This window comes from Massilia frigida (assembly GCF_011682175.1).
In the GTDB taxonomy this organism is placed as follows: domain Bacteria; phylum Pseudomonadota; class Gammaproteobacteria; order Burkholderiales; family Burkholderiaceae_D; genus Telluria_A; species Telluria_A frigida.
The window spans coordinates 398,727-456,397 of the sequence record NZ_WHJG01000001.1 but is presented as its reverse complement, the minus strand read 5'-3'; the positions used below and the strand labels follow the sequence as shown (position 1 = coordinate 456,397).

The following is a 57,671-nucleotide window of genomic DNA, read 5'->3' as shown; positions in this document are numbered from 1 at the left end:
GGTAGCGAATTCGATGGCGACGGCTACAAGCCATCGCTGAAAGTGTTCGGCGGCCTCGATATCACCCCGATGTGGGGCGTGGAAGCCGGTTATACCGACCTGCGCAAGGCTGAATTCAGCTACAAGATCGGCAATGATCGTTTTACCGGCAGCACCGACGGCAAACGCGCTTATGTCGCCGGCAAAGCCACCATGCCTGTGAACGAGATGTTCTCGGTCTACGGCAAGCTGGGTGTCGGTTACAGCAAGGTGGACAGCACTCCGTCCAACCGGAACTTCAAGGAAAGCGATACCGGCGTGTATGCGGGCGTTGGCGCCCAGTACAACATCAACAAACAGGTCGCCCTGACGCTTGAATACGAGCGCTACGGCAAGAGCAAGGACTTCGGTGCCAAGGCAGACGCCATCACCGTCGGTGCTCGTTACAGCTTCTGATCCAGCGCCCGGCTTGTGCGTCTGACGCACAGCCCGGGCCGCTCCTGACAGAAGGGCAGACCGGAACAGGCACGGCGCCTTCCAGTGTGTGCAGCAAGCGCCCCCTCCGCTTGCTGTATCCACCGGGAGGCGCTTTGTCTGTTGACGGGCCGGATTACGCCCATTTCTCAGTACGCCACCATCCCGGCCGCGACGAAGCGGTGCACCGATGACCATTGCCACTCTTGCGGTGCGCCGCACAGGCCGTGGCGCAAGGGATTGTGGTGGATATAGTCGACCAGGCCGGCATACTCGTCGGCCGCGACCGGATGCTGCTGGTAGTGCGGTTCCCAGATGATCTCGGTGCCGCGCGTCGCGCGCGATTTGCTCAGGGATTTGGAGAATGCAATCTTGACGGCGCGCCAGCGCGCGGCGCAATCCTCGTCGCCGAGCGGCAAGGTCCAGATGGCGTGCGCATGGTCGGGCAGGGCAACCCAGGCATCGACATGAAACGGTTTGCGGCTGCGCGCCTGGCGGATGGCCTCGCCGAAGGCGGCGATATGCTCGGTCAGTAAAGTGCTGCCGCGCTCGGACAGGCGGACCGTGAAGAAGTAACTGTGCCCGGCGACCCGGTTGGCGCGATAGTCATTCATCTGTCCAGTGTGCCGGGCTCGGCGTGCTTGGTGGTCGATTAGCGCAAAAATGAGGGACTTCTGAAACGCTCTGTGCTGCAAAAAAGCCTTGCGCCATCGCGCGCCGTGCTGGCGCGCGATGGGACAGGTGTTACACCGTCAGCGGCTTGTAGCGGATCCGCTTCGGCTTGGCGCCTTCTTCGCCCAGGCGTTTCTTCTTGTCGGCTTCGTATTCCTGATAGTTACCGTCGAAGAAAGTGACTTGCGAGTTGCCTTCGAACGCCAGGATGTGGGTCGCGATGCGGTCCAGGAACCAGCGATCGTGGGAAATGACCATGACGCTGCCGGCAAATTCCAGCAAGGCATCTTCCAGCGCGCGCAGGGTTTCCACGTCCAGATCGTTGGACGGTTCATCGAGCAGCAGGACGTTGCCGCCTTGCAGCAAGGTCTTGGCCAGGTGCAGACGGCCGCGTTCCCCACCCGACAGGTTGCCGACGATCTTTTGCTGGTCCGAACCCTTGAAGTTGAAGCGGCCCAGGTAGGCGCGCGACGGCATGTCGAAACGGCCCACGGTGAGCGTGTCGGCGCCGCCGGCCACGTCGTCGAACACGGTCTTGGTATTGGCCAGGTCGTCACGGTTCTGGTCGACGATGGACACGCGCGCGGTCTGGCCGATGGCCACTTCGCCGCTGTCGGGCTGCTCTTTGCCGGTGATCATCTTGAACAGGGTCGACTTGCCGGCGCCGTTCGGGCCGATGATGCCGACGATGGCGCCCGGCGGCACGATGAACGAGAGGTTCTCGATCAGCATGCGGTCGCCGAAGGACTTCGACACGTTCTTGAATTCGATCACGTCATTGCCCAGGCGCTCGGCCACGGGAATGAAGATCTCGGACGTCTCGTTGCGCTTCTGGTATTCGTGTTCGGACAGCTCGTTAAAGCGCGCCAGGCGGGCCTTGCTCTTGGCCTGGCGGCCTTTCGGATTCTGGCGCACCCATTCGAGTTCCTTGGCGATGGTTTTCTGGCGCGAGGACTCGGTCGCTTCTTCCTGCTTGAGGCGGTTGCTCTTTTGCTCCAGCCATGAGCTGTAGTTGCCTTTCCACGGAATCCCGTGGCCGCGGTCGAGTTCGAGAATCCATTCGGCAGCGTTGTCGAGGAAGTAGCGATCGTGGGTGATGCCGACCACGGTGCCCGGGAAGCGCAGCAGGAATTGTTCGAGCCAGTCGACCGATTCGGCATCCAGGTGATTGGTTGGTTCGTCGAGCAGCAGCATGTCGGGTTTCGACAGCAGCAGGCGGCACAGCGCCACGCGGCGCTTTTCGCCACCCGACAGGATGCCGATCTTGGCGTCCCACGGCGGCAGGCGCAGCGCGTCGGCGGCCATTTCCAGCTGCAGGTTCAGGTTGCCGCCGTCGGAGGTCGAGATGATCGCTTCCAGGCGCGCCTGTTCGGTCGCCAGCGCGTCGAAGTCGGCATCTTCGTCGGCATACGCCGCGTACACCGCTTCCAGCTTGCCTTGCGCCTCGAACACTTCGCCCAGGCCCGATTCGACCACCTGGCGCACCGTCTGCTCGGGATCGAGCACAGGTTCCTGCGGCAGGTAGCCGATGTTCAGGCCCGGCATCGGCACGGCTTCACCCTGGATGTCGGTATCGATGCCCGCCATGATTTTCAGCAAGGTCGACTTGCCGGAGCCGTTCAGGCCCAGCACGCCGATCTTGGCGCCGGGGAAGAACGACAGGGAAATATCCTTGAGGATCTGGCGTTTGGGCGGGACGATTTTGCCCACGCGATTCATGGTATAGACGTAATTGGCCATTGAGTTTCTTGAAATGGGGACGGAAGGTCAACAGGATACAATAAGTCGCCCCCGGATTGGTCCTTTCCTGCGCCGGCCCGCAAGGCGTGCGCGGGATCGCCGTCCAATTTATGCATGGTGCAAGTATTCTTGCTTGCAGGTGTCGGATTTTTTTACACTTGCATACATGTCTCAATACAATGTTTCTTCAAGTCATTGATTTTGTGCATCTTTTATTTCAGATATGAAAATTGCTTAATTATCGGGCAGTACGCTCCGATAACAACAAATTTCCAACTCTCACCTGAAAAGACACCAACGATGACATTTCCTTTGATCCGCAGCGTGATGTCGGCCGCAGCTCTCATTTTGGCCACCAGCTCGGCACATGCACTGGTGGTAAGCAACACCACCAACGCAACGACCCTGGCCACTGCCCTGGGCGGCACCGGCGTGAGCATCACCAACGCCAGCCTGGCCAGCGCCACCTCGGCCGCCAGCGGCACCTTCACCGACGGCGGCAACATCGGTTTCGGCCAGGGCGTGCTGCTGACCACCGGCCGCACCGCTTGCGCGGTCGGCGGCAGTAACGGCGGCAGCTGCTCCGGCGACGGCACCACCACCTCGCTGAAATTCAATTTCACCAGCACCACCGGCAATGTGTTCTTCAACTATGTCTTCGCTTCCGAGGAATACAACGAATTCGTCGGCACCGAGTTCAACGATCTGTTCGAACTCAAGCTCAACGGCGTGAACATTGCCCTGGTTCCGGGCGCGAACGGCGTGGTGTCGATCAATAACGTGAACAACAAATTCAACTCCGCTTCTACCGCGACAATGCCAGCCAGACCGTCGACACCGGCTACGATGGCTTGACCACGGTCCTGACCGCCAAGGCGTTCGGCCTGGTTGGCGTGAACACCTTCGAATTCCTGATCCAGGACCGCGGCGATGCCAACCTCGATTCGGGCGTCTTCATCCAGGGCGGCACCTTCGCCGCCGATCCGGTCGGCGTGCCTGAACCAGGCAGCCTGGCGCTGCTGGGCCTGGGCCTGGCCGCCCTGGCTGTTGCCAAGCGCAAAAAAGCAGCGTAAGCACGATGCTGGAATAAAAAATAGCGGCCCTGGGCCGCTATTTTTTTGTCCGCTCGGCGCCTGCTTATTTGCGCTTGAGCAATCCCTCGGCCGCATACAAGGCCAGCGCGCCCCAGATGATCGCAAAGCCGATCATGCGCTCCTGGGTGAAGGCTTCGTGGAACAGATAAATACCCAGGCTGAGCTGGATGGTCGGCCCGATGTATTGCAGCAATCCCAGCACCGACAGGGGAATCTTGCGCGCGCCACTGGCAAACAGCAGCAGCGGAATGGCGGTGATCGGTCCGGAGGCGATCAGCAGCCAGCGCGTGCTGTTCGAGGGGCTGTTCAAGAACGCGTTGTCGCCGCTCATGGTCAGCCAGACCACGAAGCCCAGCGCGAACGGGAACAGCAGCATGGTTTCGAACGACAAGCCTTCCAGCGCGCCCAGCGAGGCGGTCTTGCGCAGCAAGCCGTAACCGCCGAAGGAGGCCGCCAGCAGCAGCGCGATCCAGGGCATGCGCCCGGCCTGCCAGGTCAGCCACAGCACGCCGCAGGCGGCCAGCGCGATCGCCGTCCACTGGCCGATGCGCAGCCTTTCCTTGAGCACCAGGTAGCCCAGCATCACATTGAACAGGGGATTGATGAAGTAGCCCAGGCTCGCTTCGATCACATGGCCGCTGTTGACGGCCCAGATGTACAGCAGCCAGTTAAAACTGAGCAGCAGCGCGCTCAGGGCGAAGCTGGCCACCACGCGCGGTTGCTGGCGCAGCGCCCCCAGCCATTTCCACTGCTGGCGGAAGCTCAGTACGATCACCAGGAACATCAGCGACCACAGCACGCGGTGGCCCATGATCTGGGCCGGCGGCACTTCCTTGAGGGCATGGAAATACAAGGGAAACAGGCCCCAGCACAGGAAGGCCAGGGCGGCGGACAGGATGCCGGTACGCATGAGTGACAATCAGAGATTCATTGGATCAACATTATCTCGCAGATAGAGGAAGCTTGCCGGCCAGCGCCGATTCGCCGCCGATGCCTTTTTGCCATCGCGAACGCGTACCAGCGCCAGGCTCGTTTATCATCTCATCTTCAAAGCAAGAGAAATTCTTGCGGTAACTGGGGGTATGAATGATGCAACGAATTGTCCTTGCTTTTTGCCTGATCATCTTCTATTGTGCAATGCACCAAAACAAGAATACGGTGCAATCTTGACAGCGCAACACAAGAAGAGCAGCCTGGGGGCCCTGACCCTGGCCGCCATTGGTATCGTCTACGGCGATATCGGTACCAGTCCCCTGTACACCCTCAAAGCCGTGTTCCACGAGGATCATGGCCTGGTCCTGAACACTCCGAATATCCTTGGCATCATTTCCCTGATCTTCTGGGGGCTGACCCTGATCGTCTCGCTCAAGTATGTCGCGCTGATCCTGCGTGCCGACAACCGCGGCGAGGGCGGCATCATGGCGCTGATGGCGCTGGCGCTGAACTCGGTGACCAAGGCGTCCAAATGGTATTTCCCGCTGATGGTGCTGGGCGTGTTCGGCGCCACCATGTTCTATGGCGACAGCGTGATTACCCCCGCCATTTCGGTGCTCGGCGCGATCGAAGGCCTTGAGGTCGCCATTCCCGGGATTCCCAACTGGGTGGTGCTGCTCATTACCGCCATCGTGCTGGTGTGCCTGTATTCGGTGCAGCGGCGCGGCACGGCCGGCATCGGGCGCTGGTTCGGGCCGATCATGGTGCTCTGGTTCGCCGCCCTGGCGGCCATGGGCGTGGTCAATATCATCGAGGCGCCCCAGATCCTGGCCGCCCTCAATCCGCTGCACGCTTTCCGCTTCATGCTGGAAAACAAGTACACCGCCTTCATCGCGCTGGGCGCGGTGGTGCTGTCGCTGACCGGCGCCGAGGCGCTGTACGCCGACATGGGCCACTTCGGCAAGAAGCCGATCCGCGCGGCCTGGTTCCTGATCGCCTTTCCGGCGCTGGCGCTGAACTACATGGGCCAGGGCGCGCTGCTGATCATGCATCCCGAGCACGTGAGCAACCCCTTCTACAACCAGCTCGGCAGCTGGAGCATTTACCCGCTGGTGCTGCTCTCGACCATGGCCGCCGTGATCGCCTCGCAAGCGACCATTTCCGGCACCTTCTCGATGACCAAGCAAGCCATCGCGCTCGGCCTGATGCCGCGCATGCGCGTGCTGCACACCTCGGAAAGCGAAATTGGCCAGATCTACATCCCGGCCGTGAACTGGCTGCAACTGGTGGTGGTGCTGATCGGCGTGTTGATTTTCCAGTCCTCCGACGACATGGCCGGCGCCTACGGCATCGCGGTCACCGCCACCATGCTGTGCACCACCGTGCTGACCTTCTTCGTCACGCGCTACCGCTGGCACTTGCCGCTGGCGCTGTGCTTCGGCGCGACCGGCTTTTTCATCATCATGGACATCATGCTGTTCTCGTCGAGCACCTTGAAACTGTTCCATGGCGGCTGGTTCCCGCTGCTGCTGGGCGCGATCCTGTTTACCGGCATGATGACCTGGAAGCGCGGCCGCCAGCTGGTGTTCGAGAACCTGCAATCGCACGCCATTCCGCTCGACGAGTTCCTGCAGTCGCTGTTCGTGGCGCCGCCCACCCGCGTGTACGGTACCGCGATTTTCCTGCGCGGCGAAAGCGACGGCGTGCCGCACGCGCTGCTGCACAACCTGTCGCACAACAAGGTGCTGCACGAGCGCGTGGTATTCCTCACCGTGCACATGCTGGAAGAACCGTGGGTGCCGGCGGCCGAGCAGGCCAAGGTCACCGACCTGGGACACAATTGCTTCCAGATCAATGTGTTCTACGGCTTCAAGGATGAACCGGACATTCCCAAGGTGCTGTTCCAGTGCGCCGAGCTCGGCTTGCCGTTCGAGATGATGGAAACCTCCTTCTTCATCGCGCGCCAGACCGTCATTTCGGCGCCGGGCGGCGGCATGACGCCATGGCGCGAGCACCTGTTCGTGACCATGTCGCGCAATGCCCGCGGCGCCGCCGACTACTATCAGATTCCTCCCAACCGGGTGATCGAACTGGGTACCCAGGTCGAAATCTGATACAACTCAATACATAAACGCCACACTTTTGATGCGAGACGCATGCTGCGGTGACGGGCAACTACTGCTAAACTTTGGCAACTTTTTCCGTCACCGCTACAAGGATTCCATGAAACTCAAGCTTACCCTGACCGCCGCCTTCGTTGCCACCCTTGCCCTGACCGCTTGCGGCAGTTCCGATGACAGCCCGGTCCAGGTGCCGCCGATCACGGTCGTCACCAATCCGGCCACCCTGGTCAGCAAAGATACGGTGGTCGGCACCGGCGCTGAAGCCGCAGTCGGCAAGAAAGTCACCGTGAACTACAGCGGCTATCTCTACGATTCGAGCAAGCCCGACAATAAAGGCGCGAACTTCGAGACTTCCAAGGCGCCGGTGGAGTTTCCGCTGGCCACGGGCAGCTTGATCGAAGGCTGGGTCCAGGGCATCCCGGGCATGAAAGTGGGCGGCAAGCGCACCCTGTCGATTCCATCGTCCCTGGCGTACGGTCCGAACGGCAAGGGCACCATTCCAGGCAACGCCGGCCTGGTGTTCGACATCGAACTGGTTGGCGTCAAGTAAGTGTGCAGTGTGGCGTGCGCCGCGCCGGTGCTGAGCGCATCGGCGCGCGACTGATGCGCCTCAAATAAAGTGCGCAAAGTCGGCCGATGCTTGATCCTTTCACAGCCTGAAAGGATCAAGCCATGGTTGCACCTGCCTTCCTGTTTGCCCTCGCGCTGGCGCCGCTTGCCAGCGTTGCCGCGTCGCGCTATGCGCTCACGCCGCTGCCTCCCAATACCAATCCCCTCGGCATCAACAATGCCGGCCAGATCGTCGGCGACCATGCCAGCGAGGGCGGCCGGCGCGGCTTCGTCTGGTCGGGCGGCACCCTGGCCGCGATCGGCACCTTCGGCGGCCCCGACAGTTCGGCTGCCGCCATCAACCAGCACGGCCAGGCCACCGGCCATGCCAGCCTGCCGGGCGGGGAAGCGCGCGCCTTTCGCTACGCCGGCGGCAAGCTGGCCGCACTGGCCATTCCTGGCAGCACCAACAGCCTCGGCACCGCCATCAACGATGCCGGACTGGTGGCCGGGCAGTACCAGACCGGCACGCCGGCCTACCGGGCTTTCCTGTACAACGGCGCGGCCAGCACCGACCGCGCTACCCTGGGCGGCGACTTCGCCTACGCGGCCGGCATCAACACCGGCGGCCAGGTGGTCGGCGTGTCGGCGCTGGACGAGAGCTCGCCATTCCTGGCGCATGCCTTTCTGTACGCGAACGGCAAGATGAGCGACCTCGGCACCCTGGGCGGCAGCTACAGCGCCGCCGCCGCCATCAACGATGCCGGTACCGTGGTCGGCAATGCCTGGGTGCAGGGTAGCGCGCATGCCTTCGTGTATGCCAAGGGCAAGATGACCGACCTGGGCACCCTGGGCGGGCGGCGCAGCTACGCCAATGCGGTCAACCTGGGCGGCCAGGTGGTGGGCCGCTCCGACAGTCCCGGCGACGCCGGCTCGCTCGCCTTTTTGTACGAGGGCGCCGGGCTGATCGACATCAATACCCTGATCGATCCGGCGCTCGGCTACACCGTGCTCAACGCCACCGGCATCAACGACAGCGGCCAGATCGCCGCCTATGGTTGCCGCGCCGACGGTAGCGAGTGCGGCGGCCTGCTGTTGCAACCGGCGCCGGCACCCGAAGCGGCCACCTGGGCCATGTTGCTGGCCGGATTGGGCGTGCTCGGCTGGTGCCGCTTGCGCACCGGGCGCATGACATACCACAGGGTGTGCGGCGCCGTGGCGCGCACGATGGCAGCTTGTCCACTGTCGAGGAATCCGCCATGCCGACTTCCCTTCCTGTGTTTGCACTCGCGCTGCTGCTATCGGCCTCCGCCAGCGCCGCCATACCGGTCTACACCCTGACCGTCTTGCCTGACGCCATGAGTCCGGCCGGCATCAACAATGCCGGCCAGATCGTCGGCACCCGCCACGACCACGCCTACCTGTGGTCGGCCGGCGGCGGCACCGACCTCGGCACCCTGGGCGGCGCCAGCAGTACCGGCGCCGCGCTCAACCGCTTCGGCGACGTGACCGGCGGCGCGCTCACGGCCGATGGCGAAGAACACGCATTTATCTGCAGCAAGGGCGTGATGACCGACCTCGGCACCGTCGGCGGCGGCAAGGTGTCGCGCGGCACGGCGATCAACGACCTGGGCCAGGTGGCGGGCGATTTTCATGCGCCCGGCACTGGCTGGGGCGCTTTTGTACGGGAAGGCGGACAACTGCGCGACATCGGCAATCTCGGTGGCGCCAGCATCTGGGCTACCGGCATCAACAACGCCGGGCGCGTGGTGGGCAGCGCGCTGGCGCAGGGCGACATCCATCCGCCGCAGACCGCGTTTGTGTATGAAAACGGCGTCATGCGCGCTCTCAACTATTCGCCTTCGGGCATCAGCAGCGCCAACGCCGTCAACCAGCGTGGCCAGATCACCGGGACCGACTGGCACGGGCCGGAAGCCGCCTACCTGACCACCAACGGCATGACGCAGGTGCTGGGAAGCATGTACGGCCTGGGCGCCTGGGGCACCGCGCTCAACAACCGGGGCGAGGTGGTCGGCAACCTGGGCGGTGCGCTGCAAGTGCCTTCCTTTGCGTTTATCTACGCCAACGGCCACATGAGCGACCTGAACACGCTGATCGATCCCGCGCTCGGCTGGACCGTGTACAGCGCCGCCGGCATCAACGACCTGGGCCAGATCGCCGCCTACGGTTGCCACGACAGCGAAGGATGCGGCGGCTTGCTGCTGCAACTGGCACCGGTGCCCGAACCGGGTGCCTGGGCCATGCTGCTGGCCGGGCTGGGCATGCTCGGCTGGCGCCGCCTCAGCGCAGCATGTCGATGTGCATGATGCCGTCTTCGTCGTAGGGCGCGCTCACCGTCGTGAAGCCGAAGCTGGCGTAGAACGGTTCGAGGTGCTGCTGGGCGCCGATGCGGATGCGCTGGCCCGGATACTGGCGTTCGGCGCAGGCGATGCCCTCGGCCACCAGCGCGCGTCCGCTGCCGCCGCCGCGCGCGTCTTTGGTGGTGAGCACGCGCCCGAGCGACATTTCATCGTACTTCACGCCGGGGGCGAGGCAGCGCAAATACGCCGCCAGCACGCGCGCGCCGTCGACCGTGCGCCAGCCAAGCAGGTGGTGCGCGCCCTGGTCGTAGCCATCGAGGTCCGGATACAGGCAAGTCTGCTCCAGGATGAACACATCCTGGCGGCTGGCCATCACCGCATACAGATCGGCGCCGGACAGCGCGTCGAAGTGGCGCCATTCCCAATCGATGGGTGCTTTCATCATGGCGGCATCCGGTGCGGCCTGCGGGTGTTGGGTCATGGAGACTCTTTCATCGTTCTAGTTAGCGGTTTCAAAACCTTCGAGGACATTCACGACATTGATGCCGATCTCGTTGACCGCATAGCCGCCCTCGAATACAAACGCGGTCGGCAGGCCGGTGTGCGCAATGCGTTCGCCGATGCGCAAAAAGTCGCTGCTGTGCAGCGCGAAGGACGACAGCGGATCGCCCGCGAAGGTATCGACGCCGAGCGACACCACCAGCGCATCCGGCGCGAAGCTGGCCAGCTTGACGCAGGCCGATTCCAGCGCCAGGAACCACTGCGCCGGCGTCGATCCGGCCGCCAGCGGCAGGTTCATGTTGTAGCCCTTGCCCTCGGCGTCGCCGGTCTCGCTGGCGTGGCCCAGGTAGAACGGATACTCGGTGCGCGGATCGGCGTGGATCGAGATGAACAGCACATCGTTGCGGCCATAAAAAATGCTCTGGGTGCCGTTGCCGTGGTGGTAGTCGATATCGAGGATCGCGACCCTCTTGGCGCCGTCGTCGAGCAGGTGCTGGGCCGCCAGCGCGGCATTGTTCAGGAAGCAGTAGCCGCCGAAAAAATCGGCGCCCGCATGGTGTCCGGGAGGGCGGGTCAGCGCGAAGGTGCCGCGTTCGCCCAGGCGCAGCGCGTGGGCGGCGTTGACCGCGCAGTCGGCCCCGGTCTTGGCCGCGATCCAGGTGCCGGCGGTAAGCGGCGTGCCGCTGTCCATCGAATACAGGCCCATGCGCGCGGCAAAATTATCGGGCTCGATATCGGTGCGCATGCCGCGAATCGGCCACACCGACGGAAACGCATCCTTGTCGGCGTTCGCTTCGTCGAGCGCGACCCACTCGCTCCAGGCGTTGCGCAAAAAATGCAGGTAGCGCGGGGTGTGGATGCGTTCCAGCGAGACCAGCGACACGCCGTGCGGCGTAACCACCTTGCCCAGGCCGCGCCGCTCGAATTCGGCCAGCACCATGTCGACCCGCTCCGGTTTTTCGAAGCACGGCACCAGCGCGCCACGGAACATTTCGTGGCGCCCGCGGTGCTGGGCATGGTGCTCGTTATAGAAGGTCAGCACGCTCTGTTACCGTCTCAGTCGCCGCACAATGTGCTGCTGTTGTAGGCGGCGACGAACGCGTCGAAGTCGCCGCTCTGGGTCTGCTCGATGATGAGCTGTTCGGCCAGCGAGGCGGCCGCCATCCCGTCGAACAGCGCCGCTTCGGCCGGCATCAGCGGACTGTCGCGGAATGCCGCCGCATGCAGCTCGCTCTGGCGCAGGCCGAATGCGGCCGCGGACCCGAGGGCGCGCACTTCATCGAGCACGCGCGCCGATGGCGTGAGCGCCGGGTTGGCGATCTTGGCGCGCTGCGCGGCCAGCGAGGCCGCATGCACGCCATCTTCGTTGTGCTGGCTGTCGAGCAGCGCCGCGACCGGGGCGATGCGCTCGATCAGTTCATTGGCCCAGTCCTTCAGCGCAATCTCGTCGCCATGGCGCGTCAGGGTCAGGCCGGGACGGCGTCCCTCCTTGACGGTACGCGCGAAATTGCGGGCGTGCACCTGGCTTTCCATCTGGTTGATCAGCGGGCTGTCGTCGAGGGCGCAGAACAGCAGGAAGGCATCCATGAAGCGCCCCGTTTCGACGCTGATGCCGATCGCCTCGAACGGATCGACGTCCAGGCAGCGCACTTCGATGTACTGCACGCCGCGCTTGCACAGCGCCTGCACCGGACGCTCGCCGGTGCGGATCACGCGTTTCGGCCGGATCGTCGAATAGTATTCGTTCTCGATCTGCAGCACGTTGGTCGACAGCTGGATCCACTCGCCATCGCGCTTGGTGCCGAGCGACTCGTACGGCTTGTACGGACGGTTCACCGCGTCCATCAGCGTGGTGACGTAGCTCTCCAGCGAATTTTCGTGCGGCGTCAGGCCCGATTGCGCGTCGTTCTGGTAACCGAGGTCGCTCATGCGCAGGCTGGTCGCATACGGCAGGTACAGGGTGTCGCTTGAGAGTGTTTCGAGCTGGTGTTCGCGTCCGCGCAGGAAGCCCGTGGACAGCGCCGGCGAGGCCCCGAACAGGTACATCAGCAGCCAGCTGTAGCGGCGGAAGTTGCGGATCAGGGCGATGTAGCTTTCGGACTGGAAGTCGCGCACGGCGCAGCGCCGTTCCTCGGCAACGCCTTCGCTGTTTGAAAACAGCTGGAACATCTGCTCCGGCAGCGAGTAGTTGTAGTGGATGCCGGCGATGCACTGCATCGCTTTCCCGTAGCGCAGCGCCAGGCCGCGCCGGTACACGTGTTTCAGCATGCCGATGTTCGAGGTGCCGTACCAGGCGATGTCGATGTCGGCTTCGTCGGGCAGCTCGCACGGCATCGATTCGCTCCACAGCATTTCGTCACCCAGCTTGGTGTAGGCGTAGCGGTGGATGGCGTCGAGCTTGTGCAGGGTGGTGCCGATGTCGTTTTCCGCCGGCGTGATGAATTCAAGCAGGGCTTCGGCGTAGTCGGTGGTGATCTGCGGGTGGGTCAGTGCGGCGCCCAGCGCTTGCGGGTGCGGGGTGCGCGCCAGGCGTCCGGCGCGGTCCACGCGCAGCGTTTCGCGCTCGATGCCGCGCAGGCCCTGGCCCAGCAGGGCGCGGTGTTCATCATCGTCGAGCAGGGCCAGGCGGCGGGTCAGTTGGTTCGACACGGTGAATCCTTTCTTGTACTGCCAAATAGGTAAGTGCTGCGAGATTAACCGAAATCCGGCGAGCGCGCCTGAGGCGCCGGTTTGCGGCGCCAATTCTGCTGGGATGGGACGTGATTTTTCCGACAAGGCTTATTTTATATGCAATGCAGGGGCGACGCGCGGGGGCGCATCAGGCGCCTACGACGCCGGTTTTCTGGCCGCCGCGATCCATGCGTCGACCTGCTGTTCGAGCAGCGCCAGGGTGAGTGGTCCGTTATCGAGCACCACGCTGTGAAAGCGCCGGATATCGAATTTGTCGCCCAGCGCCGCCTGCGCCTTGTCGCGCAGGGCGCGGATTTTCAGCTGTCCGATCTTGTAGCCGAGCGCCTGTCCCGGCCAGGCGATATAGCGGTCCACTTCCAGCTCGTTGTCGGACGGCGCGTTGGCGGTGTTGGCGTTCATGTAGTCGATCGCCTGCTGGCGCGTCCAGCCCTGGGTGTGGATGCCGGTATCGACCACCAGCCGCACCGCGCGGAACATGTCGGCGTTGAGGTGGCCGAAGGCCGAAAACGCTTCCTTGAAAAAGCCCAGCTCCGGCCCGAGCGACTCCGCATACAGGGCCCAGCCTTCGCCGTAGGCGGCGTGCCAGCCATGGCGGCGAAAGGCCGGCAGGTCGGCCATGTCGGCGGCGCGCGCCACCTGCAGGTGGTGGCCGGGCAGCGCTTCGTGCAGGGCCAGCGTTTCCATCTCCCATATCGGACGCGTCTCCAGCAGCGCGGTGTTGACCACGAAGGCCGCCGGACGCTCGGCGTTGCCGGCCTCGTACCAGGCCGCGCCCTGTTTGTCGGTGCCCGGCCCGGAGGCCGCCTTGACCAGCACTTCCTGCGTGGGCACGGCCGCGAACAGCTTGGGCATGGCCGCGCCGGCGCGCGCGATGATGCGCCGGTAGCGCGCCAGCAGCGGGTCGGCACTGGTGTAGAACAGGCGCGGGTCGGTATTGGCGAACACGATGAACTGGGCGAAGCTGCCGGCAAAACCGGTGCGCGCGATTGCCGCCGCCATCTCGGTGCGCAGGCGCGCCACTTCCTTCAGGCCGAGCGCGTGGATGTCGGCCGGGGCCATCTCGATGGTGGTCTGGCGCATCACCGCCAGCAGGTAGTAATCGAGCCCGGACGGCAGCGCGCTGGCCGCGATCGACTCGCGCGCGGCCGGCAGATACTCGTTGCGGAGGAATTCTTCCAGCTCCTGTAGCGCCGGCGCCACGCGGTTGCGCAGCGCCGCGGGACCGGCCAGCGCCAGGGCGTCGCGCACCGGCTTGTCGATGCTGGCCGGGATCTGGCGGAACGGCAGGCCCAGTGCACCGTCAACTGCGTTTTCGCGCAGTTGCCTGAGGATGGACGGCACGCCGCGCACCGCTACCTTCGGCGCGACCCAGCCGGTGCGCATCCCTTCGCGCAATTGTTCGATCAGGCCGGACACGTGGGCCGGCACCGCGTCCAGGCGCGCCAGGTAGTTGCGGTAGTTGGTCTCGGTGGCGAACGGCATCTGCGCGGCCAGTTGCGCAAGCGTGAGGTGGATGCCGGCCCAGGAACTGATTGGCTGCGCCTGGAACGGGTACAGCGCGGCCGCCTTGACCGCCTGCTCCTTCTCCCACACGAACAGGTCGTAGGACAGCTGCTGCTGGCCGGTGAGTTTGTCGCGTTCGATCTGCCTGGCCTGTTCGAGCATCTTGCGCTGGTGCGCATTGGCTGCCCGGCTGGCGGCCAGGGTGGTGTCGCTCAGGGTGGCGTCGTAGCGGTAGTCGCCCACGGTGGTGGCGTATTCGGGCTGGTTTTGCAGGCGCCACTGCCAGTCGCTGTCGAACAGGGCGCGCGCCTGCTGGTCCGGCGTGAGGCGCTCGGGCGTGACGGCCGGTCCCGCGCCGGCGGCCAGCGGGGCAAGCATCAGGACACAGATGGCGATCAGTTTGCGCATCGGGTCATTTTAGCAAAGGCGCTGGTACGCACGCGGCACGGCACAATTCAGGCGGCGCGCCCTTGTCCTGCCGCCTGGCCACCGCTGACTCTTTCGATGCCGCTCAGGTCGCGCCAGCTCTGGACCCCGGTGTAGCCGCCGCCGGCCAGCAGGGCACGCACCCGGGCCGCCTGGTCGTAGCCATGCTCCATCAGCAGCCAGCCTTGCGGCGCCAGATGGCGCGGCGCGCCGGCCACGATGGTGCGCAGGGCCGACAGGCCATCGGCATGGTCGGTCAGCGCGCCCACCGGCTCGAAGCGCAAATCGCCCTGGCCCAGGTGGACGTCGCCGTTGGCGATGTAGGGGGGATTGGAGACGATCAGGTCGAACGATTCGCCCTCGATGGCGGTGAACCAGTCGCTGTGCACGAAGCGCACGGCGGCGCGGTTGGCGCCAGCGTTGGCGCGCGCCACCTCGAGTGCGGCGGCGCTGACGTCGAGGGCGGTGACGCCGGCATCGGGCCGGGTGTGGGCCACGGCCACCGCGATGGCGCCGCTGCCGGTCCCCATGTCGAGCATGCGGCCGCGCACGGGCAGGCGTTCGAGCGCCAGTTCGACCAGCAGTTCCGTGTCGGGACGGGGAATCAGCACCGCCTCGCTGACGGCAAAATCGAGGCCGTAGAATTCGCGCCGGCCGACGATGTAGGCAATCGGCTCGCCTTGCAGGCGCCGTTCGACCAGCGCGCTCAAGGTGGCCGCCTCGGATGCGGTGAGCACGCGTTCGGACTGGGTGATCAGGCCGATGCGCGTGATGTCCAGCGCATGGCAGGCCAGGATGCGGTTTTCCAGCGGGTCGAGCGGCAGCAGTGCCTGCAGCGCGCCGACCCGGGTCCCGGCGCTGATCGTCAGCGCCATCAGCGGTTGCTGCGGCGTGCCAGTACGAACAGCAGCGAGGCGCTGATGATGGCCAGCCACAGCGCCGACCATTGCGGGATGGTCAGGCCAAGCAGGGTGTCGACCGCATCTTCGCACAAGCCGTCGGCCTCGAAGATCCATGGCAGGTAAATCGCGGTCGGGACTTTATTGAGCATGGTCTGCAGCGGATCGATGCCGCACGAGCTGCCCGGATGGGCCAGCACCCACAGCTGCTTGCCGGCGTAGAACAGGCCGGTCAGCGAACCGGCCAGCCCGAAGAAGCTCCACAGCTTGAACTGCCTGGCCGACGCCGCCGCCAGGCAGATCAGCCCACAGAAGAAGAAGGCGTAGCGCTGGATCACGCACAGCGGGCATGGCAGCATGTTCTTGTAGTGTTGCAGGTACAGCGCCGCGCCAAGCAGGGCGAAGCAGATGGCGGAGAGTGACATCAGGATCGTGCGGTTATTTGGCATCGGATAAGTCCTAGAAGTGTTTTTATTGGCGTCTCTTGACATGCGGCGTGGGTACGCCGCATGCGCAGTCTACAACGGACAGCTTACCAACTGCTTAATCGCCCAGCGCCGCCAGCAATTCGGCCTGGTGTTCGGCGGCCAGCGCGTTGGTCAGTTCGGTCAATTCTCCATCCATGATGAAGTCGAGTTTATACAAGGTCAGGTTGATGCGGTGGTCGGTCATGCGGCCCTGCGGGAAATTATAAGTGCGAATCCGCTCGCTGCGGTCGCCCGAGCCGATCAGGCTTTTGCGGGTGGCCGCTTCCTTCGATTGCTGCTCGCGCAGCTGCACGTCCTTGATGCGCGCGGCCAGCACCTTCAGCGCCGACGCCTTGTTCTTGTGCTGGCTGCGGTCGTCCTGGCATTCGACCACGATCCCGGTCGGCAGGTGGGTGATGCGCACCGCCGAATCGGTCTTGTTGATGTGCTGCCCGCCGGCGCCCGAGGCGCGGTAGGTATCGATGCGCAGGTCGGCCGGGTTGATGTTGACGTCTTCGACTTCGTCCGCTTCCGGCATCACCGCCACCGTGCAGGCCGAGGTGTGGATGCGGCCCTGCGTTTCGGTGGCCGGCACGCGCTGCACGCGGTGGCCGCCCGACTCGAACTTGAGCTTGGAGTAGGCGCCGTTGCCGATCAGGCGCACGATCACTTCGCGGTAGCCGCCCAGGTCGGAGACCGATTCCGATACCGTCTCGACCTGCCAGCGATTGCGCTCGGCGAAGCGCACGTACATGCGCAGCAGGTCGCCCGCGAACAGGGCCGACTCGTCGCCGCCGGTGCCGGCGCGGATTTCGAGGAAGATGTTGCGCTCGTCGTTGACGTCTTTCGGCAGCAGCATCTTTTGCAGGTCCTGCTCCAGCTGCGCCACGCGCCCCTTGGCGCCTTCGATTTCTTCCTGCGCGAAGTCCTTCATGTCGGGATCGGCCAGCATGTCCTGCGCTTCGGCGATATCGTTCTGGGCCTGCTGGTACTGCTTGAACAGCGCCACCAGCGGACCGATTTCGGCGTGCTCGCGCGTCATCTTGCGGTAGGCGTCCATGTTCGAGGTCGCGCCTTCGCTCATGAGCAATTCGTCAAGTTCGACAAGACGGTTGGCCAGTTGATCCAGCTTGGCCAGCATCGATGGTTTCATAGGGTGCTCGGGTAGGGTAAAAAGAACGGCCGCGCGGCTGCGGCGCGGCACACACGGCGATGGCTGGGGCGCTAACGGCGGCCGCGGAACAATTGCGGCAGCAAGGTCGCGAGGCGGGCGCGCTCGTCGCCCTGGGCGCGGTGCAGCGCCTGCTGCGGGCCGTGCAGGAACTTGGCGGTCAAGCCCTTGGACAGGGCGTCGAGCACGGCCTCGACATCGTCGCCGCGCGCCAGCATTTTCTTGGCGCGTTCAAGTTCGAACAGGCGCATCGCTTCGCTGTTTTCCTGCAGGTCCTGGATCACCGGCACCATAGCGCGGTCGTCGATCCAGTGCATGAACGATTGCACGCGCGTTTCGATGATGGCCTCGGCCTGGGCCACGGCGGCCTGGCGGCTCTCCAGCCCGGTCTGGACCACCTGGCCAAGGTCGTCGACGGTGTACAGGAACACGTCGTCGAGGCGGCCGACTTCGGGCTCGATATCGCGCGGCACGGCCAGGTCGACCATGAACATGGGCTTGTGGCGGCGCGCCTTGATCGCGCGCTCGACCAGGCCCAGGCCGATCAGCGGCAGCGAGGAGGCGGTGCACGAGATGACGATATCGAACTGCGCCAGCTGCTCGGGCAGCGCGGCCAGGCGGATCGCCTTGCCGTTGAAGCGGTGCGCCAGCGTTTCGCCGCGCTCCATGGTGCGGTTGGCGATGGTGATGTTTTTCGGGTTCTGGGCCGCGAAGTGGGTGGCGCACAACTCGATCATTTCGCCGGCGCCGATGAACAGCACGTTCTGGTCGGAGATCTTGTCGAAGATGCGCTGCGACAGGCGCACCGCGGCGGCCGCCATCGATACGCTGTGGGCGCCGATTTCGGTGGTGCTGCGCACTTCCTTGGCCACCGAGAAGCTGCGCTGGAACAGCTGGTGCAGATAGGTGCCCAGGCCGCCGGCTTCGTCGGCCAGGCGCATCGCGTCTTTCATCTGGCCGAGAATCTGCGGCTCGCCCAGCACCATGGAGTCGAGCCCTGACGCGACCCGGAATGCATGACGCACGGCGGCATCGTGCGGCAGCATGTACAGGTGCGGGCGCAGTTCGGCGAAGTTGAGCTTGTGGTAATCGGCCAGGAAGTGGGCGCTGGCGTCGAGCGGATTGGCGATGTCGCTGGCGGCGTACATCTCGGTGCGGTTGCAGGTCGAGAGGATCGCCGCTTCGTCGCCGCCACGCGCATCGATGCGGGCAAACCAGCCACGCGCCGCCTGCACCGCCTGGCCGAGCTGGTCAGGCGCAAGCGCCAGCTGCTCGCGAAGCGAGACCGGTGCGGTGGTGTGATTGAGGCCGACGGCGAGCAGTTGCATGGCTTTATAGGGTACGGTTTATGCCGTCATTATACCGTGATGTGTCAATGGCCTACCGAAAGGAGGGTTTTTTGGTGCAGGACGGCAACGAGGTCGGGCGCCGAAGCGGGACCCCGGGGGCTTGTTGCCGGGTGTTCATGAGGGCGCTAACTGAACTATTCGCGACGATATTGGTCTACAAATAACAAACCCGCCGGAAGGCGGGTTTGTCGGGAATTGGGGTGGCCCCAGGGAACTGGGGCCTAAATCCTACCTAGTGTCATCACCAGTAAGGGGGGCTGGGAGAGGACATTCCTAGGGCTGCCACCAAATCATAGCACCATGTGCCCAAAAATCAAGCAGCTGTCGACATACACCGGCGCGCGCTTGAGGGCTATTTTTCACGCCCCCAGTTTTTCCAGCCGGTACCCATAGCTGTACACCGGCACCAGCCGGAAGCCATTTTCCGGCCGCAACTGCAATTTGTTTCTAACGCGCGACACATGGGTATCCATGGTGCGCGAGGGCACCGCCGTTTCCCGGATCCACACCGCTTCATGGATATACGCGCGCGACAGCGGCCGGCCGATATTCCGAAAAAACAACAGTGCCAGGTAGAATTCCTTGTGCGTGACCTCGATCACGTTGCCGTCCATGAGCAGGCGTCCCGGCCGGGTTTCGAAAATATACGGTCCGAACTGCAGTTGTTCGGCCCCGTTCTGGGCCGGATAGGCGCGCCGCAGCAGTGCCTGCACGCGCGCCACCAGTTCGCCGCGGCGCAGCGGCTTGACCATGTAATCGTCGGCCCCGGCGCTGATGCCGGCCACGATGTCATCCTCGGCCGAGCTGCTGGTAAGGAACATCATCGGCGTGCTGGCCGGCAGCTTTTCCTTGGCCCGGCGCAGCACTTCGGTGCCGCTCATGTCGGCCACCTGCCAGTCGAGAATGAGCATGTCGACGCTGTCTTTACGTAGCTGTCCCAGCAAATCCTTCCCACTGTCAAACGACTGGCAGACGTGTCCAGCGGAGGTAAGGACCTGACATATCAGGTCTGCCTGGCTGCGGTCATTGTCTAGGACGGCAATTCTCATGGTGGCGTGTCGAACGTAAAAACGTGTTGTAGGTGGAGTCCTACCAGTGCAGATGAATAGTTACTCTGAATATAACAGACTTTTACAAAGCGCCACTAAATTGGAATACATTAATTTACACCCGGCAACGAACTGATCTGTCGTGCCATGCCCCCGTTTGATAACACGGTACACTGGAAAAACGCCGATTTCAATCGACATTTTAAGTCTTGACGGAAATTTACATGCGGAAAGGAAAACCATGAACGTCGATTCGACACCGATTCCGGGCAATCCGGAAGCAATTTTGCAAATCCGCGAAGAATGCCGCCGCATGGTGCGCAACCGCGCCGCCGTCTCGGCCGGCGTGTCGGCGCTGCCGGTACCGGGGCTGGACGTGATGTCCGACCTGTCGATGCTGAGCGGCCTGGTCAACGATGTCAACGCGGCCTTCGGCCTCTCCGCCGAGCAGGTCGAGCACTTGCAGCCGGCCTACAAGCGCATCGTCTACGGGGCGGCGGCGGGCGTGGGCGGGATGATGGTGGGGAAATTGATCACGCGCCAGATAGCGCTGCAATTGCTCAAGCGTACCGGGCTGAAGGTGTTTGCCAAGTCGGCCGCGCGCTTCGTGCCGCTGGCCGGACAGGTCGCATCGGCGGCGATCGGGTTTACCGTGTTTCGCAAGCTCGGCTACGCTCACGTGGAAGCCTGCACCACGGTGGCGCAGCAATTGCTGGCGGCGCGCGCCGGCTAGCCGATCGCGCCGCGCGCTCCCGCGCCGGCGGCAGCGGCGGCCTTAATTATCCGGCAGCACCACGTTCACTTCGAGCACTTCCAGGTTGCCCTGGCGGTCCAGCGACAACTTGATGTCGTCCGGGTTGACGCGGGTGTACTTCGAGATCACTTCAAGCAGTTCGCGGTGCAGCGCCGGCAGGAAGTCCGGGCCGGTGCGGTGACCGCGTTCGCGCGCGATGATGATCTGCAGGCGCTCCTTGGCCGCCGTGGCGCTCTTCGGCTTGGAGGGGAACAGGAATGAAAGCAGGGCCATGTCACTTCACTCCGAAGATGCGCTGGAATATGCCTGGTTTTTCATAGGTGGTAAAGCGCAGCGGCAAGTCCTCGCCGAGGAAGCGCGACACCACGTCCTCGTAAGCCTCGGCCACGTCGGTGCCCTTGAAATGAATCGCAGGATTGCCCTGGTTCGATGCGTGCAGCACCGATTCGGACTCGGGAATGATGCCGATCAGCGGAATGCGCAGGATTTCCTGCACGTCCTGGTAGGACAGCATTTCGTCGTTCTCGACCCGCTTGGGCGAGTAGCGCGTGATGAGCAGGTGTTCCTTGACCGGCTCGGCGCCGGTCTGGGCGCGGCGCGACTTGGCCTGGATGATGCCGAGGATGCGGTCCGAATCGCGCACCGACGACACTTCCGGATTGGTCACGATGATCGCTTCGTCGGCGAAGGTGAGCGCCATCAGCGCGCCATGCTCGATGCCGGCGGGCGAGTCGCACACGATGTACTCGAAACCCATGTTGATCAGGTCGTGCAGCACGCGTTCGACGCCTTCTTCGGACAATGCATCCTTGTCGCGCGTCTGCGAGGCCGGCAGGATGAACAGGTTGTCGCAATGCTTGTCCTTGATCAGCGCCTGGTTGAGCGAGGCTTCGCCATTGATGACGTTGATCAAGTCGTAGACCACGCGCCGTTCGCAACCCATGATCAGGTCGAGATTGCGCAGGCCCACGTCGAAGTCGAGCACGGCGGTCTTGTGGCCGCGCGTGGCCAGGCCGGTGGAAAAGCTGGCGCTGGAGGTCGTCTTGCCGACGCCACCCTTGCCGGAAGTCACAACAATAATTCGTGCCACAGGGGGTCCTTTTTTCGTATCTGGTATTTAAACGCGGGAGGCGGGGCTGATCGACAGTATATCGATTCGGTCGCCGATCAAGCGGATTTGGGTCGGCTGGCGCGCCAGCTGGGGCGCAAAGCCTTCTTCAAAGGTGCGGTACACGCCGGCGATCGAGACCAGCTCGGGCTGCATCGCCATGGCGAAGATGCGCGCATCCGCATTGCCCGAGGCACCGGCCAGCGCGCGCCCGAACAGCGAGGCGTAGATATGGATGCTGCCGTCGGCGATGATCTCGGCGCCGTTGTTGACCACCGCCGTGACGATCAGGTCGCAGCCGCGCGCATACACGCGCTGGCCGGCCCGCACCGGGGTATCGATGATCATGGTGCCGGGCGTGACGATGGCGCTGGCCGGGGCTGGCGCCGGCGCGGCCGGCACGGGGGCCGCCGCTTCCGCGCGTTCCTTGGCGCCGCTGGCGCCGTCGTCGAGCGAGAGGCCGCGCGCGCGGATCGCGTCGTGCATGGCGGCCGGTGCGCCGCGCACGGCCACCGCGTTCAAGTGGTATTTCCTGAGCAAGGTCACCATCTTGTCCCAGTCGATGCGCGGCGCGCTCTCGGCCAGGGCGCTGATATCGATCACCGCGAATTCGTCTTCGAAGAAATCGGCCGAGCCGCCCGTCATCTGCTTGAGTGCCGCGTCGATCGCCAGCGGGTCGGCCGAATACAGAATCGTGGAGATCGCCACCACGGTGGAAATCTTGATTTCAATAGGCAGTTGGGACGGGCTTTTGAGCATAGACGAGTCGTGAGGGATGGGCGGATCACCGCCCAAAGCGGCGCAGGCTCGTGCATTCTACTGTGAAAATTGCGGTTCGGGGAGGCTTGCCACTTATGTTCCGCGTAGCAACTTCAAACCGGTTTTTGCGGCCTGCGGCGAGCATTTTTGTTCAATAAGGATATCCCGGCCAGGGGCGCTGCAGTGCCTCTCAGGACGGCTAGTGCGCCAGTGCACGGCCGCGCGCCGGAGGCGCCCGCGGGTGCGCCGGAACACGGCCGGCGCTAATGTAACAGTGCTCCTGAACATTGATTATATGTAAATTTACTATTATATAATTGGAATGTTTGCATGGCCGGCCCACGCTCTGCGTGCCCCGAAAGCGCCCTTCGCGGCCAGTCCGAATGTCCGGGCGGCAGGCGGGGCGCGCGGCGCCCGCTTGCGCAGGCAAGCGGACCGGACATTATCGTGCCTGCTCTTATCTCCCCACATCGAGGAAAGCATGTTTGAAGCTGCCCGCATCACCGATCCCATCTCCCATACCAATGCGCTGACCGGCTTTCTGATCGGTGCGCTCATCGGCATTGCCCTGATCGCCGCAGTGGCGTTCGCCACCTTCACCTGCGGTTTCGGTGTCGCCCTGCTCGCCGGCCTGGCCGCCGGTCTTGGTGCGTCGGGCATCCTCAGTCTAGGCGAGGCGATCGGGAAAATGAGTACGACCGTGACGGGAACGCTGGTGACCGGTTCCCTCAACGTGTGGACCAATGGCCTGGCGGCGACCTACGCCAAAGTCAGTACCGCGGCGTGCAGCATGCACAACCCGGTGCAGCTGGTGGCCGAAGGCTCGGGCAATGTATTCATCAACAGTTTGCCGGCCGCGCGCAAGGATGACAAGATCACCTGCGGCGCCAAGATTTCCGGCGGCTCCTCGAATGTCTTCATCGGCGGCGGCACCGAACCCTATCTCCCGGTGGCCGACGAAATACCGCCCGGGCTGCGCACCGCAGTCGACTGGGCCTTCACCGCCGCCGGTGCGGTGGGCGGCATCGGCAAGCTGCTGTGCAAGGCGGGCGGAGGGCTGACGCGCGCGGTATTACCCTGCGCGGCCCGCTTCCTGGCCGGCTTCGCCGCCGGCGAAGCGCTCAGCCGCTACGTCATCGCGCCCGTGGTCGGACGCGCCATCGGAGGCTTGCTGGGCGAGCCGGTCGACGTCACCACCGGCCGCAAACTGCTGCTGGCGCAAGAGGAAACCGACTTCGTCCTGCCCGGCCAGATTCCCCTGACCGGCGCGCGTTTTTATGGCAGCAATCTGGAGCGCGTCGGGGACCTGGGGCGCGGCTGGGTACTGCCGTGGGAAGTATGGCTGCAGGCGCGTGACGGCAAAGTCTGGTACAGCGACGGCCAGGGCCGCGAAACCGGTTTTCCCATGATGCAGCCCGGGCATACGGAGTTCAGCGAGAGCGAGCAGTGCTTTTTGACGCGCAGCGCCGACGGCCGCTTCATCATGTACGACGTGAACGACGTGTATTACGACTTCGGCCAGCTCGACATGACGGGCGCCGCGCCGGCCCCGCTGCTGCGGATCGAAGACCGTAGCGGCCAATGGCAGCACTATGCCCGCGACGCGGCGCAGCGGGTGCAGTCGATCGACACCAGCGACGGCCAGATGGTGCGGCTGGCGTACGGCGCCCAGTCCGGGCGCCTGGAAGGCATCGAGCGCGTGCGCGGCGGCACGCCGCTCTGGCTGGTGCGCTACGGTTACGACAGCCTCGGTCAGCTCATCAGCGTGCATGACATCAACGGCAATCTGGCGCGCCAGTTCAGCTATGCCGACGGCCTGATGACGAGCCACACCAGCGCGCTCGGCTTCGTGTGCCATTACCGCTGGGAGATGATCGACGGTGCGCCGCGCGTTGTCGAATGCGGCAACAGCGAAGGCGAACGCACCCGCTTCGCGTACGACCCGGCGGGCCGCCAGACCAGGGCCACCGACGAACTGGGACGCAGCGCCCACTGGATCTACGATGCCCATTTCCAGGTCGTGCAATGCACCGACCTCGATGGCGGCGTCTACCGCATCAGTTACACCGACGCGGGGTCACCGGCCACGCTCGATCTGCCTGGCGAGCGCAAGGTCGCATTCGACTATGACGCCATGGGCCGCCTGGTCGGCGAAACCGATCCGCTCGGCCGCACCACCACCACCGGCTACGATGGCCACAGCATGCGCGTGACCCAGCTTGCCTTCGCCGATGGCCAGCGCTGGCAGGCGGAGTACGATTTTTCGGGGCGCCTGCTGCGCACCACGGATGTGCTGGGACGCGAGGAGCGCTACGAATACGACGAGACCGGCGTCAGCCCGCTGCCGCTGGTGCACGTGGACGCCCGTGGCGGGCGCCAGCAGCTGCGCTGGGACGAACGCGGCCAGTTGCTCTCGTACACCGACTGCTCCGGCAAAACCACGCACTACACGTACGACGTCAACGGCGAACTTGCCTCGTTCACCGACGCACTGGGCCAGGTCACGCGCTACGAGAACCTGCCCACGGGCGAGCCGGCGCGCATCGAGCTGGCCGACGGCAGTGTCGAAGAATATGTCTACGACGCCGCAGGCCTGGTGACGTTCGCGCGCCGCAATGCGACCCAGACCCGGCACTGGAAGCGCAACGCGCGTGGCCAGGTCATCGAGGCGGTCGACCCGGCCGGACACATCGCGCGCTACCGCTACGATGTGCGCGGACGCCCGGTGGAATTGGCGACGGCTCCCGACACCCGCTATCTGTTCAGCTACGATGCGGGCGACCGTCTTGAGCGCGAAGTACGCCCGGACGGGGTCGAGCGGCACCGCCATTACGATCCCGCCGGCGAGATCATCGCACTCGACGAACACGGTGCGCCCACGCCGGGGCAAGCCGGGCGCGCCCTGCGCACCACGCTGTTCACGCGGGACAAGGTGGGCCGGCTGCTGGTCAAGCAGACCGCTACCGCCATCAGCCGCTACGAGTGGAGCGCAGGCGACCTGTTGACCGGGACCGCGCGCATGCCGACCGAGGCCGGCGCCGCGCTGGGCGTCACCGAAAGCGCACTGCGCTTCGGCTACGATGGCGCCGGGCGCCTGATCGCGGAAGAGGGTGCCGAAGGCCGGGTCGACTATGAACTCGACGAACTCGACAACATCACGGGCCTGCGCCTGCCGCATGAGCAGCGTATCGATACGCTCAGCTATGGCTCCGGCCACGTGCACCAGATCCGCATGGGCGAGCGCGTCATCAGCGACTTCGAGCGCGACGACCTGCACCGCGAAGTCGCCCACACGCAGGGCACCCTCGTGCAAAAACTCGGGTACGACAGGCTGGGGCGGCGCCTGTGGCAGGCTTCCGCCCGCAAGACGGAGGCGCATGGCGCCGGGCTCGGTCTTTTGTGGCGCAATTACCGCTACGATCCGATCGGCGAGCTGGGAGAGCAGCGCGATAATATCCGCGGTGCCATCCAGTATCAGTACGATCTGGCGGGGCGCATGCTCAAGCAACACCGGGTGGCGGCGCATCGGTCGGAATCGTTCGCCTGGGATGCCGCGGGCAACTTGCTGGACGACGTGGCGCGCAAGAGCGGCGGCCGGATTGAAGGCAACCGCCTCAAGGCATGGCAGGATCTGCGCTTCGACTACGATCCCTGGGGCAAGCTGCTGACCAAACGCAAGGGTGCCCACCAGGTCCAGCATTTTTCCTTCGATGCGGACGACCGTCTGATCAAGGTGCGTACCCAGGACGCGTGGGGGACGGCGGAAACGCTGTTCGATTATGATCCTCTGGGGCGGCGCATCGCCAAGACCGACGTGCGCGGCGCCGCCGGGGCCAGCCCTGGAGAGGAGCGGCGGCGCTTCGTCTGGCAAGGCTTGCGCATGGTGCAGGAAATTCGCGATACCGCCCTGAGCTGTTATGTCTACAGCCCGGATGAAGGTTTCACGCCGCTGGCGCGCGTGGATACGGCCATCGGCCAGGGCGTGGCCCTGGCGGCGGGCAGCGAGCAGCCGCGTTCGCGCATTTACCACTTCCACACGGATCTGGTTGGTGCGCCGCTGGAGGTGACGGACGACAGTGGGGAGATGGCCTGGACGGCCAGCTATACGGCATGGGGCAAGGCCGACATCGGCGACGACACAGCCATGGCGTCGAGGATCGAGCAGCCCTTGCGCTATCCGGGGCAGTACGCCGACCAGAGCACGGGGTTGCATTACAACACGTTCCGGTTTTACGATCCGGACATCGGGCGCTATATCAGCCCCGATCCGATCGGACTGGAAGGCGGCACCAATCTGTTTGCCTACGTGCCCAACCCGACCGGCTGGGCGGACCCGCTCGGCTGGGACTGGAATTATCATTTAACGGACAGTTCGGGAAAAGTGTATTACCACGGCCGCGCGAGCGACAAGCAGACGATGGCGGATGTAGCGCGACGTCATGGCAATAACAAAGGCAAGGATGGCTTTCGCTTCGGAAAGGGCGACACCATGACCCGGATTACCGCGCCGGGCACGCCGAAGTTGACTGCCCAGGGAATCGAGGGGATCGCCATCAAGAAGACGGGCATCATCGGCCGCAGGAAAACGAATGGGGATCGCGTACGGGGCAATGCCATTGCCGGGGTCGACCCCAAAAAGAAAACCTCTCCCGCGAAAATCAGGGCGGGAAAGGCATATTTGAACGGGCGCGTACCAAGTCAAATGGGGCAGGTCTCGGGCACACCATTAAAGGGAACAAAATGTTGAATAAACCGGTTGACAAGAAAGCGCTTAAATTATTGGGGCAATACGACAGCGTATCGCAATCGTATGCCCGTTTAAAACGTCCTTTGGAGCCGGACGAACAAGAATGGATCGATATACGCGGCGTCACTTCCGATGAGGAATTTGCATACCTGAAAGAACAAGGGTTGGCATTCGACCCCGTGGACATGAAACATGATGAGGCGGTTCGGAAGTGCTTTGCGTATGCGAAGCAGTGCAAGAAATCGCACGTGACCGATCTTTTCCTGTCAAGTTTCACGGCGGAGCGTCTTGATTTTCGAAGCGGCCTCGCGCCATATGCGATGATGCAGACCATGCCTGACCACGGCTTTACAAAATACTCCGCCCCGGGCTTTTGCGCCGTCTGCTCCGCCGCTCCTGTCTATACCGACATGGATACCACCGACTGGAACGTGGATCGCTACAAGTATGGATCAATCGGGCTGCTGAAGGTGCCTTATGTTATCCAGTTCCACCTGGCCCAGCATCTGCAGCTTGCTCAACAAAAGCCGACGGCGGATGACTTCCGTATTTTTAATGCCATTCTCGATACGCTGCGTTCGGTGGATGCCAAGACCAAACCCAAGGATCTGCATAAATATCTGAAAAAAATCGAGGGTTTCAAGGCCACTAACGATCAATGCAGAGTATTGGTGGAAGCGTTGGGCATCGCGAGCATTCTGGAGACGGAGGAACATAAAGGCTACCTCACGCACTTCACGAATCCCGGTCTGGCGCCTTCAAAATCACACAGCTCCGATTGGGCTTACCCCGTCGATTTCTGGACCGGCGCCGATGGCGTCAACAAGAAGGCGCTCGCATTCTGGTTTGGCGACTATCCCGAAATACGGCTTGAATGACGGAGCCACGCGAACTCCGCATGCATCTTGCGAAGGAAAAATAGTGAATGCTCCAATTGACAAGAAAGCGCTTAAATTATTGGCGCAATACAACAGCATATCGCAAGCGTATGCCGGTTTGAAACGTCCATTGGAGCCTTACGAGCAAAGATGGATCGATCTGCGCGGTGTCACCACTGACGAGGAATTTGAATACCTGAAAGAGCACGGATTGGCATTCGATCCGGTCGACATGAAACATGATGAGGCGGTTCAGAAGTGCTTTGAGTATGTGAAACAATGCAAGAAATCGCAGGTGACAGATCTTTTCCTGTCGAGTTTCACCTCGGAGCGTCTTGATTGTCGAAGCGGTTTCGCGCCATTTGCGATGATGCAGACGATGCCTGACCACGGCTTTGCAACATCCTCCGCCCCGGATTTTTGCGCCATTTGTTCGGCCGCTTCTGTCTACACCGGCATGGATGTCACCGACTGGAACGTGAACCGCTACAAGCATGGTTCAATTTGGCTGCTGAAAGTGCCGTATGTAATTCAGTTCCACTTGGCTCAACATGTGCTGCTTGCTCAACAAAAGCCGACGGCCGAGGACTTCCGCATTTTTAACGCCATTCTCGATACGCTGCGAACGGCGGATGCGAAGACCAAACCCAAGGACCTGCATAAATACCTGAAAAAGATCGAGGGTTTCAAGGCGACCAACGATCAGTGCCGGGTATTGGTGGAAGCGTTGGGCATCGCGGGCATCCTGGAGACGGAGGAACATAAAGGCTACCTCACGCACTTCACGAATCCCGGGTTGGCGCCGTCGAAATCGCACAGTTCCGATTGGGCCTACCCCGTCGATTTCTGGACCGGTGCCGATGGCGTCAACCAGAAAGCGCTCGAATTCTGGTTCGGCGCCTATCCCGAAATACAGCTTTAGCCTCCGCCGCCCATCCGCAAGCGCCGCGTCAGGCGCGCATGCGTTTGGCCGCCGCCACCATGTTCGCCAGCGCCGCCTCGGTCTCGGCCCAGCCGCGCGTTTTCAGGCCGCAATCGGGATTGACCCACAGATTGGCCGCCGGGATCACCTGCGCCGCTTTCCTGAGCAGGCATTCGATCGCGTCCGTATCCGGCACCTTGGGCGAATGGATGTCGTACACGCCCGGACCGATCTCGTTCGGATAGCGAAACTCGCCGAAGCCATCGAGCAGCGCCATGTCCGAGCGGCTGGTCTCGATCGTGATCACGTCGGCGTCGAGCGCGGCGATCTGCGGCAGGATGTCGTTGAACTCGGCGTAGCACATATGCGTGTGGATCTGGGTCGCGTCGTGCGCCGCGCCGGCCGTGATGCGGAACGCGCGCGTGGCCCAGGCCAGGTAAGCGTCCCAGCGCGCGCGCCGCAGCGGCAAGCCTTCGCGCAGGGCCGGCTCGTCGATCTGGATGATGCCGATCCCGGCCGCCTGCAAGTCGGCCACCTCGTCGCGCATGGCCAGCGCGATCTGCAGCGCGGTCAGCGCGCGCGGCTGGTCGTCGCGCACGAACGACCATTGCAGGATCGTGACCGGCCCGGTCAGCATGCCCTTGACCGGCCGCGCCGACAAGCCCTGGGCGTGCACGGTCCAGTCGACCGTCATCGGGCGCGCCCGCGCCACGTCGCCATACAAGACCGGCGGCTTGACGCAGCGCGAGCCGTACGACTGCACCCAGCCATGCTGGGTAAAGGCAAAGCCGTCGAGCTGTTCGCCAAAATACTCGACCATGTCGTTGCGCTCGGCTTCGCCATGCACCAGCACATCGAGCCCGATGGCTTCCTGGCGCGCCACCGCGTGCGCGATTTCAGCCCGCATCGCGCTCTGGTAGTCGGCCAGCGGCAGGGCGCCACGGCGGAAGGCGGCGCGCGCGGCGCGAATCGCCGCCGTCTGCGGGAACGAGCCGATGGTCGTGGTCGGATACGCCGGCAAGCGGAAGCGCGCCCGCTGCAAGGCTTGGCGCGCGGCAAACGGCGCGCCGCGCCGGTCGGCGCCGTCCGGTAACGCCTGCACCCGGGCCGCCACGGCGTCGCTGTGCACGCGCGCGCTGCGCGCCCGGCTGGCAATCGCGGCGCGCGCCTCGGCCAGGCGGGGCGCATCGGCCCCGGCCAGGGCCGCTTTCAGGGTCGCCAGTTCATCGAGCTTTTCGGCGGCAAACGCCATCCACGAGCGTACTTCGGGGTCGAGTGCCGTTTCATCGGCCAGGCTCAGGGGTACGTGCAGCAGCGAGCACGAGGGCGCCAGCCAGAGTTCGCCGCGCTTGTCCAGCAGCGGCGCCAGCAGGCCGATGGCCGTGTCGAGGTCGGTACGCCAGATATTGCGCCCGTCGACGATGCCGACCGACAGCACCTTGGGCTGGGCCAGCCAGTCGCACACGCTGGTCAGTTCGTGGGCCGCGCGCACGCCGTCCACATGCAGGCCGGCCACCGGCAGGCGGCAAGCCAGGCCCAGGTTTTCTTCCAGCGGCGAAAAATAGGTCGCCAGCATGATGCGCGCGCCTGATTGCGCCAGCAGCCAGTAAGCGATCTCGAAGGCGTTGCGCCATTCCTGCGGCAAGTCCAGGCCGAGGATGGGTTCGTCGACCTGCACCCATTCCACGCCTTGGGCCTTGAGGCGCATCAACAAAGCGGTGTAGACCGGAAGCAGCTTTTCAAGCAGGCTCAAACGGTCGAAGCCGCTGTCGCGCGCGCTGCCCAGCCACAGGAAGGTGAGCGGGCCGATCAGGCTGGCCTTGACCCGGTGCCCGAGCGCCTGGGCTTCGGCCACTTCCGCCAGCAAGCGTTCGCCGGCCAGGGTAAAGGCGGTATCGGCGCCGAATTCCGGGACCAGGTAATGATAGTTGGTGTCGAACCATTTGGTCATGTCGAGCGCGTGGCTGCCGTGCGGCGCAGCGTGATCGCTGGCGCAGCAATCGCTGCGCTCGCCGCGCGCCATGGCGAAATAGCGCGTCAGGGGCGTGGCGGCGCCGTCGAACCCGAAACGCGCCGGTTCGCAGCCGAACAGCTGGATGTGGCTGGCCACCTGGTCGTAGAAGGCGAAGTCGCCCACGGTCACCATGTCCAGCCCGGCGCCGGCCTGCAAGGCCCAGTGGCGCGCGCGCAGGGCGGCGCCGGCCGCTTCCAGCTCGGCCTCGCTGGTGGCGCCGCGCCAAAAGGCTTCGAGGGCGGTTTTCAGTTCGCGGCGCGCGCCGATGCGGGGGAATCCAAGTACGTGAGTTTGCAGCGTTTTCATGATGTCATCGAGATTTCATTGTTGGTGTGTAAAGTCTGCGGCAAACTGTCATATAATCAAAACGAAACATTTTGCAGTTCCGCATGAAAAATTTTCATAGAACGAGGCCATGCTAGAACTCCGACACCTGCGCACGCTCACCGCCCTGCGTTCTTCCGGCAGCCTGGTGCGTGCCGCCCAGTTGCTGAACCTGACGCAGTCGGCCCTGTCGCACCAGATCAAATTGATGGAGGAGCGCTACGGCGGCCCCCTGTTCGAACGCAAGTCGCTGCCGATCGCGTTTACCGCCACCGGCATGCGCCTGCTCGACCTGGCCGACCGCGTGCTGCCCGACGTCGAGCAGGCCGAACGCGACGTGGCGCGCCTGTCGCAGGGCGACAAGGGCCAGTTGCGCGTGGCGCTCGAATGCCATACTTGTTTCGACTGGCTGATGCCGGTGATGGATGCCTTCCGCCAGCGCTGGCCGGAGGTGGAGATCGACCTGGTGTCGGGCTTTCACAGCGAGCCGGTCGACCTGCTGCGCAGCGGCCTGGCCGACCTGGTGATCGGCTCGGCCGGCGGCCCGGAATACACCGTGTTTCCCCTGTTCCGTTTTGAAATCCTGGTGGTGCTGGATCAGAAGCACCGCCTGGCCGCCCAGCGCCGCCTGGAAGCGCCCGACTTCGACGGCGAAACCCTGATCACCTACCCGGTGCCGGAAGAGCGCATCGACCTGATCCGCGAAGTCTTGCGCCCGGCCAATGTGCGCTTCGAGCGCCGCACGGCCGAGCTGACCGTGGCCATCCTGCAGCTCGTGGCCAGCCGGCGCGGGCTGGCCGCGCTGCCCAACTGGGCCATCAAGAATTACGTCGACTACGATTACGTGCTGTCGCGCCCGGTGGGCGAGTTCGGCCTGTGGAGCGACCTGTTCGTCTCGGTGCCGCCGGCGCTGGCCGCCAAGGCCTACGTGAGCGACTTCGTGGGCGTGATCCGCGAGCAGTGCGCGCGCACCCTCGACGGCATTACCTTGCTTAGCTGATATGTAGCCGGGGTAATTTGCGGCTGCGCGGCAATCCCCGATTGTTTTCGGTGAATAAGCTGATAAGATTGATTTTGCTCAAACTCGAACGGAATCGGGAAACTAAGATGGAGGACTTTGTCACGCTCTACGCTGTCAAAGACTGTCCATCCGAAAAGGGAAACCATGTTTTCAAGTTCTGACCTGTTGTTCCGCTCCATGCGGGAACTGTTCGACACCCAAGCGGGCATGTATCAGCGCAGCGTCCACGCAGCCATGGACGCCGGCGTGTCCGCAGCGGAAGTCAATGTCGATTCGATAAGAACCCTGCTCGCCACGGCCACCGTCGCAACCCGGCAGTGGCAATGCGTGGGCGGCGCCAGCAACTGGCTGACCCCGGTTCCGCGCGATGCATGGCAGTTTGCAATTTTCGGTCGGCCCCTGTTGGCCGCGCCGCCGGCCGGAGCTCAGCCGGGAACGGCGACCGGCACCTAGTGCCAGGCCGCTCACTTGAAACCTATTGGCCACCGCGCCAGAACACAGCACATCGGAGATTCACATGGAAGACGTCGTAATCGTGGCCGCTGGCCGTACCGCAGTCGGTAAATTTGGCGGCGCGCTCGCGAAAATCCCCGCCGCCGAACTGGGCGCCCACGTCATCAAGCACTTGCTGGCCCAGATCGACCTCGATCCGGCCAAAGTCAACGAGGTCATCCTCGGCCAGGTGCTGACCGCCGGCGTTGGCCAGGGTCCGGCCCGCCAGGCCGTGATCAAGGCTGGCATGCCGAACATGGTGCCGGCGTTTACCGTCGGTAAAGTTTGCGGCAGCGGCCTGAAGGCCACCCACCTGGCGGCCCAGGCCATCAAGTGCGGCGACGCCGACATCATCATCGCCGGCGGCCAGGAAAACATGAGCGCCTCGCCGCACGTGCTGCCCGGCTCGCGCGACGGTTTCCGCATGGGCGACACCAAGCTGGTCGACACCATGATCGTGGACGGCCTGTGGGATGCCTACAACCAGTACCACATGGGCGTGACCGCCGAAAACGTCGCCAAGAAATACGAAGTTTCGCGCGCCGAGCAGGATGAATTCGCGCTGCAATCGCAGCTCAAGGCCGAGGCCGCGCAAAAGGCCGGCAAGTTCAAGGATGAAATCATTCCTTTCGAAATCGTCTCCAAGAAGGGCACCGTCGTGTTCGACACCGACGAGTATCCGAAGCATGGCACCACGCTCGAGTCGCTGGCCAGCCTGCGCCCCGCTTTCGACAAAGCTGGTACCGTTACGGCAGGCAATGCTTCTGGCCTGAACGATGGTGCCGCCGCCGTCATCATGATGTCCGCTTCCAAGGCCAAGGAATTGGGCCTGAAACCGCTGGCGCGCATCAAGGCGTATTCCTCGGCCGGGCTGGACCCGACCATCATGGGCATGGGCCCGGTCTCGGCGACCAGGCTGTGCCTGCAAAAGGCTGGCTGGACCCATGAAGACGTGGACTTGATGGAAATTAACGAAGCCTTCGCCGCGCAAGCGATCGCCGTCAACAAGGAAATGGGCTGGGATACCAGCAAGATCAACGTCAATGGCGGCGCGATTGCACTGGGGCACCCGATTGGTGCATCGGGCTGCCGCGTGCTGGTGACCTTGCTGCACGAAATGGTCCGGCGCGACGCCAAGCGCGGGCTGGCCAGCCTGTGCATCGGCGGCGGCATGGGAGTTGCTTTGGCGGTAGAACGCGACTGAGCATCGTTGCGCGCAAGCGCGATGGCATGAAACGGGGCGACAATGAGCGCGACTGAGCATGGCTGAGTAGCGCTCAAGCGGAGCAAGGGCGGGTCCAAGCCGCCCCCGCGATTTGGTTGGAGTTGGTGTACAAAAACAGGAGAAGACAAAATGGCTAGAGTTGCATTAGTGACCGGCGGTATGGGCGGTTTGGGCGAGGCGGTCTGTTTCAAACTGGCCGCGCTCGGGTATCGGGTCGTCACCACGTATTCCCCTGGTAACAAGAAGGTCGAGGAATGGCTGGCGACCACCAAGGACATGGGCTACGACTTCAAGGCGTATGCGTGCGACGTGGCCGACTACGATTCGGCCCAGGCGTGCGTAGCGAAGATCCAGGACGAAGTCGGCCTGATCGACGTGCTGGTCAACAACGCCGGCATCACGCGCGACATGACGTTCAAAAAAATGGACAAGCCGAACTGGGACGCCGTCATGGCCACCAACCTCGATTCCGTCTTCAACATGACCAAGCCGGTGTGCGATGGCATGGTCGAGCGCGGCTGGGGCCGCATCATCAACATCTCGTCGGTGAACGGGCAGAAGGGCGCCTTCGGCCAGACCAACTATTCGGCCGCCAAGGCCGGCATGCACGGCTTCACCAAGGCGCTGGCGCTGGAAGTGGCGCGCAAGGGCGTGACCGTCAACACCATTTCGCCAGGCTACATCGGCACCAAGATGGTCATGGAAATCCCGAAAGAAGTGCTCGACACCAAGATCATTCCGCAAATTCCGATGGCGCGCCTGGGCAAGCCGGAAGAAGTCGCCGGTCTGGTCGCTTACCTGTCGTCGGACGAAGCCGCTTTTGTTACGGGCGCCAACATCGCCATCAACGGTGGCCAGCACATGTCCTGATCGCAGTAGGCAGTCGCAGGAACCGAAAAGCACTGCCTGCGGGTAGTGCTTTTTTTCACCAAGGATCACCATGGCGATCAGCGCCAAACCGTATTTACGCGAAATCTCGATCGCCGACGATGCCGAGATCGATTTCGACAGTTATCCCTTCCATATTCCCGCCGTGCGCGACATGGGCGTGATCGAGCCGCACGCCGATGTCACCTTTTTCGTCGGTGAAAACGGCGCCGGCAAGTCGACGGTCCTCGAAGCGATCGCCGTGGCGATGGGTCTGTCTGGCGAAGGCGGCAGCCGCAGCGTCTCGCGCGGACAGCAGGAGGTCTCGCCCCTGCACGACTACCTGAAACTGGTGAAGGGCTTCCGCAAGCCGGCCTGGTCCTACTTCCTGCGCGCCGAAAGCCTGTTCAATGTCTTTACCTATCTCGACGAGCTTCCTCCTCCGGGGAGACGGCCATCGAAGCATCTGCGTTCGCACGGCGAAGCCTTCATGGAGGTGATGCTGGAGTTTTCGGCCGGCGGCCTGTACCTGCTCGACGAGCCCGAGGCGGCGCTCTCGCCCAACCGCCAGCTGGCCGCGCTGTCGGCCATCGACCAGCTGGTCAAGCAGGATTGCCAGTTCATCATCGCCACCCATTCGCCCATCCTGCTGTCTTACCCGAACGCCAAAATCCTGCAGTTCGACGGCAGCGGCATCGCCGAAGTGGCGTATGAAGACACCGAACATTTCGCCGTCACGCGCGATTTTCTCAACCACTATCCCCGGCGCCTCCAGCAACTGCTCGCCGACGACTGACCACAGGAACACGATCAACTTGAATACCACCTCCACGCTCACTTTCAGGCCAGCGACCGAAGCCGACATCGGCGCCATGTCGGCGATTCGCCTGACCGTCACCGAAAACCGCCTGCGCGACCCGGGCCGCATCACCATCGCCATGTACCGCGATTATCTGGGACGCCTGGGCCGCACCTGGGTGTGCGAGGACGATGGCGTGATCGCCGGTTTTGCCAGCGCCGACCGCGAACAAGGATCGATCTGGGCGCTGTTCATCGACCCCGCGCGCGAAGGGCAGGGCATCGGCAAGCGCCTGCTGGCGCTGGCGGTGGACGATCTGTTCGAACAAGGGCACGCGCAGATCGTGCTCTCGACCGGCGCCGACACCCGCGCCGACATCTTTTACGAATCGCAGGGATGGGAGCGCGGCAAGATGAAAGACGATATCGAAGTGCAGTATTCGCTGCAGCGCGCACGCGCGGCGCCGCCGCTGAACGACAACCTGTACGAGGCCAGCGTGCCCGTGTTCCGGCGCTACCTGCGCCATCTGCGCGCCATGCTGGTGCTGGCCGAAGCGCATCCGGACGGCCACGCCCTGCTCGGCGCGCGCCTGGCGCCGGGCATGCTGACCCTGGCCGTGCAGGCCGAGGTGGCGGCCAACTTCGCCGTGCGCGCCTGCGCCCCGCTGGCCGGCAGCAGCCTGTCGCAGACGGGCGCCTTTCCCGCCAGCGCGCTGCGCGACAGCGGCACATTCGCGCCGACCTACGAGGGCCTGCGCCAGCGCATCGACTTCGTGCTCGGCTTCCTGGACGCGCTCACCCCCGCGCAGTTCGACGGCGCCGCCAGCCGCGTCGTCAGCGACCGCGCCGGCGAAGCGCTGGTCACCCTGCCGGGCCAGCCCTTCCTGCTGCAGTATGCGCTGCCGAACTTCTTTTTCCACCTGACCAGCGCCTACGCCATCCTGCGCCAGGGCGGGGTCGCGCTCGGCAAGGCCGATTTCGACGGCTTCCATGTCTACACCAATGCCTGAGCCAACGACCCAGCTGGAAGACATCGGCCTCGCACCCGCCATGGCGGGGGCCATCGCCCGCGACGTGGCGCGCGGCGACGCCCGCTCGCTGCTGCATGAACTGCTGCTGCGCGGGCTGTGGAGCAGCGTCGCCGACGAAGCCGCACCGGAGGCGCTGCTGCGCCACGGCGGCGCCGCCGGGCGGCTGCTGGCGGCCGGGGTGGACCTGCACGACCTGCTTGACGTCGTGCGCGAGGCCCAGGTCGACACTATCTACAACGTGGCGCAGCTGATCGACTGGCCCGCCGAGGGGCTGGCATTGGACGACGCGTTCGAGGCCCGGCTGCTGGCCGGCCTCGCGCAAGGCGGCGCCACGCCGCAGCCGCTGCCCGAGCTGCATGCCTGCCTGATGGAGCGCGATCCCACCGGGCGCGCCGGCGCGCCGCGTTCTCCCGAACTGCGCCAGTTCGGCATGCTCGACGCGGACATCCGGCGCCAGATCACGGCGCTGAGCGGCGAGCGCAAGTTCTCCGCCGCCGCCGTCCTGTGGAAACAGCACGTGGGCGGCGAGCTGAAAACCGCGCTGGCGGCGGTGCAGTCGCTGGCCAGGCACCCACGATAGGCGCCGCCCGCTGCCGCCGCGCCAAGCCCGGCGGCAGCGGCGCGCCAGTACGCTACAATCGCTTGTCAACCACAAGAGGACTCCCATGCCCGCCATTCCGACCTGCCTGTTCCCGCCGATCCAGCCGACCCGGCACGGCATGCTGGAAGTCGATGCGCTGCACACCATCTACTGGGAGGAAGTGGGCAATCCGAAAGGCATCCCGGTGCTGTTCCTGCACGGCGGGCCGGGCGCCGGCCTGTCGCCGCAGCACCGGCGCTTTTTCGATCCGCAGCACTACCGCGTCATCCTGTTCGACCAGCGTGGCGCCGGCAAATCGACGCCGCTGGGCGAGTGGCGCGAGAACACCACCCAACTGCTGATCGGCGATATCGAAACGCTGCGCGAGCAGTTCGGCGTGGACAAGTGGCTGGTGTTCGGCGGCTCGTGGGGCTCGACCCTGGCGCTGGCCTACGGCGAAGCCCATCCCGAGCGCTGCCTCGGTTTCATCCTGCGCGGGATTTTCCTGTGCACCGCCGCCGAAGTGGACTGGTTCCTGCACGGCGTGCGCTGGTTCTACCCCGAGCTGTACGACGAATTCGTGGCACCGATTCCCGAGGCCGAGCGAGCCGACCTGCTCACCGCCTACACCTCGCGCATGCTGTGCGACGACCCGGACGTGTACTGGCCGGCGGCGCGCGCGTGGAGCCGCTTCGAGGGGCGCCGCGTGTTCCTGCTGCCGCAGCCGGAAGACACCGCCTCCGACACCCTCGACCTGGGCGTGGGCCGGCTCGAATCGCACTACATGGCCAACCAGGGCTTCCTGGACGAAGACCAGCTGGTGCGGGACGTGGGCCGCATCGCGCACCTGCCGTGCGTGATCGTGCAGGGCCGCTACGATGTCATTTGTCCGCCGCTGTCGGCCTACCGCCTGCACCAGGCCTGGCCCGGCGCGCGCCTGCGCATGGTGGCCGACGCCGGCCACGGCGCGCTGGAAGCGGGCATCGCCAAGGCGCTGGTGGGCGCCACCGAGCAGTTCAAGCGCAGCGGACGCTTCGATTAGGACGGCGCGGGTGGCCCTGCTACACTAGCGGTTGTACACGCATTATCAACTTACAGCGCCCTATGAATCTCCAGCTCACCGATATGGGCCACGTCATCCAGTTGGCCATCGCGCCGGTGTTCCTGCTCACCGGCGTGTGCACCAACCTGATGGTGCTGACCAACCGCCTGGCGCGCATCATCGACCGCTCGCGCGTACTGGAAGACCGGCTCGACATCGGCTGGCACGACGCCTACATGGACGAACTCGACGTCCTGTACCCGCGCTGGCACCTGATTAACTACGCCATCGCGCTCAGTACCGCCTGCGGCCTGCTGATTTGCCTGATCATTGCGCTGCTGTTCCTGGGCGATACCACCAATGTCTCGCTGGACCAGTACATCGCCGGCCTGTTCGTGATCGCGATGCTGTGCCTGATCGGCAGCTTTGTGTACCTGCTGCGCGAAATTTTTGTCGCCTCCAAGACGCTGCGTTCGCGCCGTCACGTGCGTCCGCGCGGTTCGCCGCCGGCCGCCAACTAACAGATTGAATTTTCTTATGCACGATTACCAACGTCCTCCCACCTTGTACCGCTACGCGCCGCGCGCCGAACTGGAAGCCGCGCTGGCCCTGGGGCAGTTTCGCCTGGTCCCGGTCAACAACTGCCTGACCCTGTCGTTCTCGCAAGCCTGGGACACCGCCCTGTTCGACATTTTCTCGCCGGCCGACTGCTGCCTGGTGATCCACAATACCGAGGAATTCGGCGAACGCCTGCACCGCGCCGTGCAGCGCACCCTGCCAAGTTGGGCCGGGATCGACGGCGCCGTCGAATACGGCGTGCGCGCGGCCCTGGGCGCCGCCTTCACCAAGAGCAGCGCCGAAGCCGAAGAACGCGAATGGCAGTTCGCCTGGCGCGCCATGGCGCCGCAAATGAGTCTCAATCCCGTGACGGTCAAGATCGGCAGCATCGAAACCTTCGCCGAACTGCGCGAGCCGCAAAGCTACCAGGCTTAGTTGACAGGAGCGTCGCCGCGCTCCAGCCGCGCAAGGACGGCCTTCATCATGCGCTCGATGTCGGAGCGGATGATGTTCGCCCCCAGCATGCCGGGAACGTAGAACTTCGGTACCAGCTTGCCGCTGTAGACGATGCGCGTGCCGCCCGTCTCGGGCACCGGGATCAGCTGCCAGCGGCACTGGTAGACGCGCATGTCGCCGGTCACCAGGCTGATGTCGATCGACGTCATCGCTTCTTCGCTCGCCTGCACGATCAGATGGATGTCGCGCCGGATGAACAGGAAGCTGGCCACCCCGAACTGCTCGATGATTGCCTTGTTGCCGGTGCGCGAAAGGACCTTGGACGTTTTCAGGTCCGGCACGAACTCGGACATGCGGTCATAATCGGTCAGCACCTTCCACACGGCCGCCGGCGCGGCGCGCACCTCGCCGCTGGAGGCGACCTCGAACATGTGCTGGTCCGCCAGATCGACGCGCTTGACCGTCACTTCCAGCCTGGATTGGGCCAGGGCGGGCGTGGAACAGGCAAGAAAGCAACATAATAGGATTCGCGGAAACATAAGCTCAGCCTACGGGAAAGCGGCGGCCCTGACAAGGAGGCACACTCAAGCGTGCGCGGGATGGCGGCCGGCGGCGGGTCGAAGATTAGAACCCGGCATCTACAGAAGTAGGTTGTAATGTCGTCTTGATATGCAGTCCCGACGTCCCGTCTTCACGCCCCCACCCATCACAATCATGACAATCCAAGCCTACCCGCACCTGCTCGCGCCCCTGGACCTGGGCTTCACCACCTTGCGCAACCGCGTCATCATGGGTTCGATGCACACCGGGCTCGAAGATCGCTTCTACAATTACGGCAAGCTGGCCGCCTTCTACCGCGAGCGCGCCAAGGGCGGCGTGGGGCTGATCGTCACCGGCGGCATCTCGCCCAACCGCCAGGGATGGCTGCTGCCGTTCGGCGGCACCCTCAATTTCGCCGGTGACGTGTACAACCACCGGCGCGTCACAAACGCGGTGCACGAGGAGGGCGGCAAGATCCTGATGCAGATCCTGCACTCGGGACGCTATGGCTATCAGCCGCTGGTGGTGTCGGCGTCGGGCGTGAAGTCGCCGATCTCGCCGTTCAAGCCGCGCGCGCTGACGGAAAGCGGGATCGAAGCGACCATCCGCGACTACGCGCGCTGCGCCAAGCTGGCCAAGCGCGCCGGCTACGACGGCATTGAAGTGATGGGCAGCGAAGGCTACCTGCTCAACCAGTTCCTGTGCGCGCGCACCAACCTGCGCCAGGACCGCTGGGGCGGCAGCATCGAGAACCGCATGCGCCTGCCCGTCGAGATCATCAAGCGCATCCGCAAGACCGTGGGCGAGGACTTCATCATCATGTACCGCCACTCGCTGCTCGATCTGGTCGAAGGCGGCAACACCTGGGACGACGTGGTCAAGGTCGCGCACGCGCTCGAACAGGCCGGCGTCACCATCCTCAATACCGGCTACGGCTGGCACGAGGCGCGCGTGCCGACCATCGTCACCTCGGTGCCGCGCGCGGCCTTTGCCAGCGTGGCCGGGCGCCTGCGGCGCGAAGTGAAGATTCCCGTGGTGGCCTCGAACCGCATCAACATGCCGTTTGAAGCGGACGACATCATCGCCCGTGGCGACGCCGACATGGTGTCGATGGCGCGCCCGTTCCTGGCCGACGCCCAGTTTGTCATCAAGGCGGCCAGCGGGCGCGCGGACGAAATCAACACCTGCATCGGCTGCAACCAAGCGTGTCTCGATCACACCTTTGCCAACAAGCGCGCCAGCTGCCTGGTCAACCCGCGCGCCTGCCACGAGACGGAGCTGGTGTACGCCAAGACGGCCAGGCCGCGCAAGGTGGCGGTGGTGGGTGCCGGTCCGGCCGGATTGTCGGCGGCGACCGTGGCGGCCGAATGCGGGCACGCGGTGACCCTGTTCGATTCGAGCGACACGGTGGGCGGGCAATTCAAGATCGCCATGCAAATCCCGGGCAAGGAAGAATTCGCCGAAACGATCCGCTACTTCCGGCGCAAGCTGGACCTGACCGGCGTGACCTTGCGGCTCGGTGAGCGGGTCACGCGCGAGGCGCTGCTGGCGGGAGGTTTTGACGACGTGATCGTCGCCACCGGCATCAAGGTGCGCATGCCGCCGATCGAGGGCATCAAGCATCCCAAGGTGCTGTCGTACATCGACGTGTTGCAGAACAAGGCGCCGGTGGGCAAGCGCGTGGCCATCATCGGCGCGGGCGGGATTGGTTTCGACGTGGGCGAGTACCTGCTGCACAACCCGGCGCACCCGCTGCCGCTGCCGGTGGCCGAATGGGCCGGTGAATGGGGCGTGGATCTGGAGGCGACCACCAGTGGCGGGCTGGTGGCGCCGCACGCCGCCGAACCGGTGCGCCAGCTGTTCCTGATGCAGCGCAAGGCGTCCAAGCTGGGTGCGGGGCTGGGCAAGACGTCCGGCTGGGTGCACCGCGCGACCTTGAGCCGCAATGGGGTGGTGATGCTTGCTGGTGTCACGTACAACAAGATCGACGACCACGGGCTGCATATCACGGTCGGTGGGGAAGAGCGCTTGATCGCGGTCGACAATGTGATTATCTGCGCGGGGCAGGATAGTTTGACGGAGTTGATGCCGGAAGAGGGCGCGGCGGGCGGCGGGCCGGTGTTCCACAAGATCGGCGGCGCGGCGCTGGCGGCCGAGTTGGACGCCAAACGCGCTATCAGGGAAGGCGCTGAACTGGCTGCACGGCTATAAAGACCGGTGCACTCAAAACCGTCGTTCCCGCGTACGCGGGAACGACGGTTTTGAGGCTAGCGGATTAGGGCTAACGGTTATGGGGTTAGCCCGTATCGGCTACTACTTCTTGCGCACCACCACGCACCCAATTGAATACCCCGCGCCAAACGAGCAAATCACGCCGTGCGAGCCGCTTGGCATGTCGTCCTGGTACTTGTGAAACGCGATGATCGAGCCCGCCGACGAGGTATTCGCATACGTGTCCAGAATGACCGGCGCTTCCTGCGGCTCGGCGTCGCGCCCGAGCAGCATGCGCGTGATCAGCAAATTCATGTTCAGGTTCGCCTGGTGCAGCCAGTAGCGCGACACCTGCGCCACTTCCAGCCCCGCATTGGTGATCGTCTCGCGGATCATCTCGGCCGCCATCGGACACACTTCCTTGAACACCTTGCGGCCCTGCTGGCGGAACAGCTTGTCCGGCTGGCCGATGCCCGCTTCGTCGAAGCGGTTCATGAAGCCGAAGTTGTTGCGGATGTTGTTCGAGAATGTGGTCTTGAGCTTCGATTCGAGAATCTCGAACTGGTGATTGCTGGTCGCCGTCTCGGCCGCTTCGACCACGATGGCCGTGCAGGCGTCGCCGAAAATGAAGTGGCTGTCGCGGTCGCGGAAGTTCAAATGGCCGCTGGTGATTTCCGGATTGAGCACCAGCACCGCGCGCGCCTGTCCGCTCTGCACCGCCGCCATCGCCGTCTGGATCCCGAAGGTCGCCGAGGAACAGGCCACGTTCATGTCGAAACCGAAGCCGTCGATGCCCAGCGCTTCCTGTACTTCCACCGCCATGGCCGGATAGGCGCGCTGCATGTTGCTGCACGCGACCAGCACCATGTCGATGTCGGCCGCCGTGCGTCCGGCCCGGTCCAGCGCCTGGCGCGCCGCGGCCACGCAGATTTCAGCCTGCAGCGAGATGTCTTCGTCGGCGCGCTCGGGAATGCGCGCCGTCATGCGCGCCGGGTCCAGAATGCCGGATTTTTCCATCACATAGCGCGATTTGATACCGGACGCTTTTTCGATAAAGGCCGCGCTCGATCCTTCGATCGCCGTCAGTTCGCCCGCCGCGATCGCAGCGGCGTGTTCGGCGTTGTACAGCTCGGCGTAGGCGTTGAAGGCGACAACCAGCTCTTCGTTGGAGATCGAATGGGGCGGCGTGAACAGGCCCGTGCCGCTGATGACGACTTGTTTCATGGTAAAGCTTTCAAATAGGGTAAGCCGGGCGTAACCCGGCACGTGCCGCTGATTCTACACAATGGCATTCGCGGTGGCGAGAAAAGCGCGGGCCAGCCCCATGGACAGTGCCTATTTGCGTTTTTTCGCGGGTGCCGGCGCCGCCGGCGCTTCCGCCACCAGGTCCTTGGCCGGCTTGGCCAGTTGCACCGGCAAGCCTTTCAGGTGATTCAGGGCCTGGGCCAGCTGGAAATCGTCGGCGCTGCCGTATTCGAGCGGCTTGCGCTTGCGCTCGACCGCCAGCAGGCGCCGTTGGGCGTCGAGCTGCTCGCGCGTACTGGCCGCGCTTTCCTTGTCGCGGTCGTTGGACAGGTGCTTTTCCAGGTCGGCTTCGCGCATGCGTAAGCCGTTCAAGCCATCGCCGTCAGCGTTTTCGTCGACCAAAAAGTCGGGAATGATGCCGCGCGCCTGGATCGAGCGCCCGTTCGGGGTGTAGTAGCGCGCCGTGGTCAGCTTGACCGCCGTGTCGCCGCCGAGCGGCTTGATGGTCTGTACCGAGCCCTTGCCGAAGGTCTGGCTGCCAAGAATCACGGCGCGCTTGTAATCCTGGAGCGCGCCGGCCACGATTTCGGAGGCCGAGGCCGATCCGGTGTTGACCAGCACCACCATCGGTACCGTCTTGAGCGCCGCCGGCAGCCTGGCCAGCACGTCGCCGTCGCCCTGCAGGGTGTAATACTCGGGTTTGCCGAGGTAGCTCTGGCGCGAATTGGCCAGCTGGCCATTGGTCGAGACGATTTCGGCGCCGCGCGGCAAAAACGCGGCCGACACGCCAATGGCGCCTTGCAGCAGGCCGCCCGGGTCGTTGCGCAAGTCCAGCACCAGGCCCTTGAGGGATGGATCCTGCTGGTACAGCGCCGCCAGGCGGGCCGCCATGTCGTCCACGGTCGGTTCCTGGAATTGCGAAATGCGCAACCAGGCGTAGCCCGGCTCGACAATCTTGCCCTTCACGCTTTTCTGGATGATTTCCTGGCGCATGATCGTCATCACCAGCGGCAGCGCCACGTCCTTGCGCAGCAGGGTCAGGGTGACCTTGGTGAGCGGCTCGCCGCGCATCTTCTTGACCGCTTCGTCGATGCCCAGGTTCTGGATGGCCTCGTTGTTGATGCGCGTGATCAGGTCGCCCGCCTTGATGCCGGCGCGCCAGGCCGGCGAATCCTCGATCGGGGCCACGATCTTGATGTAGCCTTCTTCGCTCTGGGCAATTTCGATGCCCAGGCCGACGAACTTGCCCTGGGTGCCTTCGCGCAGGTCGCGGTAGGCTTTCTTGTCGAGGTAGGCCGAATGGGGATCGAGCGAGGCCACCATGCCGGTGATGGCGTCGGTCAGCAGTTTCTTGTCGGCCACCGGCTCGACATAATCGGTTTTGATCAGATCGTAGGCGTCGGAGAGCTGGCGCAGCTCTTCGAGCGGCATGCCTTGCTCGACCGGCTTTTGCGCCAGCGCCGAGAACTGCATGGAAAAGGCTACGCCGGCAAGGGCGCCCAGGCCGACCAGCCCGGAATTTTTGAGGGTAGAGCCCATGGTGTCACCTACGATGCCAAGAAGAATGCGCCACTCCAGCTGATGAGCTGGCACGAATCCAGTATAAACCCGATTGCACGGCCCGCAGCGAAATTGTGCAGGTCCGGCCTGTGTATCGAAAAGTAAAAAAACCGGACCCGGCGGTTGCGCCAGGAGGGCAGCGGCTAGAATGCCAGCATCGCGAGCCCCATGACGCGCCCAGCAGTTGCCGTCCAGCCAGCCTGATTCACCACCGAACCCCCGATGAGCAAACTGATCCCCTTCGCCTGCGCCGCCCTGATTGCCAGTATCGCCCCGTCCAGCCATGCCCAGGAGGCGCCCGCCGCGCCGCTGAGCGCCGTGCCGGCGCAGGAACCGGCCGCCCTGCCTGCGTCCACGTCCAAGTCCAAGGGCGAGCCCAAGGGCGAGCCCAAGGCCGCAGCCGGCGTGGCTGCGGTCACCATCAATGGCAGCCGCGCTGGCGACACCGAATCGCGCCGCCTGTCGACCGCCGCCAAGATGGTGTTCGGGCGCGAAGAACTGGACCGCAACGGCGACAGCAGCGTCGGCGAAATCCTCAAGCGCCTGCCCGGAGTGACCATGGGCGGGCCGCCGGGACGGGGCGGCGGCGGGGTGCGCATGCGCGGCCTGGGCAATGGCTACACCCAGATGCTGGTCAACGGCGAGCGCCCGCCCGCCGGTTTTTCGCTCGAATCGCTCGCGCCCGACCAGGTCGAACGCATCGAAGTCATGCGCGGCCCCGTGGCCGAGCACAGCACCCAGGCCATCGCCGGCACCATCAACGTGGTGTTGCGCGAGGGTTACCAGCAAAAGGATGTGCAGCTCAAGCTGTCCGACAGCATCGAAGATGGCCGGCACGGACCGAACGTCTCGCTCACCATGCCCGGCAAGGTGGGCGCACTGACCTGGCTGATGAGCGGTTCGGTGGGCACCAACCGCCAGCACGACGAGAACGTCACCACCTACCGCGATACCGATGCCGCCGGCCTGCTGCTGAAAGACCAGCAGGTCGATGGCTCTAGCCGCCGCAGTTCGCGCTCGGTACACCTGACGCCGCGCCTGTCGTATAAGTTCGACAATGGCGACACGCTCAATTTCCAGCCGTTTTTGATGCATAACCGCAGCGAAGGCGACAGCAACAGCCTGCTGACCCAGCGCATCGGCCCGCCGCAGCGCGAATACTCGCTGGCGCTGGCCGACTCGACCTCGTCGATGACCATGCTGCGCGGCTTCGGCAACTGGCTGCACCGGATGGAAGCCGGCGCCAAGCTCGACGTCAAGTTCGGTTTCGGCGGCGGCCGCAGCGAAAGCACGTCGCTGCGCAAGCAGTACGCCGACAATGGCGTGCTCAAGGATTACTTCAACGACGTCGACACCTCGCGCAGCCATAACCTCAACAGCGGCGGCAAGTACAGCACGCCGCTGGCCAAGGGCCACCTGCTGGCCGCCGGCTGGGACCTGGAAGGCGGGCACCGCGAGCAAAGCACGGTGGCGCTGGTCAACGGCCGCGCCCAGTTCGCCGAATCGGGTTCCAGCATGACGGCCGACACGCGCCGCGTGGCCGGCTATGTGCAGGACGAGTGGGATATCACGCCGCAATGGTCGGCCTACCTGGGCTTGCGCTGGGAAGGCATCCGCACCAGCGCCACCAACCAGGGCCGTGACGTGCGCAACAACAGCAGCGTGTGGAGCCCGGTGCTGCACACGGTATGGCGCATTCCCGGCTTCGAAAAGGACCAGATCCGCGCCAGCCTGACGCGCAGCTACCGCGCGCCCCAGCTGAACGACCTGATCGCCGTGCCGACCTGGTCGCAGCTCAACAGTGCAACCCGGCCCGACCGCACCGGCAATCCGAACCTCAAACCCGAGCTGGCGCAGGGCATCGACCTGGCCTACGAACACTACCTCGGCAAGAGCGGCATCCTCAGCGCCAGCGGTTTTGTGCGCAACATCGATAACCTGATGCGGCGCGAGCTGACCCTGCGCGACACGCCGGACGGCCCGCGCTGGCTGTCGAGCCCGTCGAACATCGGCAGCGCGCGCACCAGCGGCATCGAGCTGGAAGCCAAGTTCCAGCTGGCCGAGCTGGTGGCCAACGCCCCGAATATCGACCTGCGTTCGAACTACAGCCATTTCTGGTCGAGCGTGGAGGGCATTCCCGGCCCCGACAACCGGCTCGACCAGCAAGCCAAGCAGACCGCCAACGTCGGCCTCGACTGGCGCCTGAAGAATGTGCCGCTGACCCTGGGCGGCAGCTACAACTGGACCCCGGCGATCCTGGTGCGCACCAGCGCGGATGAAGTCGCCACCACGGGCGTGAAGCGCCAGTTCGACGTGTACGGCCTGTGGAAGATCAGCGCCGCCACCCAGCTGCGGCTGTCGGCCAACAATCTGCTCAACGACGACTACCTGGCGGGCCGCACCGTGACCCGGAACGGCATCGCCCAGCTGTCGGACACGGCCAGCCGCACGTACACGACGTGGACAATTCGGCTGGAAATGAAGTTATAGTGATCGATACCATGGCCACAAGCCATTTTTTCCCTGCCCCATAAGGACACCCCTGTGAAACGATTTCTTCTGAGTACCCTGACCCTGAGTTTGGCGGCCGCTTTCGCCAACGCCGCCGATCCGGTCCCGCCCCGCGCGCCAATTTCCGGCATCGACATGCAGTACATCGACAGCAGCGTGCGTCCGCAGGACGACTTTTTCAGCTACCTGAATGGCGTGTGGCTGAAAAACACCGATATCCCGTCCGACAAGTCGAGCTGGGGCACCTTTGCCAAGCTGCGCGACGACACCTTGCCGCAGTTGCGCACCCTGATCGAAACGGCCCAGAACGAGAAGAACAAGAAAGCCGGCAGCGAGGCGCAGAAAATCGGCGACCTGTACAACAGCTACATGAACGAAGCCAAGCTGGAAAAGCTCGGCTACAAGCCGCTGGCCGGCGAATTGCAGCGCGTCCGCGCACTGCGCGACAAGAAAGCCATTCCGGCCCTGATCGCGCACCTGACGCAAATCGGCGTGGCCGCGCCGTACGGCATCTATGTGGGCCAGGACAGCCGCGAATCGACGCGCTATGCCACCTACATCAGCCAGGGCGGCCTGGGCTTGCCGGACCGCGACTACTACCTGAAAAAAGACGATGCCAAGCTGGCCGACGTGCGCGCCAAGTACGAGCGCCACATCGAGAAAACGCTGGGCATGGCCGGTCACAAGGATGCGGCCGCCGCAGCCAAAGCCATCCTGGCGCTGGAAACCGCGCTGGCGGAAGTTCAGTGGAGCAAGGTCGAGCTGCGCGATCCGGTCAAGCGCTACAACAAGGTCGAGATCGCCAAGCTGGGCGAGCTGACCCCGGGCTACGACTGGAAGAGCGCATTGGGCGCGGCCAACGTGGCGGGCAAGGTCGACTATGTCATCATCGGCCAGCCGAGCTACCTGAGCGGCTTTAACCAGGTGCTGGAAAAGACCGACCTGGCGACCTGGAAATCGTACTTCGAATGGCATTTGCTGACCAGCTATGCGGAATACCTGTCGAAAGAGTTCGTCGACGCCGATTTTGCCTTTTTTGAAACCGTGCTCAAGGGCGTACCGGAACAGGAACCGCGCTGGAAGAACGGCGTCTCGACCGTGAATGGCGCGCTGGGCGAAGCGGTGGGCAAGGAATACGTCGGCAAATATTTCCCGGCCGAGCGCAAGGCGCGCATGGAAGAGCTGGTGCAAAACCTGCTGGTGGCCTACAAGCAGAGCATCGACACGCTCGACTGGATGGGTCCGGAGACCAAGAAGGAAGCCCAGGCCAAGCTGGCCAAGTTCCGCCCGAAGATCGGCTACCCGAGCAAATGGCGCGATTATTCGGCGCTGACGGTCAAGCAGGATGATCTGGTCGGCAACATGATGCGTGCGCGCACCTTTGCCTACAACCGCAGCATCAACAAGCTGGGCAAGCCGATCGACCGCGAAGAGTGGGGCATGACGCCGCAGACAGTGAACGCTTACTACAGCTCGACGATGAACGAAATCGTGTTCCCGGCCTCGATCCTGCAGCCGCCGTTCTTCGACATGCGCGCCGACGACGCGGTCAACTACGGCGCCATCGGCGCGGTGATCGGGCACGAGATCAGCCATGGCTTCGACGACAAGGGCAGCCAGTCCGACGGCGACGGCAACCTGCGCGAGTGGTGGACCAAGGAAGACCGCGCCAAGTTCCAGGCCAAGGCCGACATGCTGGTCAAGCAGTACAGCGGCTACAGCCCGCTGAAGGGCTACAACGTCAATGGCGAGCTGACCCTGGGCGAGAACATCGGCGACAACTCGGGCGTGGCGATCGCGTACAAGGCTTACAAGCTGTCGCTGGGCGGCAAGCCGGCGCCGGTGATCGACGGCCTGACGGGCGACCAGCGCTTCTTCATGGGCTTCGGGCAGGTATGGCGCATGAAGATGCGTGAAGCGCAGCAGATCGTGCAGGTCAAGACCGATCCGCACTCGCCGGGCCAGTTCCGCGCCAACGGCACGATGATGAACCAGCCGGCGTTCTATGAAGCGTTCGGCGTGAAGGAAGGCGACAAGATGTACCTGCCGCCGAAAGAGCGCGTCACGATCTGGTAATCGGGTCAATTGAGACGACAAGGGCCACGCAAGTGGCCCTTTTTTTGCAACGTGCTTTGCGCAGGGTGCGGGATGATGTGGGCGCTTGCTAACGTCGTAGCGGGCTGGGGTGTGGTGGAAAGTCGCTGGCTGCGGAGCCAACTTGGACCCCCGCCTTCGCGGGGGTGACGGCTGTGGCGGCTGCGACAGCGGCTGCGGTGGGGGCTTGTCGTTGCTGGCACTGCCGGAAACGGCTTCCCGCGCGGGCGGGACGCCAGGTTTGCAATGGCCGCGCGTCCTTGCTTATCTCCAGGCGAAAAAAAACCGCCCTGAACAGAGCGGTTTATCCGGCGTTGCGAACGCTTACTTGGCTGCGGCAATCATGAAATCAACCGCTGCCTTCACATCTTCATCCGAGGCTGCCGAACCGCCTTTTGCCGGCATCATGCCCGCCTTGCCGGCAAATCCCTTGATTGCGTGCTCGTACAGCAATGGCGCGCCTTGCGCAATGCGTGCGGCCCATGCAGCTTTGTCGCCGAGCTTCGGCGCACCGGCAATACCTGCACCGTGGCAAACAACGCATGCGGCGTTGTAGGTGGTTTTGCCGATATCGGCGGCCAGCTTCGGTGCTTCGGCCGGGGCTGCTGCCGCTGGCGTTGCTGCCGGAGCTGGTGCCGGGGCTGCCGCTTCGGCTGGCGCTGCTGCTTCGGCCGACGCGGCCGGTGCGGCGGCGGCTGCCGCTGGCACAGCTGGTTCCTTGAACTTGGCGCCGCTCTGGTTTGCCATGTGCACGACCGCGCGCGCTACTTCGACATCGTCCAGATCAGGATTGCCGCCGCGGGCAGGCATCGCGCGGATACCGTCGATCGCGTGCTTGACCAGCGTATCGTAGCCTTGAGCAATACGGGTACCCCAGCCACCGGCGTCGCCCATCTTCGGTGCGCCAGCGGCGCCCGTTGCGTGGCAGGCCGCGCAGTTGGCCGTGTAGACGGCGTCGCCAGCGAGGAAAACCTTCGGCGCGTTGGCATCCTTGAGGATGAACCCTTCATCGGCCACCGGATGCAGACGCGCTGCGATCGCTTCGGCCTTCTGGCTGTCGGTGCCGGCACCAGTGGTTTTCTTCGTCGTCACGAGGGTCACCAGCAGAATGATGCCGATGACAGTGACCAGGAAGAAGCCGGCCACCGCAGCGGCGAGCTGCTTGGGTGTCCGGATCGCGGATTCGTGTTCGTTGTGTGCGTCGCTCATGATGTCCTTAGTACAATTTTCAAAAAGCTGCCGGCCGGTCGTGTTCGCATGGAGGAACTTGCAAATACTCGCCAAACCCGCGATTATAGACTCAAAGCACCTCTTATGGAACGCAAATTCCCTGTAACGCGACACTTTCCATGGACGCGGGTACAGAAAAAACGGTATCCTTCGCGTTACGTTCGACATTCCTCAGCGCGGCTGTAGCTCAGTGGATAGAGTATTGGCCTCCGAAGCCAAGGGTTGTGGGTTCGATCCCCGCCAGCCGCACCAAAAACCTCTTTAAATTCAATTGGTTGGCCAGTTTGCCCCTCTGCGGCCACTCGCTCCTTGCGTCAAAAATTTTCCTATGTAGGGGTAATGTAGGATTTTTTGGTCAACAGTTCTCCATAGAGCAGCACCTGCGCCGCGTCTTCGGACGGGGTGAGGGCACGAGGGAGGCGCGTGAGATCCCGCTTGGCAGGGCGACTTCCACCTATTGCAGCTCAGTGGCGTATTGACGTAATGCCTGCCGTTTGTGCTCAGGTAGTTCTGAGTAGGCCAAGATGATTGCAGCAAGGCGGTCGTCGCCGCAGTAGAAGTAGGCCGTAGAAATTCCTAGCACTTTGGCAATACTTTCGACGAACTTGTGCGACGGTTCATGAATGCCATTCTCATACCGGCTCATCCGAGCACTTGCCGACGACTCCTCCAGCCCCGCCAACACCCCGAGTTTGTCCTGTGGCAGCTCTGAACGCAGTCTGACTTCGCGGAGGCGACGCGCAAACGTTGAAGACTTCTGCAAGAGGAGTGACGGCATCCGTCGATAATCGTAGATTACCTTGGATATTTCTCTACGATAAACGTAGAATTAGCGTCTTAATCGTTGATTCCGGGAATGCTCCAGTTGAAGAAATCTTTTTTCGTTATCTTGCTGCTAACAGCCTGCGCGTCTACTACCGGGGTCGTCCCCACTGGCAAGGACGCATACATGATCGTCCGCGAGGACAACAGCCCGGCTGCATCTCTGGGGACTATTAAGGCGGCGACATTCAAGGAGGCCGGGGCGTTCTGCGCGGGGCAAGGAAGGGCCATGCAGATCACAAAGGAGAGCGATACGCCGCGTTCGTTGGGACAGTTCCCCCAGACGACGTTGCACTTCACTTGCGTGTAGCGCCATGCAGATCACTTGGACCGGCGATGTCGACCACGCCCGAGACATCGACCCCACGGACGCCATAGCCCGCAGTGCAAGAACTCTATCTGCCGACGAGCGCTACATTCTCTATAGACTGGCGGCTGGCCTCTCGCGCGATCCTGGCACGATGGCGCATACCGGCATGCGGGTGCTCCTACCCGTCGCTGATTTTGCTCAACACGGCGGTTTGAAGAGCAACGTTGCATATCGTCGCCTTGGGGCCGCCACTGAAGCACTTTTTGGTCGAACGGTAGAGATTGAGTTTGGCAACGGTACTGAATTGCATTTTTCGTGGGCCTCAAGCATGTGGACACGAGACGACGCTTTCGAGCTGAATTTCACTGGCACTTTTGTTGAGCATCTTTTGGCCGCGCTTACGCAGTCGGCGGGCAGCGCGAGCGACACTCCGTCTTTCATTAGCCTGGAAGAAAAACACGAATGCCGTGACAACATCCTTCTGGTTGCGTTGGCGCCGGCGAAGCCCAAGAGCAAGCTCAAGCCGGGGCGTCCTTGTAGAGTCATCCAGTGGCCACGCCTGTTGCAGTGGGTAAAAAAGCGTTTGAAAAGGCTAGTGTCAGCCGAGCAGGCAGACCGGCTGATCGAATTGGCGGATACAGAGGAGCCGTGGCGCAGAATGTCCCGTTCTAAGTTCCATGACTTTACGGCGCGTGACATCGGTGCGCTAACAACGTGGCTCATCGACAAGATGGATACTGCGGAGGACATGCCCCTCACGATACCGTACGCCGGCTAAACGCTGCTGCTGGCAACTTGGCCCAACGTGGCGGCCTGCATTACCTGCTGGTGTCTTTTTGTTTGCTCTCATCCACATCACCATGACTCGCTTCGCGCCTCCTGCTGTGTATAAATGCCCGTCCTGTGGGAACCTGCTGACGTGGGCGCGGCTCGCTTCGTTTCGCCCTATGGGCGCAGGCACTAAATGGTCGGATGGTGGCGAGGCCGAGAACGGATTGGTTGCCATGTGCTTGGTCATAGGTTGCCCCGGATGTTCAACAATTTTGTGGCGCGAAGACTGTGATTCTGTGGGGACCTTGCCTCGCAAGCCGTCTGAAGTCGGGCCACTCGCACGCGTGATCGCGAGGTGGAATGGGGATAAACACGGCCTCCTTGCCGCCGAGCAGACGTGGCGCGATGTTCCGGTCGAATGGAAAGACGCACAGCGTGGCAGGCCGTTGCGGAACCTCACCGTGGACAGCAAAATAAAGCAGGCGCGCGCCCTCTCCCCACCACGCGAACTATATCTGCGACGCCATATTTGGTGGCTAAGCAACGATCATGAGCGAGTGCTCGATGACGGAACACGGTGCAGGCGTGAGCCTGCGCTGTCCAACATCGCGCGTGAGGAAAACATGAGGCGGCTCTTGGAATTGCTGGAAGCGATTGATGACGCACCAATGCACCGCATAGAACTCCTGCGGATGTTGGGTAGATTCGATGAGTCAGTCGCGCTATTGAAGTACACGGCAACTCCAATAGGCCGGCTGGTTGGGAAGAACCTCGAAATCGAGGCCTGGGCGTCGGCAGGCGACACAAGCTTGAAAGTGATGTCCGTCCGTACCTCGCATCGCGGGCGGTTGGGAGATTGACGTGGAAAGCCGAGCAGGGTGCCCTAAGAGCTGCCAGGGGCGCCGGGAACACTTGGTCGACCTTTTCCATAGGGCAGGGTCATCGACGGCGTAGGGAGGCTTTTAGAGCTTGCAGGCGACATTGCAGGACGTACTTGTGCGACGCCGCCCATCGCCATCACAAACTAACGTGGGTCGCTGATCGTTGATCCACCGCCGTTTCCTGAGGCTTGCCCTGATTTTCAACTACGCACATAATCACTGCATCATTCACGAGGGAGATTCGGTCATGCCAGCACAATTCGATGTAGTCCTGTCTGATGACCTCAACAGGGACATAGACAAGGCAGTAGAGGCGAACGCGACCAACAGGAGCGAGCTGATGCGTAAGGCGTTGCAGCTCTATCTCGCCGCCCTGGACGGCAAGCGACGCGGCCTCAAGCTGGGGCTGATCGATCCGAAGACCGAGAAGATGCAAACAGAGTTCATCGGCCTATGAGCAATGGCGTCAGTCACTGTCAGACTATCCCCCGTTGACACAGGAGCCGTCGCCCGCAGAGGGCTTGATCGGAGCTACAAGGAGTTGATGGCCTACCGCCAAGCGCTTCGCCTCGTCCTCGCCGTATTTTGCCGCCGAAAAATATCGACGCTTGGGTAGCCCTGCTTTATCTCGGACCATGGAAGTCCAGTATCTTGTTGTGTAGGTCTTCCCATCAGCGGTCACTGTCTTCACATTCGTAATCCCGACGCCGGGCACGTCGCACTCCGGCACTCGCGCATACGGATGCTCCTTCGGCTCCACCTTGCATGGTCGACGAATCAGCGGATATTCTGCTATCGGAAACGCCCGCGTTTCGCTCTTAATATCGGGATGAAGGACGTAGAAACCCTGCACCGTTTCAAGCATCCGTGAGCGTGCTTGAACCGCAAGGTCGAAGGCAGCTTGGTCACCATATCTTTTTATTGAAAATTGTTGCGTGCGGTTGGCCCCGTCACCAGTTAGGAGCCTCGCCTTCCAATAATCCTGGCCACGGTCGCGGGTACGAATTACCCCTGGAACTCCACTCGTGTTTGTGGTGCGGACTGTGGCGCAAACCTCGCGCTTGGATAACGGAACACATTCTATGTTGACCTCATCGCGGAAAGCAATAGCAGCCCGCATGGCGGCATCCATCCCCCCAAATTGATCGGCATTGAATCGGCGGTCGACAATATACCCACGTCGCCGGATCAACACCCTCCATCCGAGTTGCACCCATCCTCCATCGGGGTTTTTATACCTATAAGGGGAGATTCCGTAGGGCTTCGTCATCGAAGTGCCGTCTTCCGGTGTGAGTGAATTTTTCAGTATTGAAGGGCTAAAGGAGAGTAATAGTGGCGTTCCGCCAATTGGCCCCATCAAACTCGACCAAGGAATTTGAACCTGTGAGAATCAATTTCCCGTCAATAACAGCCATTCGACTGCAAAAGAAATCTTTAATTTGTGTCGCTTTTTTACCTTCTACTTTAAACAATCCGAATCGACCGAGCCCTACATAAATCACCCCCAGATATTCAATGACGCAATAAATAACATGTTTGACACTTTCGCCGTTGTGAATTACATCGATTTTTTCCCAGTAATCCTGCCCATTCCATCGATATAGAACTCCGTCCCAACCACACACGTATATTTCTTTGTCGGAAACACGATGGAGTCCTATCAACTGCTTATTGGTTGGCACTGAGTCGACTTCATGCCAATCAGAGCCATCAAAACGCAAAACAATACCTTTGGCTCCGACGGCGATAGCAATATTCGGTTGCACAGGCTGAATTAAGTTAACCCACTGCGTTGGGAAATTTCGGGAAATTTTTGCGCCGTCCCAGTGGGACAAACCTTTGCTGTGTGCAAACCAACAATTCTGTTCATCCACACCCCAGATGGACACGACGCCGCCAAATTGGCCAGTCTTGTGGACTACACGCTTACTATTTTTGACATCTATTAGTTCGCCTGACGCTGTTCCGAGGATATAGCAATTGGGTGTAAATCGATAAATTGAAGTCACCCATGTATCAATGCTAAAAAGCAACTTCCATTCTATTTTCCCGGCTACAGCATGCACCGCGAACACGCCGCTAACAATTTCTTCGGGGTCATCCCCTTCATAGTTCCAGCACGCATGGACCAAATATTCATGGGCTTTCTCTCCTGGAATTACCTTGAACAAATCCATTTCAATTTTTCGATTATCATGCGTGTTATTAACAGTTGCCATTTTAGCTGCCCTTTTTTTAATTGGGAAAGTGAAAGTCTCAATGCCCCAGCGATATCAAGTGTTGTTTTTCGACCAAGGTATCCGAACAACAGTATTGTCGTTGATCTTCGGACACAAGCGTTTTATCCACGCGTCAACAACGGCCATCACACACTTTGCCTCTTTACTTGTAAGCTCGCCCGCCTCTAACTGTTTCTCGGCATTATCTTTAGCTTTGCCGTACGTGTATGGACGCCCACTTGCCGCGGCCTCATTAGCATGCTCCCTCTGCATTAAAGTAGCCTTACCATGTGGGCTGGTGACATCTTTAGTTCCACCGCGTAAAGCGATACACGGAGCAGCGGAAAAACTATACCCAGTACAGATTGGAGGTTCAAGCGAACTGGACAGTTTTTGCTTTCCGTCCATAAATATTGCATGCTGCACAACGTGATGAGACTGCTCATCGTTGATCCTATTTTCTTCCTCATCTCTGCCGCCGTGTGGATGAACTGGATATTTTTCCAACTCTTTTTTGCAATCTATCTTCTTGTCGTCTTCCTTGCCATCATGTCCCACAGGACGAGTGTTACCCTTACTAGGTTGCGGTGTAGGTAATGGCACCGGTGGCGTCACCGGTGCCGGGGCCGTCGTCGTTTCTGGGGCTTCGGTTTCGTTCCAAATACTGGAGCGCGTGGTGGGGCCTTGGCAATCGGTGCTTGCGGCAGGCGACTGATGCCCTCGCGTATCGCGGCGCGGGCAGCGGCCCGCGCGAGGGCAACTGCCAACGCCCTAGCGAGAATCATCCCCCCAGCAGCTAATAGAGGAAATGGCATGCCGTCTACCCGTGGTTATTGGTTGTAAGATCATCGTCACGGCACACGTTGTACCCCTCGACAAATACGTTCATCGACCATGATCTGAAGTAACACTTCCCCTTAATCACGTTGGTAATCGCGCCCTTTTTAAAGTTCTCCGTCGCCGCCTCATTGCCCGTGCTTACCTTGAGGAAGGATTTGTCGCGTTGCATGATCTCCTTGCCTGCGATGAAGACACTGCGCGATCCGTTCGTCGTATCCTTCGCATACGCGCTGTTAGGATAGGGCACAGGCACACCTACCTTGGCTGGGTACGGGGGGCTAAAACACACGTCTGGAAAGTTTGCGCGGGTCACGCTGTCCCCCGCTTTCGCCACCACCTCATGCCCATTGGCATAGACTTCATGCGCCATAGTTGCCTCCTCGTTTAATGATTTTCTTGAACATCGGCGATGACGCTTCGACCACCGCGCGGTATTGCCTGCTGAACTCGAAGGCGACGATGTGCGCGGCGCGCGCGCCGCTGTCGTTCCCAGCCAGGCAGAGCGCATTGTTTCCCGGCAGGTAATGCTTTTTCTGCGCTTCGAGCAGCCAGGCATATTGAATGCATCCCACCACGCTGCCGGTCTCGCCAAGGCTTTCTGCCGGGAGCCACAAGGGGGTTGCAGTACGGACGCGCGTTTGGGCCAAGGCCAACTCTTCAAACCGATAGTGCTCGCCGTTGGCATCGCACACGCACAGGTCAAGTTCGTCAGCGGGAGCATAAGCGGCTTTTAGAGCGTGCTCGATGGCTTGCGTCAGCCCATCGCCGCGCAAGGGCGCATCGCTGTCGCGCACGGCCAATTCACGCGCCATGCCCGCCCCGAACACCTGCAACTCTACGTCGCGCTCATCGTTCGTACGCTGCACCAGCAGCGCTCCCGCTGCTTCCCCTGGGATGAAGCCAGCCCGGACGCCAGATGC

The 57,671-nt window shown here is 63.0% G+C and carries 51 protein-coding genes, 1 tRNA gene and 1 pseudogene (2 of these 53 cut by a window edge); 27 read left to right on the top strand and 26 right to left on the bottom strand.

Annotation, left to right across the window (positions count from 1 at the left end; genetic code table 11):
* Positions 1-435: the 3' portion of a porin family protein gene (locus F2P44_RS02095; protein ID WP_167084549.1), read on the top strand. It extends 123 nt beyond the left edge of the window; 435 of the gene's 558 nt are visible here — the last part of the coding sequence; its start codon lies off the left edge, out of view; its stop codon occupies positions 433-435.
* A gap of 167 nt (positions 436-602) precedes the next feature.
* On the opposite strand, the gene F2P44_RS02090 is transcribed toward F2P44_RS02095, so the two are convergent.
* Positions 603-1,067, bottom strand: coding sequence for an REP-associated tyrosine transposase (locus tag F2P44_RS02090; RefSeq protein WP_167084548.1), 465 nt, complete (start codon positions 1,065-1,067; stop codon positions 603-605).
* Between the two features lie 130 nt (positions 1,068-1,197).
* Positions 1,198-2,865 carry an energy-dependent translational throttle protein EttA gene (ettA, locus tag F2P44_RS02085; protein ID WP_054265535.1) on the bottom strand — a complete coding sequence of 556 codons (1,668 nt, stop codon included), beginning with the start codon at positions 2,863-2,865 and terminating at the stop codon, positions 1,198-1,200.
* 300 nt (positions 2,866-3,165) lie between these two features.
* On the opposite strand from ettA, the pseudogene F2P44_RS02080 reads away from it, so the two are divergent.
* Positions 3,166-3,938 (top strand): annotated as a pseudogene (locus tag F2P44_RS02080) (choice-of-anchor L domain-containing protein).
* Between the two features lie 64 nt (positions 3,939-4,002).
* On the opposite strand, the gene rarD reads toward F2P44_RS02080, so the two are convergent.
* On the bottom strand, positions 4,003-4,869 hold the full coding sequence (gene rarD, locus F2P44_RS02070; protein ID WP_167084678.1) for an EamA family transporter RarD: 867 nt from the start codon (positions 4,867-4,869) through the stop codon (positions 4,003-4,005).
* Between the two features lie 256 nt (positions 4,870-5,125).
* Here rarD and F2P44_RS02065 point away from each other — a divergent pair, with 256 nt between their 5' ends.
* The 4 genes from F2P44_RS02065 to F2P44_RS02050 all read left to right on the top strand — a co-directional run bounded on the left by F2P44_RS02065 (position 5,126) and on the right by F2P44_RS02050 (position 9,891).
* Positions 5,126-7,006: a potassium transporter Kup gene (locus F2P44_RS02065; RefSeq protein WP_167084544.1), complete on the top strand. Its 1,881-nt coding sequence runs from the start codon at positions 5,126-5,128 to the stop codon at positions 7,004-7,006.
* A 109-nt stretch (positions 7,007-7,115) separates the two neighbouring features.
* Entirely contained in the window at positions 7,116-7,565 is a 450-nt protein-coding gene (locus F2P44_RS02060; RefSeq protein ID WP_167084542.1) for an FKBP-type peptidyl-prolyl cis-trans isomerase, read from the top strand.
* A gap of 122 nt (positions 7,566-7,687) precedes the next feature.
* The gene (locus F2P44_RS02055; RefSeq protein WP_167084540.1) at positions 7,688-8,905 is read left to right on the top strand and encodes a PEP-CTERM sorting domain-containing protein; all 1,218 of its coding nucleotides are present in this window, start codon (positions 7,688-7,690) and stop codon (positions 8,903-8,905) included.
* Complete coding sequence (locus F2P44_RS02050; RefSeq protein WP_167084538.1) at positions 8,824-9,891, top strand: PEP-CTERM sorting domain-containing protein; 1,068 nt, start codon at positions 8,824-8,826, stop codon at positions 9,889-9,891. Before F2P44_RS02055 ends, F2P44_RS02050 begins: the two co-directional genes overlap by 82 nt.
* On the opposite strand, the gene F2P44_RS02045 is transcribed toward F2P44_RS02050, so the two are convergent.
* The 9 genes from F2P44_RS02045 to F2P44_RS02005 all read right to left on the bottom strand — a co-directional run bounded on the left by F2P44_RS02045 (position 9,866) and on the right by F2P44_RS02005 (position 19,941).
* Positions 9,866-10,327 carry a GNAT family N-acetyltransferase gene (locus F2P44_RS02045; RefSeq protein ID WP_167084677.1) on the bottom strand — a complete coding sequence of 154 codons (462 nt, stop codon included), beginning with the start codon at positions 10,325-10,327 and terminating at the stop codon, positions 9,866-9,868. The two genes, F2P44_RS02050 and F2P44_RS02045, sit on opposite strands and share 26 nt — an antisense overlap.
* A 57-nt stretch (positions 10,328-10,384) precedes the next feature.
* Complete coding sequence (locus F2P44_RS02040; RefSeq protein ID WP_167084536.1) at positions 10,385-11,428, bottom strand: histone deacetylase family protein; 1,044 nt, start codon at positions 11,426-11,428, stop codon at positions 10,385-10,387.
* 14 nt (positions 11,429-11,442) lie between these two features.
* Positions 11,443-13,035 (bottom strand): glutamate--cysteine ligase, encoded by a 1,593-nt coding sequence (gshA, locus tag F2P44_RS02035; protein ID WP_167084534.1) that lies wholly within the window; start codon positions 13,033-13,035, stop codon positions 11,443-11,445.
* A gap of 177 nt (positions 13,036-13,212) precedes the next feature.
* Positions 13,213-14,988 (bottom strand): DUF885 domain-containing protein, encoded by a 1,776-nt coding sequence (locus tag F2P44_RS02030; protein ID WP_167084532.1) that lies wholly within the window; start codon positions 14,986-14,988, stop codon positions 13,213-13,215.
* A 47-nt stretch (positions 14,989-15,035) separates the two neighbouring features.
* Positions 15,036-15,881: a peptide chain release factor N(5)-glutamine methyltransferase gene (gene prmC, locus F2P44_RS02025; RefSeq protein WP_167084530.1), complete on the bottom strand. Its 846-nt coding sequence runs from the start codon at positions 15,879-15,881 to the stop codon at positions 15,036-15,038.
* Positions 15,881-16,354 carry a disulfide bond formation protein B gene (locus F2P44_RS02020; protein ID WP_167084528.1) on the bottom strand — a complete coding sequence of 158 codons (474 nt, stop codon included), beginning with the start codon at positions 16,352-16,354 and terminating at the stop codon, positions 15,881-15,883. The genes prmC and F2P44_RS02020 overlap by 1 nt, the downstream gene beginning before the upstream one ends.
* A gap of 94 nt (positions 16,355-16,448) precedes the next feature.
* A complete protein-coding gene (gene prfA, locus F2P44_RS02015) occupies positions 16,449-17,525 on the bottom strand; it encodes a peptide chain release factor 1 (RefSeq protein ID WP_167084526.1) in 1,077 nt (358 codons plus the stop codon).
* 71 nt (positions 17,526-17,596) lie between these two features.
* Positions 17,597-18,871, bottom strand: coding sequence for a glutamyl-tRNA reductase (gene hemA / locus F2P44_RS02010; RefSeq protein ID WP_167084524.1), 1,275 nt, complete (start codon positions 18,869-18,871; stop codon positions 17,597-17,599).
* A gap of 380 nt (positions 18,872-19,251) precedes the next feature.
* Positions 19,252-19,941: a response regulator transcription factor gene (locus F2P44_RS02005; protein WP_167084522.1), complete on the bottom strand. Its 690-nt coding sequence runs from the start codon at positions 19,939-19,941 to the stop codon at positions 19,252-19,254.
* A 241-nt stretch (positions 19,942-20,182) separates the two neighbouring features.
* Here F2P44_RS02005 and F2P44_RS02000 point away from each other — a divergent pair, with 241 nt between their 5' ends.
* Entirely contained in the window at positions 20,183-20,674 is a 492-nt protein-coding gene (locus tag F2P44_RS02000) for a hypothetical protein (protein WP_167084520.1), read from the top strand.
* A gap of 42 nt (positions 20,675-20,716) precedes the next feature.
* Here the strand turns inward: F2P44_RS02000 and minE are convergent, their stop codons facing one another.
* The 3 genes from minE to minC are packed head-to-tail and all read right to left on the bottom strand — an operon-like array spanning position 20,717 to position 22,562.
* Complete coding sequence (gene minE, locus F2P44_RS01995; protein WP_167084518.1) at positions 20,717-20,968, bottom strand: cell division topological specificity factor MinE; 252 nt, start codon at positions 20,966-20,968, stop codon at positions 20,717-20,719.
* A gap of 1 nt (position 20,969) precedes the next feature.
* Positions 20,970-21,785, bottom strand: coding sequence for a septum site-determining protein MinD (gene minD / locus F2P44_RS01990; protein ID WP_167084516.1), 816 nt, complete (start codon positions 21,783-21,785; stop codon positions 20,970-20,972).
* Between the two features lie 27 nt (positions 21,786-21,812).
* Positions 21,813-22,562, bottom strand: coding sequence for a septum site-determining protein MinC (gene minC / locus F2P44_RS01985; protein WP_167084514.1), 750 nt, complete (start codon positions 22,560-22,562; stop codon positions 21,813-21,815).
* Between the two features lie 481 nt (positions 22,563-23,043).
* On the opposite strand from minC, the gene F2P44_RS01980 reads away from it, so the two are divergent.
* The 3 genes from F2P44_RS01980 to F2P44_RS01970 are packed head-to-tail and all read left to right on the top strand — an operon-like array spanning position 23,044 to position 29,109.
* On the top strand, positions 23,044-27,309 hold the full coding sequence (locus F2P44_RS01980) for an RHS repeat-associated core domain-containing protein (RefSeq protein WP_167084512.1): 4,266 nt from the start codon (positions 23,044-23,046) through the stop codon (positions 27,307-27,309).
* Positions 27,303-28,187 carry a hypothetical protein gene (locus tag F2P44_RS01975; RefSeq protein WP_167084510.1) on the top strand — a complete coding sequence of 295 codons (885 nt, stop codon included), beginning with the start codon at positions 27,303-27,305 and terminating at the stop codon, positions 28,185-28,187. The genes F2P44_RS01980 and F2P44_RS01975 overlap by 7 nt, the downstream gene beginning before the upstream one ends.
* A gap of 43 nt (positions 28,188-28,230) precedes the next feature.
* Complete coding sequence (locus tag F2P44_RS01970) at positions 28,231-29,109, top strand: hypothetical protein (RefSeq protein WP_167084508.1); 879 nt, start codon at positions 28,231-28,233, stop codon at positions 29,107-29,109.
* Positions 29,110-29,137: 28 nt separating this feature from the next.
* On the opposite strand, the gene metE is transcribed toward F2P44_RS01970, so the two are convergent.
* Positions 29,138-31,429 (bottom strand): 5-methyltetrahydropteroyltriglutamate--homocysteine S-methyltransferase, encoded by a 2,292-nt coding sequence (gene metE / locus F2P44_RS01965; RefSeq protein WP_167084507.1) that lies wholly within the window; start codon positions 31,427-31,429, stop codon positions 29,138-29,140.
* Between the two features lie 109 nt (positions 31,430-31,538).
* Here metE and F2P44_RS01960 point away from each other — a divergent pair, with 109 nt between their 5' ends.
* From F2P44_RS01960 to F2P44_RS01915, 10 genes are all read left to right on the top strand, one after another.
* The gene (locus F2P44_RS01960) at positions 31,539-32,447 is read left to right on the top strand and encodes a LysR family transcriptional regulator (protein WP_167084505.1); all 909 of its coding nucleotides are present in this window, start codon (positions 31,539-31,541) and stop codon (positions 32,445-32,447) included.
* Positions 32,448-32,612: 165 nt separating this feature from the next.
* Entirely contained in the window at positions 32,613-32,921 is a 309-nt protein-coding gene (locus F2P44_RS01955; protein ID WP_167084503.1) for a hypothetical protein, read from the top strand.
* A 64-nt stretch (positions 32,922-32,985) separates the two neighbouring features.
* Positions 32,986-34,164: an acetyl-CoA C-acetyltransferase gene (locus tag F2P44_RS01950; RefSeq protein ID WP_167084501.1), complete on the top strand. Its 1,179-nt coding sequence runs from the start codon at positions 32,986-32,988 to the stop codon at positions 34,162-34,164.
* A 150-nt stretch (positions 34,165-34,314) separates the two neighbouring features.
* Positions 34,315-35,055: an acetoacetyl-CoA reductase gene (gene phbB / locus F2P44_RS01945; protein ID WP_167084499.1), complete on the top strand. Its 741-nt coding sequence runs from the start codon at positions 34,315-34,317 to the stop codon at positions 35,053-35,055.
* A 70-nt stretch (positions 35,056-35,125) separates the two neighbouring features.
* Complete coding sequence (locus tag F2P44_RS01940) at positions 35,126-35,848, top strand: AAA family ATPase (RefSeq protein WP_167084497.1); 723 nt, start codon at positions 35,126-35,128, stop codon at positions 35,846-35,848.
* 19 nt (positions 35,849-35,867) lie between these two features.
* Complete coding sequence (locus tag F2P44_RS01935; RefSeq protein WP_167084495.1) at positions 35,868-36,860, top strand: DUF1993 family protein; 993 nt, start codon at positions 35,868-35,870, stop codon at positions 36,858-36,860.
* Positions 36,841-37,461, top strand: coding sequence for a hypothetical protein (locus F2P44_RS01930; protein WP_167084493.1), 621 nt, complete (start codon positions 36,841-36,843; stop codon positions 37,459-37,461). Before F2P44_RS01935 ends, F2P44_RS01930 begins: the two co-directional genes overlap by 20 nt.
* Before the next feature lie 85 nt (positions 37,462-37,546).
* Positions 37,547-38,503, top strand: a complete 957-nt coding sequence (pip, locus tag F2P44_RS01925) for a prolyl aminopeptidase (protein WP_167084491.1) — start codon at positions 37,547-37,549, stop codon at positions 38,501-38,503.
* Positions 38,504-38,565: 62 nt separating this feature from the next.
* Positions 38,566-39,024, top strand: a complete 459-nt coding sequence (locus F2P44_RS01920) for a DUF2721 domain-containing protein (RefSeq protein ID WP_167084489.1) — start codon at positions 38,566-38,568, stop codon at positions 39,022-39,024.
* 16 nt (positions 39,025-39,040) lie between these two features.
* Complete coding sequence (locus F2P44_RS01915; protein ID WP_167084487.1) at positions 39,041-39,496, top strand: hypothetical protein; 456 nt, start codon at positions 39,041-39,043, stop codon at positions 39,494-39,496.
* Here F2P44_RS01915 and F2P44_RS01910 read toward each other — a convergent pair.
* Positions 39,493-40,056, bottom strand: a complete 564-nt coding sequence (locus F2P44_RS01910; protein WP_167084485.1) for an SRPBCC family protein — start codon at positions 40,054-40,056, stop codon at positions 39,493-39,495. The two genes, F2P44_RS01915 and F2P44_RS01910, sit on opposite strands and share 4 nt — an antisense overlap.
* 175 nt (positions 40,057-40,231) lie before the next feature.
* Here F2P44_RS01910 and F2P44_RS01905 point away from each other — a divergent pair, with 175 nt between their 5' ends.
* Positions 40,232-42,268 carry an NADPH-dependent 2,4-dienoyl-CoA reductase gene (locus F2P44_RS01905; protein WP_167084483.1) on the top strand — a complete coding sequence of 679 codons (2,037 nt, stop codon included), beginning with the start codon at positions 40,232-40,234 and terminating at the stop codon, positions 42,266-42,268.
* 102 nt (positions 42,269-42,370) lie between these two features.
* Here F2P44_RS01905 and F2P44_RS01900 read toward each other — a convergent pair whose 3' ends face one another.
* A complete protein-coding gene (locus F2P44_RS01900; protein WP_167084481.1) occupies positions 42,371-43,492 on the bottom strand; it encodes a beta-ketoacyl-ACP synthase III in 1,122 nt (373 codons plus the stop codon).
* A gap of 111 nt (positions 43,493-43,603) precedes the next feature.
* Complete coding sequence (locus tag F2P44_RS01895; RefSeq protein ID WP_167084479.1) at positions 43,604-45,052, bottom strand: S41 family peptidase; 1,449 nt, start codon at positions 45,050-45,052, stop codon at positions 43,604-43,606.
* Between the two features lie 243 nt (positions 45,053-45,295).
* Between F2P44_RS01895 and F2P44_RS01890 the strand changes: the two genes are divergently transcribed.
* A complete protein-coding gene (locus tag F2P44_RS01890) occupies positions 45,296-47,563 on the top strand; it encodes a TonB-dependent receptor plug domain-containing protein (protein ID WP_167084477.1) in 2,268 nt (755 codons plus the stop codon).
* A gap of 54 nt (positions 47,564-47,617) precedes the next feature.
* On the top strand, positions 47,618-49,660 hold the full coding sequence (locus F2P44_RS01885) for a M13 family metallopeptidase (RefSeq protein WP_167084475.1): 2,043 nt from the start codon (positions 47,618-47,620) through the stop codon (positions 49,658-49,660).
* Between the two features lie 342 nt (positions 49,661-50,002).
* Here the strand turns inward: F2P44_RS01885 and F2P44_RS01880 are convergent, their stop codons facing one another.
* Complete coding sequence (locus tag F2P44_RS01880; protein ID WP_167084675.1) at positions 50,003-50,887, bottom strand: c-type cytochrome; 885 nt, start codon at positions 50,885-50,887, stop codon at positions 50,003-50,005.
* Positions 50,888-51,084: 197 nt separating this feature from the next.
* On the opposite strand from F2P44_RS01880, the gene F2P44_RS01875 reads away from it, so the two are divergent.
* Positions 51,085-51,160 (top strand) — tRNA-Arg (locus tag F2P44_RS01875).
* 202 nt (positions 51,161-51,362) lie between these two features.
* On the opposite strand, the gene F2P44_RS01870 is transcribed toward F2P44_RS01875, so the two are convergent.
* Positions 51,363-51,686, bottom strand: coding sequence for a helix-turn-helix domain-containing protein (locus F2P44_RS01870; RefSeq protein ID WP_167084473.1), 324 nt, complete (start codon positions 51,684-51,686; stop codon positions 51,363-51,365).
* A gap of 358 nt (positions 51,687-52,044) precedes the next feature.
* On the opposite strand from F2P44_RS01870, the gene F2P44_RS01865 reads away from it, so the two are divergent.
* The 3 genes from F2P44_RS01865 (at position 52,045) to F2P44_RS01855 (ending at position 54,149) form a co-directional block, all read left to right on the top strand.
* Positions 52,045-52,818 (top strand): replication initiation protein, encoded by a 774-nt coding sequence (locus F2P44_RS01865; protein ID WP_167084471.1) that lies wholly within the window; start codon positions 52,045-52,047, stop codon positions 52,816-52,818.
* A 58-nt stretch (positions 52,819-52,876) separates the two neighbouring features.
* Positions 52,877-53,671: a hypothetical protein gene (locus F2P44_RS01860; protein WP_167084469.1), complete on the top strand. Its 795-nt coding sequence runs from the start codon at positions 52,877-52,879 to the stop codon at positions 53,669-53,671.
* Positions 53,672-53,939: 268 nt separating this feature from the next.
* Positions 53,940-54,149 (top strand): ribbon-helix-helix protein, CopG family, encoded by a 210-nt coding sequence (locus F2P44_RS01855; RefSeq protein ID WP_167084468.1) that lies wholly within the window; start codon positions 53,940-53,942, stop codon positions 54,147-54,149.
* A gap of 24 nt (positions 54,150-54,173) precedes the next feature.
* Here the strand turns inward: F2P44_RS01855 and F2P44_RS01850 are convergent, their stop codons facing one another.
* From F2P44_RS01850 to F2P44_RS01830, 5 genes are all read right to left on the bottom strand, one after another.
* On the bottom strand, positions 54,174-54,962 hold the full coding sequence (locus F2P44_RS01850; protein ID WP_167084466.1) for an AP2 domain-containing protein: 789 nt from the start codon (positions 54,960-54,962) through the stop codon (positions 54,174-54,176).
* Between the two features lie 46 nt (positions 54,963-55,008).
* Positions 55,009-55,911, bottom strand: coding sequence for a beta propeller repeat protein (locus F2P44_RS01845; protein WP_167084464.1), 903 nt, complete (start codon positions 55,909-55,911; stop codon positions 55,009-55,011).
* 54 nt (positions 55,912-55,965) lie between these two features.
* Complete coding sequence (locus tag F2P44_RS01840) at positions 55,966-56,514, bottom strand: hypothetical protein (protein WP_167084462.1); 549 nt, start codon at positions 56,512-56,514, stop codon at positions 55,966-55,968.
* A 217-nt stretch (positions 56,515-56,731) separates the two neighbouring features.
* Positions 56,732-57,121 (bottom strand): DUF4150 domain-containing protein, encoded by a 390-nt coding sequence (locus tag F2P44_RS01835; protein WP_167084461.1) that lies wholly within the window; start codon positions 57,119-57,121, stop codon positions 56,732-56,734.
* Positions 57,111-57,671, bottom strand: the 3' portion of a protein-coding gene (locus F2P44_RS01830; protein WP_167084459.1) for a hypothetical protein. 537 nt of this gene lie beyond the right edge of the window; the window shows 561 of its 1,098 coding nt (coding positions 538-1,098); its start codon lies beyond the right edge, outside the window; the stop codon is at positions 57,111-57,113. Before F2P44_RS01830 ends, F2P44_RS01835 begins: the two co-directional genes overlap by 11 nt.

Bases quoted from the DNA above. Each gene is read 5' to 3' on its own strand.
- F2P44_RS02090 (WP_167084548.1), bottom strand. From the start codon at position 1,067: ATGAATGACTATCGCGCCAACCGGGTCGCCGGGCACAGTTACTTCTTC.
- ettA (WP_054265535.1), bottom strand. From the start codon at position 2,865: ATGGCCAATTACGTCTATACCATGAATCGCGTGGGCAAAATCGTCCCG.
- rarD (WP_167084678.1), bottom strand. From the start codon at position 4,869: ATGCGTACCGGCATCCTGTCCGCCGCCCTGGCCTTCCTGTGCTGGGGC.
- F2P44_RS02060 (WP_167084542.1), top strand. From the start codon at position 7,116: ATGAAACTCAAGCTTACCCTGACCGCCGCCTTCGTTGCCACCCTTGCC.
- F2P44_RS02055 (WP_167084540.1), top strand. From the start codon at position 7,688: ATGGTTGCACCTGCCTTCCTGTTTGCCCTCGCGCTGGCGCCGCTTGCC.
- F2P44_RS02050 (WP_167084538.1), top strand. From the start codon at position 8,824: ATGCCGACTTCCCTTCCTGTGTTTGCACTCGCGCTGCTGCTATCGGCC.
- F2P44_RS02045 (WP_167084677.1), bottom strand. From the start codon at position 10,327: ATGAAAGCACCCATCGATTGGGAATGGCGCCACTTCGACGCGCTGTCC.
- F2P44_RS02030 (WP_167084532.1), bottom strand. From the start codon at position 14,988: ATGCGCAAACTGATCGCCATCTGTGTCCTGATGCTTGCCCCGCTGGCC.
- prmC (WP_167084530.1), bottom strand. From the start codon at position 15,881: ATGGCGCTGACGATCAGCGCCGGGACCCGGGTCGGCGCGCTGCAGGCA.
- F2P44_RS02020 (WP_167084528.1), bottom strand. From the start codon at position 16,354: ATGCCAAATAACCGCACGATCCTGATGTCACTCTCCGCCATCTGCTTC.
- prfA (WP_167084526.1), bottom strand. From the start codon at position 17,525: ATGAAACCATCGATGCTGGCCAAGCTGGATCAACTGGCCAACCGTCTT.
- hemA (WP_167084524.1), bottom strand. From the start codon at position 18,871: ATGCAACTGCTCGCCGTCGGCCTCAATCACACCACCGCACCGGTCTCG.
- F2P44_RS02005 (WP_167084522.1), bottom strand. From the start codon at position 19,941: ATGAGAATTGCCGTCCTAGACAATGACCGCAGCCAGGCAGACCTGATA.
- F2P44_RS02000 (WP_167084520.1), top strand. From the start codon at position 20,183: ATGAACGTCGATTCGACACCGATTCCGGGCAATCCGGAAGCAATTTTG.
- minE (WP_167084518.1), bottom strand. From the start codon at position 20,968: ATGGCCCTGCTTTCATTCCTGTTCCCCTCCAAGCCGAAGAGCGCCACG.
- minC (WP_167084514.1), bottom strand. From the start codon at position 22,562: ATGCTCAAAAGCCCGTCCCAACTGCCTATTGAAATCAAGATTTCCACC.
- F2P44_RS01980 (WP_167084512.1), top strand. From the start codon at position 23,044: ATGTTTGAAGCTGCCCGCATCACCGATCCCATCTCCCATACCAATGCG.
- F2P44_RS01975 (WP_167084510.1), top strand. From the start codon at position 27,303: ATGTTGAATAAACCGGTTGACAAGAAAGCGCTTAAATTATTGGGGCAA.
- metE (WP_167084507.1), bottom strand. From the start codon at position 31,429: ATGAAAACGCTGCAAACTCACGTACTTGGATTCCCCCGCATCGGCGCG.
- F2P44_RS01960 (WP_167084505.1), top strand. From the start codon at position 31,539: ATGCTAGAACTCCGACACCTGCGCACGCTCACCGCCCTGCGTTCTTCC.
- F2P44_RS01955 (WP_167084503.1), top strand. From the start codon at position 32,613: ATGTTTTCAAGTTCTGACCTGTTGTTCCGCTCCATGCGGGAACTGTTC.
- F2P44_RS01950 (WP_167084501.1), top strand. From the start codon at position 32,986: ATGGAAGACGTCGTAATCGTGGCCGCTGGCCGTACCGCAGTCGGTAAA.
- phbB (WP_167084499.1), top strand. From the start codon at position 34,315: ATGGCTAGAGTTGCATTAGTGACCGGCGGTATGGGCGGTTTGGGCGAG.
- F2P44_RS01940 (WP_167084497.1), top strand. From the start codon at position 35,126: ATGGCGATCAGCGCCAAACCGTATTTACGCGAAATCTCGATCGCCGAC.
- F2P44_RS01930 (WP_167084493.1), top strand. From the start codon at position 36,841: ATGTCTACACCAATGCCTGAGCCAACGACCCAGCTGGAAGACATCGGC.
- pip (WP_167084491.1), top strand. From the start codon at position 37,547: ATGCCCGCCATTCCGACCTGCCTGTTCCCGCCGATCCAGCCGACCCGG.
- F2P44_RS01920 (WP_167084489.1), top strand. From the start codon at position 38,566: ATGAATCTCCAGCTCACCGATATGGGCCACGTCATCCAGTTGGCCATC.
- F2P44_RS01915 (WP_167084487.1), top strand. From the start codon at position 39,041: ATGCACGATTACCAACGTCCTCCCACCTTGTACCGCTACGCGCCGCGC.
- F2P44_RS01910 (WP_167084485.1), bottom strand. From the start codon at position 40,056: ATGTTTCCGCGAATCCTATTATGTTGCTTTCTTGCCTGTTCCACGCCC.
- F2P44_RS01905 (WP_167084483.1), top strand. From the start codon at position 40,232: ATGACAATCCAAGCCTACCCGCACCTGCTCGCGCCCCTGGACCTGGGC.
- F2P44_RS01900 (WP_167084481.1), bottom strand. From the start codon at position 43,492: ATGAAACAAGTCGTCATCAGCGGCACGGGCCTGTTCACGCCGCCCCAT.
- F2P44_RS01895 (WP_167084479.1), bottom strand. From the start codon at position 45,052: ATGGGCTCTACCCTCAAAAATTCCGGGCTGGTCGGCCTGGGCGCCCTT.
- F2P44_RS01890 (WP_167084477.1), top strand. From the start codon at position 45,296: ATGAGCAAACTGATCCCCTTCGCCTGCGCCGCCCTGATTGCCAGTATC.
- F2P44_RS01880 (WP_167084675.1), bottom strand. From the start codon at position 50,887: ATGAGCGACGCACACAACGAACACGAATCCGCGATCCGGACACCCAAG.
- F2P44_RS01870 (WP_167084473.1), bottom strand. From the start codon at position 51,686: ATGCCGTCACTCCTCTTGCAGAAGTCTTCAACGTTTGCGCGTCGCCTC.
- F2P44_RS01865 (WP_167084471.1), top strand. From the start codon at position 52,045: ATGCAGATCACTTGGACCGGCGATGTCGACCACGCCCGAGACATCGAC.
- F2P44_RS01855 (WP_167084468.1), top strand. From the start codon at position 53,940: ATGCCAGCACAATTCGATGTAGTCCTGTCTGATGACCTCAACAGGGAC.
- F2P44_RS01850 (WP_167084466.1), bottom strand. From the start codon at position 54,962: ATGACGAAGCCCTACGGAATCTCCCCTTATAGGTATAAAAACCCCGAT.
- F2P44_RS01845 (WP_167084464.1), bottom strand. From the start codon at position 55,911: ATGGCAACTGTTAATAACACGCATGATAATCGAAAAATTGAAATGGAT.
- F2P44_RS01835 (WP_167084461.1), bottom strand. From the start codon at position 57,121: ATGGCGCATGAAGTCTATGCCAATGGGCATGAGGTGGTGGCGAAAGCG.